The organism is Capnocytophaga canis (genome assembly GCF_043187445.1).
In the GTDB taxonomy this organism is placed as follows: Bacteria; Bacteroidota; Bacteroidia; order Flavobacteriales; family Flavobacteriaceae; genus Capnocytophaga; species Capnocytophaga canis.
Genome location: NZ_CP171121.1, coordinates 1989898 through 2047568 on the forward strand (window position 1 = coordinate 1989898; position 57671 = coordinate 2047568).

At 37.1% G+C, this 57671-nt stretch carries 37 protein-coding genes, 1 other RNA gene and 1 pseudogene (2 of these 39 only partly in view); 30 read left to right on the forward strand and 9 right to left on the reverse strand.

Annotation, left to right across the window (positions count from 1 at the left end):
- The 3 genes from ACF3OB_RS08520 to thrA all read left to right on the forward strand — a co-directional run.
- Positions 1-765 carry the 3' portion of an O-acetylhomoserine aminocarboxypropyltransferase/cysteine synthase family protein gene (locus ACF3OB_RS08520; RefSeq protein ID WP_172919186.1) on the forward strand. It extends 513 nt beyond the left edge of the window, so the window shows 765 of its 1278 coding nt (coding positions 514-1278); the start codon falls outside the window, past its left edge; the stop codon is at positions 763-765.
- A gap of 236 nt (positions 766-1001) precedes the next feature.
- Positions 1002-1991 carry an alpha/beta fold hydrolase gene (locus ACF3OB_RS08525; RefSeq protein WP_392447456.1) on the forward strand — a complete coding sequence of 330 codons (990 nt, stop codon included), beginning with the start codon at positions 1002-1004 and terminating at the stop codon, positions 1989-1991.
- A 61-nt stretch (positions 1992-2052) separates the two neighbouring features.
- Positions 2053-4485 carry a bifunctional aspartate kinase/homoserine dehydrogenase I gene (thrA, locus tag ACF3OB_RS08530; protein ID WP_392447458.1) on the forward strand — a complete coding sequence of 811 codons (2433 nt, stop codon included), beginning with the start codon at positions 2053-2055 and terminating at the stop codon, positions 4483-4485.
- 445 nt (positions 4486-4930) lie between these two features.
- Here the strand turns inward: thrA and alaS are convergent, their stop codons facing one another.
- Positions 4931-7567, reverse strand: a complete 2637-nt coding sequence (alaS, locus tag ACF3OB_RS08535) for an alanine--tRNA ligase (protein WP_172914474.1) — start codon at positions 7565-7567, stop codon at positions 4931-4933.
- Positions 7568-7829: 262 nt separating this feature from the next.
- On the opposite strand from alaS, the gene nhaC reads away from it, so the two are divergent.
- From nhaC to ftsZ, 5 genes are all read left to right on the forward strand, one after another.
- Positions 7830-9281 (forward strand): Na+/H+ antiporter NhaC, encoded by a 1452-nt coding sequence (nhaC, locus tag ACF3OB_RS08540; protein ID WP_172914460.1) that lies wholly within the window; start codon positions 7830-7832, stop codon positions 9279-9281.
- A 533-nt stretch (positions 9282-9814) separates the two neighbouring features.
- Positions 9815-11713 (forward strand): polysaccharide biosynthesis protein, encoded by a 1899-nt coding sequence (locus tag ACF3OB_RS08545; protein ID WP_095893454.1) that lies wholly within the window; start codon positions 9815-9817, stop codon positions 11711-11713.
- Between the two features lie 14 nt (positions 11714-11727).
- Positions 11728-12456: a cell division protein FtsQ/DivIB gene (locus tag ACF3OB_RS08550; protein ID WP_392447461.1), complete on the forward strand. Its 729-nt coding sequence runs from the start codon at positions 11728-11730 to the stop codon at positions 12454-12456.
- Between the two features lie 133 nt (positions 12457-12589).
- The gene (ftsA, locus tag ACF3OB_RS08555; RefSeq protein WP_392448775.1) at positions 12590-14011 is read left to right on the forward strand and encodes a cell division protein FtsA; all 1422 of its coding nucleotides are present in this window, start codon (positions 12590-12592) and stop codon (positions 14009-14011) included.
- An 18-nt stretch (positions 14012-14029) separates the two neighbouring features.
- Complete coding sequence (gene ftsZ / locus ACF3OB_RS08560) at positions 14030-15802, forward strand: cell division protein FtsZ (RefSeq protein WP_392447463.1); 1773 nt, start codon at positions 14030-14032, stop codon at positions 15800-15802.
- Positions 15803-15893: 91 nt separating this feature from the next.
- On the opposite strand, the gene folE is transcribed toward ftsZ, so the two are convergent.
- Together folE and ACF3OB_RS08570 are read right to left on the reverse strand one after the other, a co-directional pair.
- On the reverse strand, positions 15894-16568 hold the full coding sequence (gene folE, locus ACF3OB_RS08565) for a GTP cyclohydrolase I FolE (protein WP_042007550.1): 675 nt from the start codon (positions 16566-16568) through the stop codon (positions 15894-15896).
- A gap of 70 nt (positions 16569-16638) precedes the next feature.
- Complete coding sequence (locus tag ACF3OB_RS08570) at positions 16639-17697, reverse strand: 3-oxoacyl-ACP synthase III family protein (RefSeq protein ID WP_392420040.1); 1059 nt, start codon at positions 17695-17697, stop codon at positions 16639-16641.
- A gap of 254 nt (positions 17698-17951) precedes the next feature.
- Between ACF3OB_RS08570 and ACF3OB_RS08575 the strand changes: the two genes are divergently transcribed.
- The 16 genes from ACF3OB_RS08575 to ACF3OB_RS08650 all read left to right on the forward strand — a co-directional run bounded on the left by ACF3OB_RS08575 (position 17952) and on the right by ACF3OB_RS08650 (position 36346).
- Positions 17952-20795, forward strand: coding sequence for a M16 family metallopeptidase (locus ACF3OB_RS08575; RefSeq protein ID WP_392447465.1), 2844 nt, complete (start codon positions 17952-17954; stop codon positions 20793-20795).
- A 126-nt stretch (positions 20796-20921) separates the two neighbouring features.
- A complete protein-coding gene (locus ACF3OB_RS08580) occupies positions 20922-21320 on the forward strand; it encodes a hypothetical protein (protein WP_119652897.1) in 399 nt (132 codons plus the stop codon).
- Positions 21321-21375: 55 nt separating this feature from the next.
- Positions 21376-23550, forward strand: coding sequence for a S46 family peptidase (locus tag ACF3OB_RS08585; protein WP_392447467.1), 2175 nt, complete (start codon positions 21376-21378; stop codon positions 23548-23550).
- 150 nt (positions 23551-23700) lie between these two features.
- Positions 23701-24552 carry a M28 family metallopeptidase gene (locus tag ACF3OB_RS08590; protein ID WP_157908989.1) on the forward strand — a complete coding sequence of 284 codons (852 nt, stop codon included), beginning with the start codon at positions 23701-23703 and terminating at the stop codon, positions 24550-24552.
- Positions 24553-24609: 57 nt separating this feature from the next.
- The gene (gene deoC / locus ACF3OB_RS08595; protein ID WP_392447469.1) at positions 24610-25269 is read left to right on the forward strand and encodes a deoxyribose-phosphate aldolase; all 660 of its coding nucleotides are present in this window, start codon (positions 24610-24612) and stop codon (positions 25267-25269) included.
- Between the two features lie 3 nt (positions 25270-25272).
- On the forward strand, positions 25273-25749 hold the full coding sequence (locus ACF3OB_RS08600) for a CvpA family protein (RefSeq protein ID WP_042343700.1): 477 nt from the start codon (positions 25273-25275) through the stop codon (positions 25747-25749).
- Between the two features lie 192 nt (positions 25750-25941).
- Positions 25942-26994, forward strand: coding sequence for an NAD(P)/FAD-dependent oxidoreductase (locus ACF3OB_RS08605; RefSeq protein ID WP_042343702.1), 1053 nt, complete (start codon positions 25942-25944; stop codon positions 26992-26994).
- Positions 26995-27020: 26 nt separating this feature from the next.
- On the forward strand, positions 27021-28121 hold the full coding sequence (locus ACF3OB_RS08610; protein ID WP_392447471.1) for a sugar-binding protein: 1101 nt from the start codon (positions 27021-27023) through the stop codon (positions 28119-28121).
- A 1-nt stretch (position 28122) separates the two neighbouring features.
- Positions 28123-28452, forward strand: coding sequence for a 2Fe-2S iron-sulfur cluster-binding protein (locus tag ACF3OB_RS08615; protein WP_042009553.1), 330 nt, complete (start codon positions 28123-28125; stop codon positions 28450-28452).
- 66 nt (positions 28453-28518) lie between these two features.
- Entirely contained in the window at positions 28519-29856 is a 1338-nt protein-coding gene (locus ACF3OB_RS08620) for an NAD(P)/FAD-dependent oxidoreductase (protein WP_392447472.1), read from the forward strand.
- A 152-nt stretch (positions 29857-30008) separates the two neighbouring features.
- Entirely contained in the window at positions 30009-31346 is a 1338-nt protein-coding gene (gene tig / locus ACF3OB_RS08625) for a trigger factor (protein WP_392447474.1), read from the forward strand.
- 316 nt (positions 31347-31662) lie between these two features.
- Entirely contained in the window at positions 31663-32322 is a 660-nt protein-coding gene (gene clpP / locus ACF3OB_RS08630; RefSeq protein ID WP_095911862.1) for an ATP-dependent Clp endopeptidase proteolytic subunit ClpP, read from the forward strand.
- Positions 32323-32391: 69 nt separating this feature from the next.
- Positions 32392-33624, forward strand: a complete 1233-nt coding sequence (clpX, locus tag ACF3OB_RS08635; RefSeq protein ID WP_042006651.1) for an ATP-dependent Clp protease ATP-binding subunit ClpX — start codon at positions 32392-32394, stop codon at positions 33622-33624.
- Between the two features lie 89 nt (positions 33625-33713).
- Positions 33714-34352 carry a DUF2306 domain-containing protein gene (locus ACF3OB_RS08640; protein ID WP_392447475.1) on the forward strand — a complete coding sequence of 213 codons (639 nt, stop codon included), beginning with the start codon at positions 33714-33716 and terminating at the stop codon, positions 34350-34352.
- A gap of 11 nt (positions 34353-34363) precedes the next feature.
- A complete protein-coding gene (locus ACF3OB_RS08645) occupies positions 34364-35320 on the forward strand; it encodes a YARHG domain-containing protein (RefSeq protein WP_095894436.1) in 957 nt (318 codons plus the stop codon).
- Between the two features lie 63 nt (positions 35321-35383).
- Positions 35384-36346, forward strand: coding sequence for a type I phosphomannose isomerase catalytic subunit (locus ACF3OB_RS08650; RefSeq protein WP_042344253.1), 963 nt, complete (start codon positions 35384-35386; stop codon positions 36344-36346).
- A 184-nt stretch (positions 36347-36530) separates the two neighbouring features.
- Here ACF3OB_RS08650 and ACF3OB_RS08655 read toward each other — a convergent pair whose 3' ends face one another.
- The 4 genes and pseudogenes from ACF3OB_RS08655 to trmB all read right to left on the reverse strand — a co-directional run bounded on the left by ACF3OB_RS08655 (position 36531) and on the right by trmB (position 38893).
- A complete protein-coding gene (locus ACF3OB_RS08655) occupies positions 36531-36875 on the reverse strand; it encodes a hypothetical protein (protein ID WP_392448777.1) in 345 nt (114 codons plus the stop codon).
- Positions 36864-37804 (reverse strand): annotated as a pseudogene (locus tag ACF3OB_RS08660) (glycoside hydrolase family 31 protein); the annotation flags it as partial. The gene ACF3OB_RS08655 and the pseudogene ACF3OB_RS08660, both read right to left, overlap by 12 nt.
- Positions 37785-38117, reverse strand: coding sequence for a hypothetical protein (locus ACF3OB_RS08665; protein WP_392447477.1), 333 nt, complete (start codon positions 38115-38117; stop codon positions 37785-37787). The pseudogene ACF3OB_RS08660 and the gene ACF3OB_RS08665, both read right to left, overlap by 20 nt.
- A gap of 92 nt (positions 38118-38209) precedes the next feature.
- Positions 38210-38893, reverse strand: coding sequence for a tRNA (guanosine(46)-N7)-methyltransferase TrmB (trmB, locus tag ACF3OB_RS08670; RefSeq protein ID WP_392447479.1), 684 nt, complete (start codon positions 38891-38893; stop codon positions 38210-38212).
- A 419-nt stretch (positions 38894-39312) separates the two neighbouring features.
- Between trmB and ACF3OB_RS08675 the strand changes: the two genes are divergently transcribed.
- Positions 39313-39486: a hypothetical protein gene (locus ACF3OB_RS08675; protein ID WP_172914473.1), complete on the forward strand. Its 174-nt coding sequence runs from the start codon at positions 39313-39315 to the stop codon at positions 39484-39486.
- A gap of 153 nt (positions 39487-39639) precedes the next feature.
- Here ACF3OB_RS08675 and rnpB read toward each other — a convergent pair.
- An RNA gene (gene rnpB, locus ACF3OB_RS08680) (RNase P RNA component class A) lies at positions 39640-39938 on the reverse strand.
- 483 nt (positions 39939-40421) lie between these two features.
- Between rnpB and ACF3OB_RS08685 the strand changes: the two genes are divergently transcribed.
- The 3 genes from ACF3OB_RS08685 (at position 40422) to ACF3OB_RS08695 (ending at position 54179) form a co-directional block, all read left to right on the forward strand.
- The gene (locus ACF3OB_RS08685; RefSeq protein WP_392447481.1) at positions 40422-51194 is read left to right on the forward strand and encodes an Ig-like domain-containing protein; all 10773 of its coding nucleotides are present in this window, start codon (positions 40422-40424) and stop codon (positions 51192-51194) included.
- 73 nt (positions 51195-51267) lie between these two features.
- Positions 51268-52188 carry a type IX secretion system membrane protein PorP/SprF gene (locus ACF3OB_RS08690; RefSeq protein ID WP_095893440.1) on the forward strand — a complete coding sequence of 307 codons (921 nt, stop codon included), beginning with the start codon at positions 51268-51270 and terminating at the stop codon, positions 52186-52188.
- A 32-nt stretch (positions 52189-52220) separates the two neighbouring features.
- Entirely contained in the window at positions 52221-54179 is a 1959-nt protein-coding gene (locus ACF3OB_RS08695) for an OmpA family protein (protein ID WP_095911858.1), read from the forward strand.
- A gap of 120 nt (positions 54180-54299) precedes the next feature.
- On the opposite strand, the gene fucK is transcribed toward ACF3OB_RS08695, so the two are convergent.
- The gene (fucK, locus tag ACF3OB_RS08700; protein WP_095893438.1) at positions 54300-55724 is read right to left on the reverse strand and encodes an L-fuculokinase; all 1425 of its coding nucleotides are present in this window, start codon (positions 55722-55724) and stop codon (positions 54300-54302) included.
- A 266-nt stretch (positions 55725-55990) separates the two neighbouring features.
- Here fucK and ACF3OB_RS08705 point away from each other — a divergent pair, with 266 nt between their 5' ends.
- A complete protein-coding gene (locus tag ACF3OB_RS08705; RefSeq protein WP_392420096.1) occupies positions 55991-56890 on the forward strand; it encodes an ABC transporter ATP-binding protein in 900 nt (299 codons plus the stop codon).
- Positions 56891-56897: 7 nt separating this feature from the next.
- A protein-coding gene (locus tag ACF3OB_RS08710; protein ID WP_095911857.1) for an ABC transporter permease crosses the window boundary here: on the forward strand, positions 56898-57671 show its 5' portion. The gene runs 48 nt beyond the window's last position; only the first 774 of its 822 coding nucleotides appear in the window; its start codon is at positions 56898-56900; its stop codon lies beyond the right edge, outside the window.

A 57671-nucleotide genomic window follows, 5' to 3' on the forward strand; every position in this document is an offset into this window, starting at 1 on the left:
GCTCACGCTCATAACCTTCCTTTGATTGTAGATAATACAGTTGCTTCACCAGCTTTGCTACGTCCAATAGAGTATGGGGCGGATATTGTAATTCATTCTCTTACAAAGTACATCGGAGGAAACGGAACTTCTTTAGGAGGAGCTATTATCGATGCAGGAAACTTTGACTGGAGTAGTGGGAAGTTCCCCGAATTCACACAGCCTTCAGCTGGATACCATGGGTTAGTACTTCACGAAGTGCTTGGAAATGCGGCATTTATTGCTAAAATCCGAATCGAAGGATTGCGTGATTTGGGAGCTGCACTAAGTCCATTCAATGCCTTCCAAATTTTACAAAGTTTGGAAACCTTGGAGATTCGTATCAAAAAACACAGTGAAAACGCATTGGAATTAGCTAAATGGTTACAGACTCAACCTGAGGTGGCATGGGTAAATTACCCTGGTTTAGATGATAGTCCATATAAAGAATTGTCTAACAGGTATTTACCAAAAGGACAAAGCGGTATCGTTACCTTCGGGTTGAAAGGAGGCTATGATGCAGCCAAGAAAACCGTTGATAACGTAAAGATTTTCTCTCTTTTAGCAAATATTGGAGATACTAAATCATTACTTATCCATCCTGCAAGCACTACGCACCAACAGCTTACGGAAGCACAACAGAAAACAACGGGCGTTACTACCGACCTTATTCGTTTGTCTATTGGTTTGGAAGATATCGAAGATTTGAAAAATGATTTGAAACAGGCGTTTTCCAGCGCTCAATAATTTTACAATGTACTGAAAAGGCTTGTTTTAGGGATTAATTACATATACTCTCTAATTCTATAGAAATAGAATTGATCCTTTTCAGTACAGCTTTCATACCTAAAATTGGTTACTAGTTTATATAGAGTATCGGCAGGTGTGAGATATGGAATGTTCATACTACACTCAGCTACAAAATAATTTATTTTGTAGTTTTGCGATTAACCTGATTGTCTAAGAAAAACGAACATTCACAGATGGATACAAATTTTGAAAAAGCCTGTTCAGGCTATCGGTATATTGACATTTTAAATTTTTCAACTCTTTCGGGTGAACATTATAAAGAAATACGGTTGCAGTATCAGGTTTTTGGGCAAGAACTTGGCACTGCACCGCTTGTTGTGGTCAATCACGCTCTGACGGGTAATTCACAAGTGATGGGGGAAAATGGTTGGTGGAACGAAGCTATAGGGTACGGAAAGCCTATTGATGCTCAACGATATAGCATTCTGTGCTTTGATGTTCCAGGTAATGGTTATGGAGCTTCCATGTTGATTCAAAATCCCTACAAATGGGTAGCTCGAGATGTGGCTCGTATCTTTCTACAAGGTTTAGAAATATTGAATATTTCAAAGGCTTTTGCATTGGTAGGAAATTCGGTAGGAGGAGGTATTGCGTGGGAAATGATTGCTTTGGCACCAAAACTTTTTTCACATTTCGTTGCTGTTGCAACCGATTGGAAATCATCGGATTGGATTATTGCTAATAGCTTAATTCAAGAACGAATCTTAGAAACTTCATCTCAACCAATGCACGATGCTCGGTTACATGCAATGCTCTGCTATCGTTCGCCACAATCGTTTAAAATTAAGTTCAATCGTACGTTACATCATGAAAATCAGTCTCTTCACAACGTAGAAACATGGCTTTTACACCATGGTGAAAAATTAGAAAAACGTTTTTCTCTTGCAGCGTATAAACTTATGAATCAATTAGTTAAAACAATTGATATTACCAAAGATAGAGGCAATTTTGAACAAGTTATGCAATCGGTTGAAACACAAATACATATCATAGGAACGGACTCTGATTTATATTTTGTTCCTGAAGAAAACCGAGAAACGTATCAAATATTGCAAAAAATGGGGAAATCAAGCACTTATCAAGAAATAAAATCTATTCATGGACACGATGCTTTTCTTATTGAATATCAGCAACTTGATGTGTTCTTAAAAGAAATTTTTTGATAGAAACGCAATCACAGATGAACCTAAATTTATGAAATATCAATAGAATAAATATACAATTATGAAAATATTAAAATTTGGAGGAAAATCCTTAGCTAACGGAAATGGATTGGACACGGTATTGAGTATTATCCGTCAGAAAGTACAAAATAAAGAACAAGTAGCGGTTGTAGTTTCTGCACGAGGAAACGCCACCGATGAACTAATCACGTTATTGGAGAAAGCTCGTAACGGGCTAGATTATCAATCTGATTTAAAATCATTTAAATCATATCAACTACATAATTTCAACCAGAGCTATCAGCAAGAAATAGCCAGAAACTTTGAGTTGTTGGAAAAACTATTGGAAGGAGTTTCTTTACTCGGAGATTATAGTTTGAAAATCAAAGATTTAGTTATTGCTCAAGGGGAATTAATTGCTGCTAAGTTAATCGCTGAATTGTTGCGTGAGCAGGGTGTCAAAAGCTCGTTTGTGGATAGTCGAAATATTTTTGTTACGGATAGTGAGTTTGGTAATGCTCATATTATCAGTGATGTATCTAAAAAGAAAACTCAAGACCTTTTCTTAAGATTTTCCAAGGATGAAGTTCCCGTGGTTACTGGATTTATTGCTTCCACCCAAAAGGGAGAAACCACAACATTAGGCAGAAATGGGAGTAACTATTCCGCAGCTCTATTAGCTAATTTCCTAAATGCAACTGAAATGCAAAACTACACTCATGTGGATGGTATTTTTACAGCCAATCCAGAGTTAGTTCCCGAAGCTAAAATCATTCGTCATCTGTCGTATGAAGAGGCAAATGAATTAGCGAATTTTGGGGCGTCAATTCTACATGCTAAAACTATTATTCCACTGATAGAGAGAAATATACCATTACGTATTAAAAATACATTTAAGAATGAGGATTCAGGAACGCTGATTCACAACGAGAGTTCAGAAGATGGTATTAAGTCAATTTCTGTGATTGAAAATAATGCTTTGATTGTTTTAGAAGGCCGTGGATTATTAGGAAAAGTAGGGGTTGATGCACGTATTTTTCGAGCATTGGCAAACAAAAACATCAGTGTAAGTATTATTTCACAAGGGTCTTCGGAGCGAGGTATTGGTTTTGTGGTACATTCAAATGATGCAAATGCTGCAAAATTGGCTTTGGAAGAAGAATTTTCACAAGATTTTTACACGAATGATGTAAGTAGCGTTTCCGTAATTGATAACGTAGCGGTAATTTCCATCGTAGGACAGAATTTGGCTACGTTTCACTATCCATATAATGCACTGATTCGCAATCAGATAGTTCCACTGCTTATCAATAATGCTATTACAGGTAAAAATGTGAGTTTGGTGCTAAAAACCGATAAATTACACAAAGCATTAAATGTTATTCACGGAGAAATTTTTGGAGTTTCACGTCGTATTAATTTAGTGATTTTCGGAAAAGGAACGGTGGGAGCTACACTTATCAACCAAGTAATAGAAGCTCATGATAACATATTGAAACGCAAGAATATAAGTCTACGAATTGTTGCAATTGCCAACTCTTCACGCATTTTAACTGACGCTTCTGGAATTTCAACAAATTGGAAAGAACAATTTGAGCAAGAAGCTGTAAATTATGATTTCTCAATCCTGCAACAATTCATTGAAAAAAATCATTTGGAGAACCTTATCGCAGTGGATGTAACGGCAAGTAAAGCTTTTGTAGAAAATTATATTCAGCTCATTAAGAGTGGATTTGACTTGGTTTCAGCTAATAAAATTGCGAATACCATTTCCTTTGATTTCTACCAAGAACTGCGGGAGAACTTGGCAAAATATCAGAAAAGCTATCTTTACGAAACCAACGTGGGAGCAGGATTACCATTGATTGATACTATTCGATTGTTGCACCATTCAGGAGAAAATATCACGCGTATTAAAGGGATTTTCTCTGGAACTCTCAGTTACTTATTTAATACATTTTCAGAGGAAAACAAGCCTTTTAATGAGGTATTGCAATTCGCTATCGATAGTGGCTATACCGAACCCGACCCACGGGAGGATCTTTGTGGAAATGATGTTGGACGTAAACTGTTGATTCTGGCTCGTGAATTGGATTTAGGTAACGAATTTACGGATGTTAAAATCCAAAATCTTATCCCTGAGCATTTACGTGAAGGGTCTGTATCCAATTTCCTTGAACGTTTGGAGGAGTTCAATGCTCATTACCAAGATATTAAAGACGGACAAGCGGATGACCATGTGTTGCGTTATGTAGGAGATTTGCATGGTGATTTATCAGATACAGCAACCGCTAAGTTAGAAGTTTCTTTGGTATCTGTTCCGAAAAACAGTGCATTGGGACAGGTAAAAGGAGCAGATTCTATCTTTGAAATATACACGGAGTCCTATGGGAATAACCCTATCGTAATCCAAGGAGCAGGGGCTGGAGCTGCAGTTACTGCCCGAGGAGTTTTTGGTGATATTCTAAGATTAGCAGAACGAAATAATTTTTAGAAAAATAAAAAGGTTCAGTGTGAAATTCCGATTACATGCTGAATTTTTAGTTAGTTACTGATAGTAAAAACCGTGATTGAAAAACAAGATTTGCACAATGTTGGTCGTACTGAAACTATGATGTTGTCATGAAAAGGAAGTGATGCAATATGTGAAGTTTAGAAATTTATCACGATATTGAAACTTCCCCAAATAGTAGTATATTTCGTAGACATTTGGATGTTTCATAGAGAAACTGACTGGATAAGATCGTATGATGTACAAAAATTAGCTTCCTTTTTAGATGTTTATCGCTTCTACCTCGGTAAATCTTAAGTAGAAATAATATTTAGACATGAAAAAAGCGTTGTAATGAAGGTAGTTTCATCACAACGCTTATAACTTTAATAACAACAAGTTACGATGTTCTTAAATGTTATTTTTATTACATTTAGTAAAATATAAATTATTTTACAAACTCAATGGCTTTTTCAAGAGCTTGGTCGAGTCCTGCTGGATTTTTACCACCTGCCGTCGCGAAGAAAGGCTGTCCACCTCCGCCTCCTTGTATATGTTTACCCAGTTCGCGAACAATTTTACCAGCGTCTAAACCTTTATCGGCTACCAAATCTTTCGAAATATAGCAAAGCAATAAGGCCTTACTTTCTTCCTGTGTAGCTCCGAAAAGGATAAATGCTTTTTCGACTTCATTTCCTAACTGAAATGCCAAATCTTTCAGCGAAGCAAGGTCTAAATCCAATCGTTTTATTAAAGAGTTGATTCCATTTACAGGTTTAAACTCGGATTTAAGTTCTGATTTGAGATTTTTCGCTTGTTGACGTTTTAACTCTTCAATTTCTTTGGTCAAACGCAGATTTTCATTCTGCAAATGTGATATGGCTTTCAAAGGGTCTTGAGCGTTTTTAAGCCCATGCCTTATTTCTTTGACCAATTTCTCTTGGTCTTTAAAATACTGTAACGCTCCATGCTTGGTAATTGCCTCAATACGACGTATGCCCGAGGCTACGGCTCCCTCTGAAACGATCTTGAAATACCATATATCCGCAGTGTTTTTGCTATGCGTACCTCCGCAGAGTTCCTTGCTATCACCAAACTGAATTACGCGTACGTTATCACCATATTTTTCACCAAACAAAGCCATCGCACCCATGTCCATTGCTTGTTGGATAGGTAAATTTCGGTGTTCTTGCAAATTGATTTTCTGTCCGATGAGTTCATTTACGCGGAGTTCGATGCGTTCTAATTCCTCGTCAGTGACTTTCTGAAAATGCGAAAAGTCAAAACGCAATGAGTGCATATCCACACGTGAACCTTTCTGTTCCGTATGCGTACCTAACACCTCACGTAATGCTTGATGCAGTAAGTGAGTTGCTGAGTGATTGGCAGCCGTGAGCGAACGCCCTAAGGGATGAACTTCTGCTTTGAATGGGTCAGTTACGTTTTCGGGAAGCGTTTCGGATATGTGTATAATCAAGTTGTTTTCCTTCTTTGTATCAGTTATATAGGTAACTTCTCCGTTTGCGGATTGTAGCGTACCTTTGTCGCCTATTTGTCCACCTCCTTCAGGATAGAATGGTGTGGTATTGAATACTAACTGATAGTATGTTCCTTCTTTAGAACTTTCTACCTTTCGATATTTTACTAAGCGTACGAAGGCCTCGAGAGTATCATAACCGATAAATTCTTCTTCATCGTCATCACGAAGTACCACCCAATCACCTGCTTTAACCTGTGCGGCAGCCCGTGAACGTTCCTTTTGCTTACGGAGATTTTCCTCAAAATCTTTTTCGTTTAGCGTGAATCCTTTCTCGCTTAATATCAATGCAGTAAGGTCAATAGGGAAGCCGTAAGTGTCATAAAGTTCAAATGCTTTAGCACCCGAAAGTTCCTTGTCCATGGAATTATTCATCATGGCATCAAGCATCAACAAACCTTGTTCGAGGGTTCTAAGAAAAGAAGCCTCCTCTTCACGGATGACGTTTTCCGCCAAAATTGCATTTTTTTCTATCTCAGGGAAGGTTTTTCCCATCTGTTGAGAAAGAGTCGTAACAAGCTGATGGATAAAAGGTTCTTTTTGATTTAGGAATGTGAATCCGTAGCGTATAGCTCTTCGCAAGATACGGCGGATAACGTAACCAGCTCCGTTGTTAGAAGGTAATTGTCCATCAGCGATGGCGAAAGCCACGGCACGAATGTGGTCAGCAATTACACGAATGGCTATGTTAATCTGCTCTTGTTCATCGGATACATTATTTCCTACCACATATTTACTTTGAGTGATTTCTTCAATCCGATTAATAAGCGGAGTGAAAACATCAGTGTCGTAGTTCGACTGTACTCCTTGCAATACCATACAAAGTCGCTCGAATCCCATACCCGTATCTACGTGTTGTGCAGGAAGTTTTTCAAGAGAGCCGTCAGCCTTACGGTTAAATTCCATAAACACGTTGTTCCATATTTCAATAACTTGTGGATGGTCGTTGTTTACTAATTTCTTACCATCGATTTTTTGTCGTTCATCATCGGAGCGTATGTCAACATGTATTTCGGTACAAGGCCCACAAGGCCCTTGGTCACCCATTTCCCAAAAGTTATCTTTTTTGTTTCCTAAAAGTATTCTATCGGTTTCGATCAGATTTTTCCAAATGTCGTAAGCCTCTTGGTCAAAAGGTACATTATCCTGCTGACTTCCTTCGAAAACGGTTACATAGAGTCGGTCTTTAGGGATTTTATACACTTGGGTAAGAAGCTCCCATGCCCATTCGATAGCTTCTTTTTTGAAGTAATCACCGAAAGACCAGTTGCCGAGCATCTCAAACATAGTGTGGTGATAGGTATCTTTACCTACTTCCTCTAAATCGTTGTGTTTCCCCGAAACACGTAAGCATTTTTGAGTGTCTGCAATACGTTTACTATTTGGTTTTCCATTGCCTAAAAAATATTCTTTGAATTGGTTCATTCCCGCATTTGTAAACAACAAAGTTGGGTCATTTTTGATAACCATAGGGGCAGAAGGCACAATCGTATGTCCTTTGCTTTGGAAAAAATCTAAAAATTTCTGTCTAATTTCTTGTGAAGTCATATGCTTTCTAATCAATAAGTTAGGAGGTTTTTGTGAATGAATACACTCTAATTACAGTTATCACTATCATTCAAACATTCCTAAGGTGCAAATATAGAAAATTTTAAAACATAACCAAAGTAGATATGCTATACGCTAATCAGGTATAAGGGTTCAGTACCACTTCAAAATATATAAAAGGTAAATTTTATTTTGTTATAAATGTAACTTTTTGTATGAAATATTTTTTTTATTTCTATATTTGCCTATCAATCAATATGAAATGGAAAGAAAACCAATTTTTAAGATATCTCTTTTTGAGGCTTTTTTACCGATTATCATCCTGATAGTGATGTTAGGATACAATGTTTTTTACGTTTATGGAGACAATGCTTTGGGTGGCTCGAATCAGTTTATTCTACTGTTGGGAGCTGCTATTGCAGTTTTTATTGGTTTTATTAATGGAGTACCGATCCGTACAATGACACATGAAATATACAATAACATCAAGTCCACCAGTGGGGCGATTTTAATCTTACTTTTGGTAGGAGCTCTTTCTGGCACGTGGCTTTTGAGCGGTATTATCCCAACAATGATTTACTACGGCCTTCAAATTCTGACGCCTTCTATCTTTTTACCAGCTAGTGTGATTATTTGTTCTGCCGTTTCGGTAGCCATTGGTAGTAGCTGGACAACCTCTGCCACCATTGGTATAGCTCTGGTTGGTATAGGAACGTCTTTGGGTATTCCTTTAGGACTTATCGGAGGAGCAATCATCTCAGGAAGTTATTTCGGAGATAAGATGTCGCCTATGAGTGATACAACAAACTTGGCACCTGCATTAGCAGGGACGGATATTTTTACTCATATCAAGTATATGACCTACACCACAGTACCTTCTATTATCATTGCTTTGATTATTTTTACTGTAATTGGGTTTACGATTGACACTCATGGGATTTCTGATACACAGGCAATTCAAAATGCTATCTTGGAACGATTCAACGTAACTCCTTGGGTATTTGTAGTTCCTGCGATTATCTTAGTTATGATTTACAAAAAGGCAGAGCCTTTGGTAGCTTTGTTCTGTGGGGTAATACTTGGAGCATTGTTTGCGTTGGTTTTTCAACACGATTTACTTCTGGAATTGACACAAACCATGAGTATGGAATTTGCCTCTACCTATCGCCTTATGATGGAAACGATTACTACATCCACACAAATCCCTACAGATAATGAAATTTTGAATGAATTATTTTCTTCGTCAGGAATGAGTGGTATGCTTCATACTATATGGTTGATAATCTGTGCTATGGCATTTGGAGGTGTAATGGAAGCTATTGGAGCATTGGAACGGATTACGGATTTTCTTCTCAATTTGTTTTCGTCCGTTTTTGGACTGTTCGCCAGTACAGTCATGAGTTGTATGGCATTAAATATAACGACTTCTGATCAATACCTCTCGTTGGTGGTTCCTGGAAAAATGTTCTCAAAAGCTTATGCTAAAAAAGGGTTAGCTCCTGAAAATCTGAGCCGTACGCTCGAAGACTCTGGAACCGTAACTTCAGTTCTCATCCCATGGAACACCTGTGCAGCATATAATAGCGGTGTGTTAGGAATTCCAACGTTGACCTATCTACCTTATGCGTTTTTCAACATCATTAGTCCGTTTATGACCTTGCTTTTTGTCGCATTCCGAATAAAAATTAGACGAATTACTAACAAAAATATTTAAAAAAATCCCTCGCATGGATGAATTTTCTGTTGATGCGAACCATACGTAGACAAATGAACCAAGCGAGGACATTATAAAAAAAGGGAGGTGATGTAAAAAGTATGATGCCTTAAAAAAGAAAGTGTCTTTGTCAGGCTGAGCGTAGTCGAAGCCTTGTAATTATAGGGCTTCGACTACGCTCAGCCTGACAATCAGGACTTTCATCATACTTTTTATAACACGACCAAAAAAAGTTTTAAAAATTTAGACAAGGTAGATTTATCTATTTGTGAATTAGTAAGTTGAAAACTATAACGTTATTTTAACTTTTTTAAGGTATTTTAATTGTTTCTAAAACCGAATATTTATGCTATTTTTGTAGTCTGGGATAGTGCGTTACAAAATTGAGTAAAAATGTATCAAATGTCAATTTACAGGCATAAAAAATGTTTTTCTCTCCATATATATTAGGACGATAGATTGAGGTACATTCCCAAATGTTGTTAAGATTTTCATTATACCAATCATACCATAATATATATTTGTATATAAAAATGAAGACTTTCAAAATAATAATAGCTCGTCAGTTGAAGAAATTAGGACACACCCCTCGGTGGTTGGTTCTCGTTATTGATCTACTAATAAACACTATTTCGCTGTGGATTACTGTTTTTCTTTTTGAAAAAATTGGGATTAAGGCTCAGTCATCAGGTTACGAAAGGATGGTGTTAATACTCGCGATAAGCTTTTTATTCTTATGGCTTTTCAAATCACAACGAGGGCTTGTCAGACATTCAACTTTTCGTGATATTTGGAAAATTTTTTTTATAACAATTAGTATTTTATTTGCTTCAAAGGCAGTTAGTTGGCTTTGGCAGAGAGTATATGGCTACCCAATTTTTTTAGACATACATTTGGTTGTAAATTTTGTATTGTCATTTTTCCTATTATCTTTCTTTAGGATAACCGTGAAAGAGTTTTTTAGGAAAATTAATGAGTGGAACAACGGAAAGAAACAGCATTGGAAAATTATAGCCTTAGGGACTGATACTGAAATGGTTTCCGTAGCTAAAGTCATTAGAGACAATCCATATACTCCTTACGATTTGGTAGGTTTTTTGGTAGATGGTAACATAGGGAAAGCTACTTTACTAGGTAAAAAAATAATAAAAAAGCAGAGCTTTCTTGCAAAAAGTAAAGCTCAACTACAAATAGATGGAGTTTTGATTAACCAAAATGCACTTTCACGGTCGGAAATTGCCGAGTGGACAAATATCTTTCTAGACAAAGGGCTGAAAGTACTAAAAACACCAAGACTTCAAAAAGTAAGGTCAAACCAAGATGTAAAACTTAAATCTTTACAAATAGAGGATTTGTTGCATCGAAAACCTATAATTATTGAAAATGAAGAAGTTATACAAAAACATTTTCAAAAAAATATATTAGTAACGGGAGGAGCAGGTTCTATCGGAAGTGAACTTATTCGACAGATAGCTACCTTTGAAACGGCTCAGATAGTGGTTTTAGACCAAGCGGAAACACCTTTGCACGATATTGAATTGGAATTAAAGGAAAAATTCCCTACAGTTTCGTTTAAATTTGTTCTTGCTGATATATCAAATAGAGAACGATTAGAAAGGATTTTTCAAAAGTATCATTTTTCAATCGTTTATCATGCGGCGGCGTATAAACATGTACCATTGATTGAAGAAAATCCTTATGAGGCTATTCTGGTTAACATTCAAGGAACTCGCAATGTGGCTTTATTGTCGAGTAGGTACAAAGTAGAGCGATTTGTGATGATTTCCACAGACAAGGCAGTGAATCCAACCAATGTGATGGGTGCTTCCAAAAGGACAGCCGAACTTTTTGTACAAGCGTTGCAAAAGGAAACTACCAACACAACAAAATTTATCACTACGCGTTTCGGGAATGTTTTGGGGTCGAATGGTTCGGTAATTCCTCATTTCAAACGACAAATAGAAAAAGGAGGCCCTATAACCATCACGCATCCCGACATTGTCCGTTATTTTATGACCATTCCTGAGGCTTGTGAGTTAGTGCTTCAAGCAGGAACGATGGGTGTGGGAGGTGAAATTTTCGTTTTTGATATGGGAGAACCTATCAAAATCTTGAATTTAGCTATTCGTATGATAAAACTATCGGGCTACGAACCTGAAACAGATATCAAGATTGTTTATACAGGACTTCGTCCAGGTGAAAAACTCTATGAGGAACTATTGAGTGATAATACAAAAACGTTACCAACACACCATGAGAAGATTATGATTTCAAAAGATCCTTCGGTGCCCTTTGACCAAATTAATCAATTGTCGGAAAAAATCGTAGCTGTCGCACAGACAGGAGATAAACTTCAAATGGTACGTGTTTTAAAAGAAATCGTGAAAGAATTCAAAAGCAATAATTCCATTTATGAAGAGTTGGATAAGTAATAAAAAGGATACTTATGGGCATAGCAACAAAGATGAAACTTAAACTAAGTAAAATAAACAAATTGCTGATAATCATTCTGTTACCGATGTTTTTGCAAATTTTTGCTTCAATGCGACATGCTAATCGGTCAGTGAAAGAAGTCAATGTCAATCATTTAAGTGATGAGCAGTTTGTTACGGATGAATCTATACGGCGGATTTTACTCAAAGATCCACAGGCGCTTACGCCATTGCAATTAGTAGATCTGAAGGACTTAGAAGAAACCTTGAATAATCACCAAATGATTGAAAAAGCTGAAGTATTTTACACCATTGATGGAGTGTTAGAGGCTACGGTAAAACAACGACAGCCCATAGCCCGGATTTACGAGAATGGTGCTTTTTCCTATATGGATAGTCAAGGGAAATTAATGCCTTTATCCAATATTTATTCAGCAAGAGTACCTTTGGTGTACGGAAACGCTCAGAAATTTTGGGAAACTACCTATCAGCTGGTACAATTTATAAAAAAAGATGATTTTCTAACCAAAAACATTACCGAAATCAAAGTCACAAACAAAGGGGATTATCATTTTCGATTAAGAATACCTAATTTCGTAGTTATTTTTGGGAAATATGAGAATATTGAACAAAAAAAGGCAAATCTGAAAGCTTTTTATCGACAGATGGAGAAAGATGATAGGTTAAATGATTATAAAATTGTTAATTTAAAATATGCAAATCAAGTGGTTTGCACAAAATAATTATTTATCTTTGCAAAAAATTATTTTCTTGCGTAAAAAAATATTCCTACATTTGGGGATTAGAAAATAATATGGAAAAGACTTTAAAATAGAGAAAAAGGCTAAAAGACTCATTATCAATATGAAAAATGCTTTGAACGATAAAAAATATTATGTAGGTTTAGATATTGGCACCACCAAGATTGTCGCTATGGTTGGGACAAGAAATGAATATGGAAAAATTCAAATTTTGGGCTATGGACAATCAAAAAGCGATGGAATAACGAAAGGGGTTGTTCAGAATATCATTAAAACCACACAATCCATTTTAGAGGCTATCGCTGATGCTAAAACCAAAACTGGTTTGGAAGATATTCAAGATGTGATGGTTGGTATTGCAGGGCAACATATTTTGAGTCGCTCTCACAGTGATTATATCATCCGTCCAGATGCCGATAAATTGATAGATATTGATGATTTGGAGCAATTAAAACAGCAAGTTTATCGCATTGGACTAACTCCAGGTCAGCGCATCATTCACGTGTTGCCACAGGAGTATCGCGTTGATGATCAAGAGCCAACATGTGACCCTATCGGGATGATTGGTTCTCGATTAGACGCTTCCTTTCATTTGGTAATTGGACAGGTAAGCTCCTCTACAAACATAGAACGTTGTGTGACATCTTCAGGACTCAATGTTGTTGATCTTACGTTGGAACCGTTAGCTTCTGCTGAAGCTGTTTTGACGGAAGAAGAAAAAGATGTAGGAGTAGCATTGGTAGACATTGGAGGAGGTACCACAGATGTGGCAATCTTCAAGGACGGAATCATACGCCATACCGCTGTAATACCTCTGGGAGGAAATATCATAACAGAAGATATTAAGGAAGGATGTGCTATCCTTAGTAGACAAGCGGAAAAACTCAAAGTCGAATTTGGTTCTGCTTGGCCAGGGGAGAATAGAGATAATGAGATTGTCGCCATTTCTGGAATTATAGGAAGAGAACCTAAAGAAATATCTCTGAAAAACTTATCCAAAATTATTCATGCGCGTGTAAGCGAAATTATCGGGATGGTTTATAACGTGATTAAAAATTATGGTCACGAAGAAAATAAGAAAAAACTCATCGCAGGGATTGTACTCACAGGAGGAGGAAGCCAGTTAAAGCACATCGTTCAACTAACGGAATACATCACGGGTATGGACGTTCGTATCGGTTATCCAAATCAACATTTGACCAGCAAACCCGATGCTAAAATAAGTTCTCCGGTTTATGCTACATCTATAGGGTTGGTTATGAGTGCTATAGCTCATGAATCCGAAAAATTGATCATGCAACAACTCGAAGAGAAGAAAAAGCAAGAAGCTGAGGAAAAAGAACGAGAGCAAGAGGCCTTAAAAGAACAAGTGAAACAAGCACAATTGAGAGTTGCTCTGGATTCGGAGGAAGTTAGAAAGGAAGAGGAAGCTCCAAAAGAAAAATCTGGAGGATTTTGGGGACGCGTAAGAAATCTCAAAGATAAAATGGATAGTTTTTTTAGTGAAGACTATGACGACGACAAAGATTATAAGTAAAGTGGAAAACGAACAATTATGAATACAAACGATACGGATAAAGATTTAGGATTATTTGATTTACCCAAGGGAAAAAGCAATGTAATCAAAGTGATTGGTGTTGGCGGAGGTGGATGTAATGCCGTGAATCACATGTTCTTAGAAGGAATCAAAGGCGTGGATTATGTGGTTTGTAACACCGATGCTCAGGCTCTTGAAAATAGTCCTGTTACCAATAAAATTCAATTAGGAGTTACTTTAACAGAAGGATTGGGAGCAGGGGCTGACCCAACCATAGGAGAAAAAGCTGCTGAAGAAAGTTTAGAAGAAATAAGCAAGGTGTTGGAAAACAATACTAAAATGGTTTTTATTACCGCAGGAATGGGAGGAGGAACTGGAACAGGAGCGGCTCCCATCATTGCTCGAAAATCCAAAGAATTAGGAATACTCACCGTAGGGATTGTCACTTCTCCTTTCATTTATGAAGGGTTAAAGCGAAGCCGACAAGCCAAAGCAGGAATTGAAAAACTGCGTGAGAATGTTGACTCCTTGATTGTGATTAACAATAACAAACTCACTGAAATCTACGGTGATATGGGAATTACCGAAGGTTTAGCAAAGGCTGATGAGGTATTGATGAAAGGCGCAAAAGGAATGGCAGAGGTAATCAGTAAGCACTACACACTAAATATAGATTTGCGTGATGCTAACACAGTCCTCAAAAATGGAGGAACTGCCATCATGGGGTCTGCCATTGGTGAAGGAGAAAATAGAGCATTTCAAGCTATTGAAGGGGCTTTGAATTCTCCTCTCTTGAACGATAATAAAATCACGGGAGCAAAAAATGCTTTGGTTCTCATTGTTTCGGGGTCAAAAGAAGCTACCACACGTGAGGTTGAGGAAATTAACTATTATATTCAAGATCAGGCAGGTGATGATATGGCCGACATCATCATGGGAGTAGGAAAGGACGATAGTTTGGGAGAAGCTCTTTCTGTAACAGTTATCGCAACAGGGTTTGATGCTGACCAACAACGTGAAATAGTGAGTTCTGAAACCAAAAAAGTAATCCATGTACTTGATGAAACAAAACCAGTAGTTCATGACTTAACGGAGAGAAAAACGGTTCCCGTAGTCGATACTACTTGGGGAAAACCAGCTACCCCTGAAGCTCCAAAAGTTCCTCAAAATCAGAGTGCGATTACTTCTATGGTCGACCTTTTTAATATTTGGGTGAGTCAGGAACTTGTTCTTCCAGAAGAAAAATTTACAATCATAGAAAAACCACAGGTTGCGAATAGACCACAGCAACACATGCAATCAGGGCAATCATCACGTGCTGTAGAGTCAACTAAAAAACAAGATTCTTCAGAAAGAATTGTACATCAGTTGGGTGATACTGAAGAAAATCAGCCTCGTAATTTCACAACGAAGGCTCACATAACTACCTCAGGAGAGATTCGCCATTCTTTAAATGACTATATGGAGTTAGAAGAAACTCTTACTCAAGCACATCCTTCGGAAGTTTCTGATAATGAAGTTATTCTGTATAAAAGAGTGGAGCCTTTAAGCGAAGCGGGACAGCAAATGGATATGTTTACTGAGAGTGAGAGCAACGATCCTTTCAATAATCCCATTCCTGCAAATATTATGAAAACTCGTTCAAATCGCCTACAAGATTATAACTATAAGTTTAACACATCCAATTATACGGATAGTAATTCTCATTCAAGAACTTCTATCAGTAGAGACAGTTCGGGGGAGATTCAATTCAGAAAAAATAATTCGTTTTTACACGATAATGTAGATTAGCGATAAGATTTCTATACATAAACTAAACGAGGCTACCGAATATATTTCAGGTAGCCTCGTTTATTTGGTAGGACGTTATGCCTAAATTAAGCTAAAATCGTGTTTCTAATTTAATGTATTCTAAAAATTCTTTTCGAATCTGTGGGTCTTTGAATTTTCCGCCAAATTCTGCTGTCACAGTGCTACTTTCAATATCTTTAATACCTCGCGAATTGACGCAGAGGTGTTTCGCGTCAATCACACAAGCTACGTCTTCCGTACCCAAAGCTTGTTGCATTTCTTGAACAATTTGCATAGTCAAACGTTCCTGAACTTGCGGACGCTTTGCGTAATATTCTACTATACGATTCATTTTTGATAGTCCGATAACTCGACCATTTGAGATATATCCCACATGGGCTCGACCAATAATCGGCAACAAATGGTGTTCACAGGTAGAGTAAACTACAATGTTTTTTTCCACTAACATTTCACCGTATTTGTAGCTGTTGTCAAAGGTTGAAGCCGATGGTTTTCGGTCAGGATGCAATCCGCCAAATATTTCTTTTACAAACATTTTTGCTACTCGTTTTGGGGTTCCTCGCAGACTGTCATCATCCAGATCCAATCCTAAGGTGTGCATGATTTCACGTACATTTTTTTCAATTGCATCAATTTTTTCAGAATCTGATTTGTCGAAAGCATCGTTTCGTAAAGGTGTTTTTGCCGATGTACATACGTGGTTATCACCTAAAATATCTTCTTCAGAATTGTGTTTGTCAATCATTTCTAAAATATTAAACTTATGTTTTAAAACCGCAAATATAATCTTTTTCTCCCGATATATCTTTATTTTTCTAAAATTGATATACAAAAGCGTTGATGTTCATTCCTGCTCCAACCGAGGCAAACAATACTACGTCCCCTTTATTAATCCGATGTTCATCCAGTTCTCCTTTCATAATCATTGCCAGTAGCGAAGGTATTGTAGCTACGCTGTTATTACCTAATTTGTGAATCACCATGGGCATGACATTCTCAGGGGCATGTAAATTGTAGAGTTGATAGAAACGATTCACGATGGCTTCGTCCATTTTTTCGTTTGCTTGATGGATGATTATTTTTTTTAACTGTTCAATACTAAAGCCACTTTTGTCGAAACACTCTTTCATTGCTTGTGGCACGTTCGACAGTGCAAATTCATAGATTTTTCGTCCGTTCATTTTAATATATCGTACTGAAGGACAGCTATCTGAGTTATATGATTTTCCGAAAAACAGATAGTCTTTTTCTTTGGCAGTGAACGAGGCCGAAAGATGTGATTTCAATCCTGCGTTGTCATCACTGAATTCAATAACGGCCGCTCCAGCTCCGTCGGCATAGATCATAGTGTCACGATCATGGATGTCCACCACGCGTGAAAGAGTTTCTGCTCCGATGACCAAACAACGCTTCGCGATTCCAGCCTTGATAAATGCATTAGCATGAATCATACCTTCTACCCACCCTGGACAACCAAAAATGAGATCATATGCCACACATGAACTATTCTCAATTCCCAATTTATGTTTTACTCGTGCTGCTAAACTTGGCAACATATCCGACTGAATGGTTCCGAAAGCTACGTCTCCAAAATTATGAGCAAAGATGATGTAATCCAGCGTATTCGGGTCTATTTTTGCGTTTTCAATAGCTTCTTTTGCAGCAAGATACCCTAAGTCAGATGTGTTTTGCTCTTTCTCTGCATAGCGTCTTTCCTCAATCCCTGTGATTTCTTTAAGTTTGTTTGCTATTGTAGAGTTGTCTTGTTTCAAGATATTTCCGCGTTCATCTAAAAAAAGGTAGCTATCGAAAAACACGTTCGTAATAGTTTGGGTGGGAATATAGTTTCCTACGCCTATGATTTTTGTTGCCATTTCAATAAACACTCTCTTCCGTAATGCCTTTCGTTAGGTAGTTTCGTAAAGTGAGCCACAAAAGTACTGATTAAATAAAAGTAAATGTGTTTTTTAACGAAATTTATGAAATATAATTCCAGACATGACCATAGAAATATGATATTATGACTTCTCAAACAGAGGTAAGATTAAAAATATTAGGGCAAAACATCTGTTGTTTTTACCAAAAAAATATTGTAGCTTTGCTATTTTAATTTTAACATATTAATTTTATGAAAATCATAAGAGGTTTAGCAGTAGCTTTATTGCTTCCTGCTTTGTTGCAAACCACTATGGCAACAACCAAATTGGAAGAGCAGCATATTTCGGTGAAAGATTCCGTTTCTTTCAAAAAGCCACTTCCTTTTGATAATGAAGTGAAGGTAGGGAAATTACCTAATGGATTCCAGTATTTTATCCGTAAGAATGTTGAGCCTAAGAATCGTGTTACGATGTATTTGGCTGTGAAAGTAGGCTCGATTTTAGAAACTGAATCCCAATTAGGATTAGCTCACTTTTTGGAACATATGAACTTCAATGGCTTGAAGCATTTCCCTAAGAATGAATTGGTAAACTATTTGCAAAAAGTAGGAGTACGTTTTGGAAGCGATTTGAACGCTTACACAGGTTTTGATCAAACGGTTTATCAATTGCCCATTCCTTCGGATGATCCCGAAATATTGAAGAATGGATTGCAAGTGATGCGTGATTGGGCTCAAGACGCACTACTTACTGCTGAGGAAATTGACAAAGAAAGAGGTGTAGTACTGGAGGAAATGCGTGGAGGTCGCGGAGCGATGCAACGTATGCGCGATAAATTCTTCCCATTGATGTTTAATAACTCTCGTTACGCTAATCGTTTGCCAATAGGAACCGAACCTATTATCACTAATTTCCCGTATGAAGAATTGCGTAAGTTTCATAGAGATTGGTATCGTCCTGATTTGCAGTCTATAATAATTGTGGGAGATATTGATGTAAACCAAATAGAGAATGAGGTAAAACGGCTGTTTTCGGACATGAAAGAGAATCCTAATGCACCTAAACGTGAGAAGTATGAAGTGCCTTTTCTAAATAAAAATCAGTTTTTAACAGTTACCGATCCTGAAATGACTGCCGTAGTTACTCAGATGTTTATCAAACATCCGAAGACTAATATCAAAACTGAGGGAGATTACCGTAAATCATTATTAAAAGCGGTTTATAGCCGAATGATTAATAATCGTTTGAGTGAACTTCGCCAAAGTGCCAATCCACCGTTTTTATCGGGAACAATTTCTATTAGTGACTTCTTGGCAAATATGCAAACCTTCGGAGCTTCGATGGTTAGTAAACCAAATGAATATGAAGTTGGGTTTAAAGCTATTCTTCGTGAGTTGGAGCGTGTGCAACGCTTTGGTTTTACGCAGACTGAGCTTGACCGTGCCATCGCTTCTATCAGTAAAGGTAACGAAACAGCGTATATTGAGCGAGATAAAAAGAAATCCGATGAGTACGTAAACCGTTATTTGAACTATTTCTTGGAGGACGCTCCTGCGTTAAGCAATGAGGATTCATATAACATTACCAAGAGATTGTTACCAACATTAACATTGAAAGAAGTTGTTGCTTTAACAAAAGAATATTATACGGATGTAAATCGCGACATTATTATTTTGGCTCCTGATAGCCAAAAAAATTCGCTCCCAACAGAAGCTCAAATTAATCAATGGATTGCTGAGGTTGAGGCAGAGAAAGTAACTGCATATGAGGATAAAGTTTCTGATTTACCATTATTAGCAAAACAACCTGTTAAAGGAAGTATCGTAGCAGAGAAGAACTTGACAAAAGTTGCTGCTAAGGAATTGACTTTGAGTAACGGAGTTAAAGTAGTATTGAAACCAACAACTTTCAAAAACGACCAGATTCTCATCAATGCGTTTAGTCCAGGGGGAACTAATATGTATGCTGATAAAGACTACCATTCAAGCAGTTACGCTAGTAGCTTAGTAGGACAAAGTGGTGTTGGTCAAATGAACGCTATTGAACTCAAAAAATATTTGACAGGTAAAAATGTGCATGTAGGAACTTACATTGGTGAGCGAGAGGAAGGCGTTTCAGCTTTCTCTGACAAAGAAGGATTGAAAACAACTTTTGAGCTTATTTATGGGTATTTTACTGAGCCTCGTATTGATGAAGATATTTTCCAAGGAACGTTAGCAAATGTCATTTCAGGGATGTCTAACAGAGAAAATGATCCTAATTTTGTTTTCAGACGTGACATCACTAATAAGCTCTACAAAGGAAATATTCGCCGTGTACCTAATACGGAGGAAGATATTAAATCAATCTCCAAAGACAGAGCCTTGAATATCTACAAAGACCGTTTTGCAGATGCTTCCGATTTTGTGTTTGTTATCGTAGGTTCGTTCGATGAGAAGGATATCCGTCCGTTGTTGGAAGAATATATTGCCTCATTACCAAGTTTAAAACGTAATGAAAAAACACCAGATTTAGGCATCTATGAGCCTAAAAAAGGATTTAACTTAGTTACTAATAAAGGTAAAGAAGAGAAAGCTTTAGCAAATTTGAGATACTACGGTGATTTCAAATACGATGTGCAAGAAGTGTTGAATATGCAAGCTCTTCAAAGTGTTTTGACCATAAAACTTATAGAACGACTACGCGAAGATGAAGGAGGAGTGTATGGAACAGGAGCTCGTATCAATACATCTAAATATCCAAAAGGACGTTATAACGTGTCAATCACCATTGGGACAGGTACTGAAAAATACCGTCACTTAATCAACTTAGCATTGGAAGAAGTTGAGAAAATCAAGAAAAATGGGCCTTCACAAGCTGATTTGGATAAATTCAAAATAGAAGTACAACGCCAAAATGAGCTTATGGTAAAAGAAAACGGTTTTTGGCAAGGGCTTTTGTCGGGAGCGTATCGCAACCAGCAACCCATAGAAACTCCAGAAGAAATATTGAAACGTTTGGATAAAGTCAATATAAAATCGGTTCAAAAAGTAGCTCAAAAATACTTGAAAAAAGACCAATTATTTGAGTTTATATTACTTCCAGATGCGAAATAATCGCTTTTGAGAAATAGGAAGAGGCTATCTGATAAGATTTTCAGGTAGCCTTTCTTGTTTCCTAAAAAATCATTTGCATACCTGTCAAAAAAACATTATCTTTGGCTTCATCTAAAATAATACTCAATGAAACCAAAAATACCAGTTTTAGGAATTGTAATCACCGTATTGATTTTTATCTCGGTGATGATGTTTGGATTACCAGTTTACAACGTGTGGCAACAAGAAATGGCTGGTAAGGCTGAAATGGCAAAAGCCGAACAAAACCGAAAAATTCTTATTGAAGAAGCCAAAGCTCGATTGGAAGCCGAAAAACTTAATGCTCAGGCCGAAATTGAGAGAGCAAGAGGTATGGCAGAGGCAATGAAAATCGAAAACGGAACGCTCAATTCGGTCTATAATCAGTATTTATTTATTCGAACGCTCGAAAAATTGGCAGACAAAGGCAATCTTCCGCAAATTATTTATATGCCTTCCGAAGGATTAGTTCCCGTGATGGATGTAACAAAACATGAAATTAAATAATACATTAAAAATTATTTCAACATAAATATTTTAATAAATAATCGATTAATTGACAATGAAATACGTAAAATTTTTATTACTACTTTGCTCGGTTTCGCTTTATGCACAACAGGGCGGAATGTGGATTCCTTCACTTTTGGAGGGAATGAATGAAAAAGAAATGAAATCGCTGGGAATGAGAATGTCTGTTTCTGATATTTATTCCGTGAATAAATCAAGTTTGAAAGATGCCGTGCCACATTTTAACAATGGATGTACCTCTGAAATGATTTCCGCACAAGGGCTACTATTGACGAACCATCACTGTGGATATGGACAAATACAATCACATTCAACTCTTAAAAACGATTATCTTGCGGATGGATTTTGGGCAATGAGCAAATCAGAAGAACTTCCCAACCCAGGAACAGTTGCTACGTTTATCATTCGTATTGAAGATGTTACTGAGAAAATATTGAAAGGAACTGAAAATGTTTCTTCTGAAAGTGAGAAATCTAATGTTATTGAAAAAAACATCGCTGAATTGGTAAAAACGTCACCCAAAGAGGCGTGGCAGGAAAATCGCGTACGGGCATTTTACAACGGAAATCAATATCTATTGTTCGTTGTTGAAGTGTTTAAGGACGTTCGTTTGGTGGGGGCTCCGCCGTCTTCTATCGGAAAGTTTGGTTCTGACACCGATAATTGGCTATATCCCCGACATACAGGCGATTTTGCCCTTTTCCGCATCTATGCCGATAAAAATAATCGTCCCGCGGAATATTCTAAAGACAATGTGCCGTACAGACCTAAACACTTCTTCCCAATTTCGTTGGACGGCATTTCTGAGGATGATTTTACCATGGTTTTCGGTTACCCAGGGCGTACGCAGGAGTATTTACCGTCGGTTGCTGTGGAACAAATCATCAATGTGGTGAATCCTGCTCGTATTGGAATTCGTGATGTGGTGCTGAAAGTACAAGACGGGTATATGCGTAAAGACCAAGCCATTAAGATTAAATATGCTTCTAAATACGCACGAGTGGCAAACTATTGGAAAAAATGGATTGGCGAGAGCCAAGGTCTGAAAAAATCAAACGCCGTTGCTATAAAACAACAACAAGAGGCTATTTTTGTAAAAAACATCGAAAAAGATAAAAAAACAGAAGAATATGGAGCTATTTTGCCTGAATTCTCTAAAAAATATAAAGCATTTGAACCTTATTCATTGTCAAATGAATTGTTTAATGAGTTGATGCTGAGAAATATAGATTTCTTAACCAATGGATATCGTATGTATCAACTGCAGCTGATTTTAGAAAAAAGAGGGCAACAGTCTTTTAATGATAGAAAGAAAAATCTGTTAGAAACATTCAAAAATGTATTCAAAGACTACGAAAAAGTGGTAGACAGAGATGTTTTTGAAAAAGCCATCGTTTTCTATGCTGAAAATATGCCAAAGCAGTTTTTGGTAGAGAATCTACGTTCCTTTGACTCTAAAAAACTAGCGGATGAGCTTTATGAAAATTCATTTTTGGCATCTTATGAGGAAATTGAGAAAGTACTTTCGCTTTCACCACAAGATTTTGCCCAAAAGCTCAAAGATGATAAAGGAATGCAGTTTGTAACGTTTATGGCGGAAAATTATGTGAATAATGTATTACCTACTTACCAAAAATTGGATGCAGAAATTCAAGCCTTACAGCGTACGTATATGAAAGCTATTTTGGAGTTTTCAAAGCCTGAGGATAGAATTTTCCCTGATGCAAATAGTACATTGCGTGTTACTTACGGAAAAGTAAAAGGATATGCCCCTGCCGATGCGGTATATTATAGCCCTGTAACTTATTTGGAAGGTGTGATGGAAAAATACGTTCCGAACGATTACGAATTTGATGTTCCGCAGAAATTACGTGACTTGTACGAGAAGAAAGATTTTGGAGCTTACGCCGACAAGAACGGAAAAATGCCTGTTTGCTTCATCGCTACCAATCATACCACAGGCGGAAATTCGGGAAGTCCTGCTATTGATGCACACGGAAATCTCATCGGACTTAATTTCGACCGCGTTTGGGAAGGTACAATGAGCGATATTCATTACGACCCTGAAATCTGTCGTAATATTATGGTGGATATTCGTTATGTTCTATTCATCATCGATAAATATGCAGGAGCAAAACACCTCATTGACGAGATGAAATTGGTGCATCCGAAAAAGAAAAATTCTTCTAAAAAATCGAAACGAAAATAAATCATAGGGACAAATCAAGTTTTGTCCCTACTCAATCCATAAGATTTAATTATGATTAAAAGTAAATTAGTGTTATTTTTTCTATTTTTTGTAATTTTTGGTTGTAGTTCATTGAAAATTACACAGACAAAAATTAAAAATCAGATTTCTTTGACAGAAACAGAACGAATAGTGTCTGTTCTTGCTTCAGACTCGCTTCAAGGTCGTTATCCTTTTAGTGAAACTTACGAAAAATCGATGTCTTTTGTAGAAAACTTTATGAAAAGTAATAAAATAAAGCCTTTTTATAAAGAAACGTATCGTGATGTGCTTATCCAAGGGTCAAAATCAGCAAATATTGTAGGACTTATTGGGGATTACGACCGAAATAAAGAACATATTATCATCGGAGCTCATTTAGATCATTTGGGAGTTTCAGAAGATACCTCGCAAAGAGATACGATTTTCAACGGGGCAAATGATAATGCTACGGGAGTTACGGCTGTGTTACTTGTTGCTAAAGAGTTGGCAAAACATACCTTTGATAAAAATGTAATTGTTGCTATTTTTACAGAAGAAGAACTTGGTTTGGTTGGAGCGAATCATTTGGCAAATCGATTGAAGAAAGAAAAAGTAAATGTTTCGTATGTCCTTAATTATGAAATGATTGGTGTTCCGATGTTAATTGGAGAAGATAAAGTGTATGTGACGGGATATAAAAAATCAAATTTGGCACAAGAAATGAATAAGGTTGCTGGAAAAGAGTTTGTTGTGTATTTGCCAGAAGACAATATGTACGGATTATTTGAAGCAGCTGATAATTTTCCTTTCTACCGAGTGTTAAATATTCCAAGTCATACTATTTCGAGTTATGATATAAAAAACTACGATCATTATCACAAACTCTCAGATGAGATTAATAATCTGAATATAAAACATTTGAATAACATTATTCAGAATTCGGTGGATATTATTTATAGAATGCTGAAAAATAATGTAAAAATTCAACTTTCTGATTTATAGAAAGATAATTATTTTTTAATTACATTCAAAAATGAAAAATTAATAAACAATAATACAATGAAAATAAATAAATTTATTGACCACACACTTCTGAAAGCTAATGCAACTATTTCAGAAATTGAAACACTTTGTAAAGAAGCTGTTACGTATGATTTTTTCTCTGTTTGCGTGAATAGTGCATTTGTGCCGTATGCTAAAGATTTTTTAAAAGGTACAGATATTAACGTATGTAGTGTTGTTGGTTTTCCTTTGGGAGCTATGAGTTTGAAATCCAAAGTTTTTGAAACAGAACAAGCTCTTGCAGATGGGGCAAATGAAATAGATATGGTAATTAACATAGGGCTTTTAAAATCGGGAGAGGTTGATAAAGTTCGCGAAGAAATTGCTCAAATTAAGAAAGCTTGTGGAAATAACGTACTGAAAGTGATTTTAGAAACTTGCTATCTTACCGATGAAGAAAAGAAATTGGTTTGTAAACTATCAGTAGAGGCAGGTGCTGATTTTGTGAAAACTTCTACAGGATTTGGTACAGGGGGAGCAACTCTTTCGGATGTTCAGCTTATGAAAGAAGCCGTAAACGGAAAGGCTAAGATTAAAGCTTCAGGAGGGGTTCGAGATTTTCAAACAGCAAAACAATACATTGATTTGGGAGTAGAACGCATCGGAACTTCCAATGGAATTGCAATTGTCACAGGAGGAAAAGGTGAGGGATATTAAGTTATGAATACGATTGATATCATCCTACTTGTTGTATTAGGGTTTGGTTTGGTACGAGGTCTATGGAGAGGACTCATTATTGAGTTAGCTTCGTTACTTGCAATTATATTAGGAATTTACGGGGCTATTCATTTTTCGTTTTATATTGCTGATATCTTGAGCCAATATGTTTCTTTTGAAAAATCGACAATGGAAGTGATTTCTTTTGTTTTCACCTTGATTTTGATAATGTTAGGCGTGATGCTTTTAGCAAAATTACTTACAAAAGTAGTCAAATTTGCCTCGTTAGGATTGTTAAATAGATTGGGAGGAGGTGTTTTCGGGTTACTCAAAACTGCCATTATTGCAGGGTCGCTGTTCATTGTTTTGGAGAAAACATGGCAAACTGATAAATGGTTACCACAAGAGACCTTGAAAAACTCAGTGCTTTATGAACCCATAAAAACCATCGGTGGGGTTGTTTACGGCAACGTTTTTTAAAAAACAAACCTTTTGTTATAATAATTGGAAGGTAAGTTTGGAATATAACAGACTTTCATAAAGATATCTAAAAACAAATTCTGGTTACGTTAAAAAGGAATTAATCTCTTCTTAATAGTTCGGGGTTTGTTTTTTTATTTGGTAATAAAATAATACTTTTGCACAGTTTTTGAGAAAAAAAACATAGATAGAATGAAAGAAACCGATATAATCATTATAGGGGCAGGTCCTACTGGGCTTTTTGCCGTTTTTGAAGCTGGGTTGTTGAAAATGAAATGTCATTTGATTGACACATTGCCACAGCCAGGAGGGCAGTTGGCGGAGTTATATCCTAAGAAACCGATTTTTGACATACCAGGTTATCCAAGCGTTGGGGCAGGTGAATTGGTAGATAATCTCATGGAGCAAATTAAACAATTTCAACCTGAATTTACATTGTCGGAAACAGCAGAAACCATTGATAAAAATGAGGATGGAACTTTTGTTGTTACAACCAATAAAGGAACCAAAATTAAAGGTAAGGCGGTAGCCATTGCAGGAGGATTAGGAACTTTTGAGCCTCGTAAGCCCGAGTTAGCTAATCTAGTTGATTATGAAGAAAAAGGGGTGGAATATTTTGTTAGAAATCCCGAAAGTTTCGCAGGGAAGCGTGTAGTCATTGCGGGAGGGGGAGATTCGGCTTTGGATTGGAGTATCTACTTGGCGAATATAGCAAAATCAGTTACGTTGGTTCATCGTCGTAACGAATTTCGTGGAGCTTTGGATTCGGTAGAGAAAGTAAAAGCATTAAAAGATGCAGGGAAAATCAATCTGATTACCCCTTGTGAAGTGGTTGAAATAAAAGGAAAAGGTAAAGTAGAATCATTGGTGTTGGATGTTGAGGGAAATCGACAAGAGGTTGAAACGGATTATTTTATTCCGCTTTTTGGATTGACGCCTAAATTAGGCCCTATTGCTAATTGGGGTTTAGAAATTGAGAAAAATGCCATTAAAGTGAATAACGCTTTAGATTATCAAACCAATGTAGAGGGTATTTACGCCATAGGAGATATTAATATCTATCCAGGCAAATTGAAATTAATTCTCTGTGGATTTCATGAAGCAACATTAATGTGTCAAAGTGTTTACAATCGACTCAACCCAGGTAAAAAATATGTACTTAAATACACCACTGTGTCAGGTGTAGATGGTTTTGACGGAAGTCGAAAAGAAGCTGAGAAGGCCGTAGTTAAATCAATAGAATAGTAGGAATTAAAACGAAAATAGGAGAGATGAAACGATTGAGAAACTTGATCATGTTCGTCATTTTTATGACAAACACGGTGTCGCTTTGGGGACAAATAGACACGATAAGCACCAAGACCTTGCAGTTGAAGGGAAATATAAAGCAAGTACAAGATTATTCGTATTCTTTAGAACCTGACAAAGAAGGGAAAAAGACAGTTGATAGTAAAAAGTATGAACTTATTCCTTTAACAGAAGATTGGAATATTGAACGTGATAAAACCAAATATTCTAAAACCAATATTGCTTATACGTTTGATAGGACAGGTAAAAATATGAGTGTAACAACCTATTTCACTGATAGAGTTCCTTTTGGAGGTATGACTTTCAAGTACGATAAAAAGGGAAAAGTGATTGGAAGTAAAACAATTTTTACTGCCGATGATGGAGATTTGGTAGTTGACAAAGGATATTTTTATAATGAGAAAGGGCAGTTAGTCAAAATTGATGAAAACGAAGGAGGTGAATGGCTTTTGACAACAACATTCAAATATGATGACTTAGGAAATTGCATCGAAAAAAATAAAGTAGCCAGTCTTTCTGTGTTAGAAAAAGACATCCAAGAGTATGAAGAGAAAAATCTTATTTTGGAGAAGAAAATACGCCCGGAGTATGTAAAGGAAAAACATTATCGTTATAACAAAGCTAATAAAGTAACTCATTCCGAAGAACTTTATCCAGATATCGGTGTATTCTTAAGAGTTGAAAATGAGTATGATAAAGAGGGATATTTAGTAAAATCTAAATTTACCAATGAGGATGATCAAGTAACTATTTGCGTCTATAAGTACAAAAAAGGAAAGCTAGTTCAGTCCATATGTACAGCCATTGATGATCCAGATTTTTATATGGAAACAAATTTGGCTTACGCATCTTCAGGAGGTGAAACCGAGGTTATTAAGACTAAAACGGAGACTGTCTCTAAGAAAGTTTTCGATAAAAATGGACTGTTGATTTTGCATAGAACTCCTGATTTCGATCATCAGTACAAATATTCATTTGACAAATTCGGAAATTGGAAAGAAGTTGTTCTATACGAAAATAAGGTGCCTTCCAAAATTAGAACACGCAAAATAGAATACTACTAAAATGAGTGATATTACCTTGAAAATAACCGATAGGGAAGGGGTTCTTTTTGAATTACAAGCTCCTACGGATATGAATATGAATCTCATGGAAGTCATGAGGGCTTACGAAATTGCACAGGATGGTGAAATAGGCGTTTGCGGAGGTATGGCAATGTGTGCTTCTTGTCAGTGTTATGTACAGAATGATGTAACTCTTCCTGAGATGTCTGCTGATGAGGAGGCGATGCTTTTTGAGGCATATCATGTCAAGGAAAACAGCCGTTTAGGATGCCAAATTCCTATCACAGAGCAACTTGATGGATTAGAGGTTATTCTGGCTCCCTATCCGTAATCAGATTCAGAAATTAGATAAAAAGAAGACTTTGTCATGCACTTATATTCTTTTCAGTGAATACAAATGTACGACAGAGTTTTTTGCTTTATCAGTCGAAATGACAGAAAATTTATTGTTAATAATAAACGTTTTAAGAAAAATACGTCTGATATTTTGAAAAATGTACAGAAGTTTGACATAGTAATTATTGGTGGAGGAGCTGCAGGTTTTTTTACAGCTATTAACTGTGCTGAGCGAAATCCAAACTATAGAATTGCTATTCTTGAGAAAGGGAAAGAGGTATTGTCCAAGGTGCGTATTTCAGGCGGTGGTCGGTGCAATGTTACGCATGCCGAGTTTATTCCTCAAAATTTGGTAAAGAATTATCCACGTGGTGAACGAGAATTGCTTAGCCCTTTTAGTCGATTTATGTGTGGTGATGTTATTGAGTGGTTCGAGAGTCGGGGAGTAGCACTCAAAACAGAAGCAGACGGACGTGTTTTCCCAGAATCAAACACTTCACAGAGTATTATTGATTGTTTTTTAGAACAAGTGAAATGTCTTGGTATTGAGTTGTTTAACTCTCATAATGTGATTGATTTCTATAGAGAAGATGCATATTGGGAAGTAAAAACATCTGATAGTATTTTTCGTGCTGAAAAACTGATTATTACTACGGGAAGTAATCCTAAAATATGGAATTTATTGGCAAAATTAGGACACACGATAGTTCCCCCTGTGCCATCTCTGTTTACATTTAACACTTCCGATGACTTTATAAAAGACATGGCAGGGATATCGACTACTGCTGAGGTTTCTTTGTATGACATACATGATAAATCTTTAAAAATCAAAAATATAGCTCCATTGCTTATCACTCATTGGGGATTTAGTGGACCTGCCATATTAAAACTATCGGCTTGGGGTGCCAGAGTTTTAGCAGAGTGTGATTATCGCTGTGTGTTGAAAGTCAATTGGTTATGTAATGACTTGCAACAACCTAGTAAAGAGGAAGTTCTGCAATATTTGCAGGAAATTAAACAAACGCAACCTAAGAAAATGCTTCAAAACACATCATTTCCTAATCTTCCTAAGCGATTGTGGTTAAGGTTGTTAGATAGGGTGGGTGTTTCGCATAGCATACTTTGGGCAAATTTGAACAAAACTTCTTTGCATTCATTGTCCGAAGTGCTAACATCTTCAAGGTTTGTAATCAATGGAAAATCCGTGTTTAAAGAAGAGTTTGTCACAGCAGGGGGAGTGGCTCTTTCTGAAATAAATTTTAAAACGTTTGAAAGTAAGATGTTAAAAAATTTATACTTGGCAGGAGAGGTCATAGACGTAGATGCGATTACGGGAGGTTTCAACTTCCAAAATGCCTGGACAGGAGGTTATTTGATAGCCGAAGCTTTGCAAGGATGAAAAAAAAGAGTTTATTTTATAGTTTTGTAAAATAAAATTGCATTTGCCAGTTGAATCTGTCGAGGAAAGAAAATAATTCAAAAATTTTTTAGTTTCCATATATTATATTACCTTTGCGAACTGAATTTTTTTAGACTTAAATATTTTAAAAAATGAATATTACAAAAGAGCAAATTGATGCTTTGAACGCTGTGATTACAGTTGCTATTGAAAAGGATGATTATGCTGATAAGGTAGAAAAAGTGCTTACAAATTACAGAAAAACAGCAAATGTACCTGGATTCAGAAAAGGACACGTTCCTATGGGAATGATTAGAAAACAATATGGAAAAGCAATTCTATTTGATGAGGTAAATAAATTATTGCAGGATTCATTGAACAAATATATTGTTGAGGAAAAATTAGATATTTTAGGAAATCCACTTCCAAAGGAACAGCAAGATTTTAATTGGGATGCTGAAAGCTTTACTTTTGAATTTGAAGTAGGCTTAGCTCCTAAATTTGAGCTTGATTTACAGCCTCAAAACGGTATTACTCGATATGAAATCTCAATTGAAGATGAACTTATTGATCGTCAAGTGGAGCGTATTCGTAAGCAATTTGGAAAATTGATTTCAAAAGGCGAGATTTTGGATCAAAACGATATTGAAATCACAGGATCGTTTTTTAACGAAGAGAAAAAGATTGATAATCAAGCAACTTTCAAGTTGGAAGCCTTGAGTGCTGATAACCGAAAAGTGTTTGTAGGTAAAAAGATAGGAGATCAGTTACAACTGCAAACCAAAGGATTGTTTAATGATGAGCACGATTTGATGCACTTTTTGAAAGTGTCACATGATGATGTGCATCACTTGGACGTTACGGTAACTTTCACAATCGAAGAGGTTAATGTTCGTGAGGAAGCTGATTTGAATCAAGAGCTTTTCGATAAGTTGTTTCCCGCAGGAACAGTAACATCAGAGACTGAGTTACGTGAAGAAATCAAGAAAAATTCTCAATTTCAATATACAGAACAAGCAGATCAGCATTTTCTAAACCAAGTTACAGACTATTTGGTAAACACTACTCAGTTTGATTTACCAGCAGAGTTCTTGAAAAAATGGTTACGTACGGCAGGTGAAAAAGAATTGACAAAGGAGGAAGCTGACGCTGAATACGAGAAATCAGAAAAAGGACTTCGCTATCAACTTATCGAAGGTAAAATATTAGGAGACAATAATTTGCATCCTACATTTGACGAGTTGAAGGACTATGCTAATAGTTATGTAAAAAATCAATTGGCTCAATACGGAATGCCTGTTGATGATGATTCGTACATAGATGGAATTGTAAGTAAAATCTTACAAAACAAAGAGGAAATACAACGCATCAATCAGCAATTAGTATTGAACAAACTATTAGAGTTTTACAAAGCTAATGTAAAAACGAATACTAAAAAAGCTACTTTCGATGAGTTCATCAAAGAAGTTTACAAAACAGACGAGGCATAGAAATTATTAGTGTTTTGACATACAAAGGCGTTAAATTTGGTTTAACGCCTTTTCATCGTAATATATTATCTTTAATTTTATTACCGTCTTGCACACATTTCAACAAACAGGGAGATTATCTCGAAATTTGACTTTAGTTGTCATTTTGTCAGTTTTATAAGTTTGTTTTTCACCACGCATATGCGGTTATACTGTTGAGGTTAAGCGTTTTATATTACTACAGAAAACGTTATTCTACTAAATAAAAATAAAATACTTCATACGGCAGAGTTTTTGAAGAGCTTTCCGTACAAACATAATAAAAATCCATAAACCTATGAATTTCAATAAAGAATTTAAAAAATACGCTACTAAAAAACATGGTATAAATAGTCTTTACTATGATAAAATCATATCAAGTATGACGCCTTATATTATGGAAGAACGTCAACTGAATGTTGCTCAAATGGATGTTTTTTCTCGTCTTATGATGGATAGAATCATCTTTTTGGGAACGGGTATTGATGACCATATAGCCAATATTGTAACAGCTCAGTTGTTGTTTTTGGAGAGTGTTGATAGTTCCAAAGACATCCAGATTTATATAAATTCACCAGGAGGAAGTGTATACGCAGGTCTTGGAATTTATGATACGATGCAGTTTATCAAACCTGATGTAGCTACCATCTGTACAGGTATGGCAGCTTCTATGGGAGCGGTACTTTTGTGTGCAGGAGCTGATGGAAAACGTTCGGCATTACCACACTCACGAGTGATGATTCACCAACCTTCGGGAGGAGCTCAAGGAGTAGCTACTGATATGGAAATCAACCTAAAAGAGATGTTAAAACTCAAAAATGAGTTGTATGAAATCATCGCTACTCACTCGAAGCAGCCATTTGAACGAGTGTATAAAGATTCTGAGCGCGATTACTGGATGAAAGCCGAAGAAGCTAAGGAGTATGGTATGATTGACGAGGTTTTGGTTAGAAAATAAATTTAAAAACTCTGGTTGGTGTTCGGCATACGCCTTCCATTCTATTTACCAACTTGAAAGAAAGATAATATGGCTAAAAAACAATCAGATAATTTTTGTTCATTTTGCGGTCGTCCTGAGTCGGAAACTGAATTGCTTGTCAATGGATTAGATGCGCGTATCTGTAATCATTGCATCGAACAAGCTCACGGCATATTTTTGGAGGAAATGAATTTTCAAAATGTCAAAACAGCAGACCAAAATGAATTGATTACACTAAAAAAACCTAAGGAAATTAAGGAATTTCTTGATCAGTACGTCATTGGACAGGATGCTACAAAAAAAATTCTTTCTGTGGCAGTATACAATCACTATAAACGTTTGCAACAGCCCGATACGGACGATAACGTAGAAATACAAAAGAGTAATGTCATCATAGTTGGACAAACTGGCACAGGAAAAACGTTGGTAGCGAAAACCATAGCTAAGTTGTTAAACGTTCCTTTGGCAATTGTTGATGCTACGGTACTTACCGAGGCAGGATATGTGGGTGAGGACGTAGAAAGCCTTTTAGTACGTTTGTTACAAGCGGCAGATTATGATGTGGCTAAAGCAGAAAGAGGTATTGTGTTCATTGATGAGATAGACAAAATTGCTCGTAAAGGTGATAATCCCTCTATTACGCGCGATGTGTCGGGGGAGGGGGTACAGCAAGGTTTGTTGAAACTCTTAGAAGGTTCAGTGGTAAATGTTCCACCTAAAGGAGGACGCAAACATCCCGACCAAAAGTACATTGAGGTCAATACGGAGAACATACTATTTATTGCAGGAGGTGCTTTCGATGGTATTGAGCGTATCATATCGAAGAGGATGAATATGCAAGCAGTAGGATATAACACCTCAAAAAACACTCAGATTGATAAAAAGAATTTGATGCAGTACATTATTCCTAAGGATTTGAAAGATTTTGGATTAATTCCAGAAATTATAGGGCGTTTGCCTGTGCTGACGTATATGAATCCCTTGGATAAAGAAACCTTGCGAATGATATTGACCGAACCTAAGAACGCTATTATAAAACAGTATCAAAAACTGTTTGAAATGGACGGTATCAAATTCAGTATTGATCCAGAAGCTTTAGATTTTATTGTCGAAAAGGCAATCGAATATAAGTTGGGAGCCAGAGGATTACGTTCGCTTTGTGAGAGTATCCTGACCGATGCGATGTTTGAGCTGCCAAGTTCCAACAAAAAGAAGTTGGTTGTCACCAAGGACTATGCCAAAGAAAAATTAGATAAATCAGGATTGCAAGTAACATCTTAAACAAGAAAACTCAACGCAAAAAAATGTGTTGAGTTTTTTTATTATCTATAACATTTTTCATTACCTTTGTAGGAATATTTCGAATCAGGATGTTAGCATTCAAAAGAAACATAACAGGGTTGCTTAAAGTTTTGATGATTGTTGCATTTGTCTATTTCTTTTGGCTTATGCTGAAAATCACTTGGCTTTATATTCCGATTCGGTCGGATGTTGCTTTTTTGATGATAAAACAGACCGAAGTGAACGCAGATTCGATGTATTTGCCTATTTTTTATGTGCATGTCTATACGAGTATTTTTATCCTTCTGTTTGGATTTTTAGCCATTCTACGTAAAAATTTTGGTATTGCTAAATTGCATCGTTGGACAGGAAGCGCATACGTTATCCTACTTTTGCTATTTGCCGCTCCTTCAGGTATTTATATGGGAATATATGCTAATGGAAATGTTTATTCCGTAATTTCTTTTCTTATCTTAGGAATACTTTGGTGGTGGACAACTTTTATGGCGTATAGAACCGCAAGAGGAGGGAAATTTATCAAGCATAAACATTGGATGTGGCGAAGTTTTGCTCTTACCTTGTCAGCTATTACTCTGAGAATGTGGAAAGTAGTTATAGTTTACTTGTTTCATCTACCTCCGATGGATACTTATCAAATAATAGCTTGGTTGGGATGGTTGCCTAACATTATTTTAGTAGAATACTTAATTTGGAAGAAAATAATTTAAAAAATACGATTATGAAAAAATGTTATTTAATCCTTTTCATGGCTTTTTTTGTGTTAATAGGATGTAATGAATCTCCTAAGAATAAAAAACAAGAAAATCCAGAAGAAAATGCAGGTGTTCAGATAGAAAGACTACTGCCTGAAGTTACAGAAAGAGAGGCTTTAGCAAAAGAACACTATCCTGAGTTGTACGGAATTTATTCGGGCGATTTTATGATTCCTGAAAATGATGAAGAAATTAATTATTCAAGAGTAGAATATGGTGACTATAACAAGAAAATATCGTTGAAATTCAATAGAATAATCAATGATACGGTTTATGGGCATAGCATCACGGGAGGAAATCAGCGACCCTTTGTTGGAACGTATGACAAAACATCTAACGTTTTTATCCTTAATGAACCAGGAGATGACAAAACCGATGGAAAGTTTGAATTACAACTCAAAAATGACAGTATAGTGGGAGTTTGGCGAGTTTATCAAAAGAAAAACGTACGTATTCCCAAAAAAGAATTGCGTTTGCAGAGAAAAGTTTTTGCATATGATCCTAATTTGATGTTGGATAGGGATACGGATTTGATAGATTGGTCAAGCCCTAAAGAATTTATAGATAGTTTTGTTGATTCGGACACAGAAGAGGGAGAGGAAGAGAATTACTCAGATGTCGGGTATCGTGTTGCTTCAGAACTTATTTTTGAAATAAATGCTTCAACGCAAAAGCTGACCGAAAAAGATCTGAAGAATCTTAAAAAATTAGATTTGGAAATCATTCGAAATTCAGTTTACGCACGTCATGGATATTCGTTCAAGAAAGCAACTTACCGTTACTTTTTTGAAATGACAGATTGGTATATTCCTGTTTCTGATAATGTTGATGATCAGCTTTCAGTGTTGGAAAAGGAGAATATTGTACTGCTGAATCGTATGATAAAATATGCCGAAGATCATTATGATACTTTTGGTAGGTAAGTAGAGAATAGTAGTTAGTGATTAGCTTATAGTAATTAATTTTCAACAATATCAATAAATAATATGTATCCAATAAAATTTAAACCCATTTTAAAAGAACGTCTTTGGGGAGGAACTAAGCTCAAAACATTGTTTAATAAACCGATAGAAACCGATATCACAGGCGAGAGTTGGGAGGTGTCAGCAGTCAAAGGAGATATTTCCGTGGTGGCGAATGGCGAATTCAAAGATAAGTCATTGCAGGAGTTGATTGATTTATATCCGAATGAGTTGTTAGGCAAACATGTCTATGAAAGATTTGGTACAGATTTTCCAATTTTGATAAAATTCATTGATGCTCGTGAGGATTTATCAATTCAGGTACATCCTAATGATGATTTGGCAAAAAAACGACATAATTCTTTTGGAAAAACTGAGATGTGGTACGTTATGCAAGCCGATCCAGGTGCAAAACTCATTGTAGGGTTTAATAAAGATGTAACCAAAGAAGAATATCAGAAACACCTCACAGAAGGTACACTTACTGATATTATGAATTACGAAGAGGTGAGCGAAGGCGATACTTTTTTCATCAATACGGGTAAAGTTCATGCCATTGGAGGAGGAATAATCATAGCTGAGATTCAGCAAACAAGTGATATTACCTATCGCGTGTACGACTTCAATCGTAAGGACAAGAACGGTAATTTGCGTGAGCTTCACACCGAATTAGCCTTGGAAGCTATTGATTATCAGAAGAAAGATGATTTTAAAGTAAGTTACTCAAAATCAGAGAATACGACCAATAAAATGGTCGATTGCCCTTATTTTATTACCCATTATTTAAGTCTTTCGGAAGATTTTGAAAAGAAAATTGGAGCGGAAGACTCATTTCACATCTACATGTGTGTAAAAGGCAGTGGAATAGTTTCTGATGGAAAAACAGAACTATCTATAAATCAAGGAGAAACAGTGCTTTTCCCCGCAGTTTGTGATACGTTACAAGTGAAAACATCAGGCATTGAACTTTTAGAAGTTTCTTTGTGATAGAAAGGGTACGAATCTCAAAGTGAATATTCGTAAGGGAAAAAATTAGGTTGCATACAGCAATTTGTGTAAGTCAGAGAGTTATTGAGAATTTATAGAACTTAAAAAACGAAAATTTAACTAATGCTTCGGTATAGCTAAATAACTCTTTAACTTACACTCTTTTTTGGATAATATCAAAAAACTATTTCACAGGTGTAAACCATAATAATCTGTCCAAAGGAACAGTAAATTTGTACGATTTACCACCTTTATATACCTTTCCTTTGTCATCCTTCCACTTTCCTTTAGGAAGTTTTACACTTCGGACATTACTTTTCTCCATTATTGGAGCTACCAGATAGGTGTCTCCCAGCATATACTGGTCTTTACAATCTTCAAACCCTTGATTCGGGAAAGCGTATTCCATATGTTGAACAATAGGTTCACCTGTTTTAGCAGATTTTTTAGCTTGTTGTAATATATAATCGCCTAATTGTTCGTGCCATTTTGCGTATTTCAAGCATATTTCAAGATTTTCTTTACTCAAAATTCGCCAAGGAGCTACCGAAAACTGCATCATTGGCATCATTGAATGAATCTGACAAGAACGAACAATCAAACTTTGGTCAAATTTTGTAGGGTCAATACCTTGAAAACTAGAAAATTCACCTCCTCCAATCATATCAGGACAAGTATAAGCATATCCAAGGAGTCCACAAGCAATCATATCAGGGACGAGTCGCGAAACGCCATCCCAAGAATACGTTTTATCTCCCAAGCGTTGTACTAAAGGTTGCCCTCCCATTTGCCAACAAGCACGATACTCGTTATAAGGGAATTCCAAACCGAGTTTTGCCCAGAGGAAAGTCTGTTCTACGTCAAATGATTGTTTGTCAAAAACATCAATCTCCTCTTCGAGGTAACGCTCTGGGTCACCTGCGTCAAATTTAAATCCGTCGATGCCGTAATCCTTTTGCATCTTTTTGAGTATCTGGGTAAAATGATCAAAAGCATTGGGGTTACTAAAATCGTAACAAGCACTGAATCCATTCCACCAACGTAATAAGGCTGCGTATTTGCTGTTTTTTTCTTTACAAGGAAACCTTTACGCTGTAAGTCTCTAAATTCTTGTGAATCAGGTGATACGAAGGGACTAACCCACAGTAAAACTTTGAATCCCATTTTGTGGAGTTCATTTATCAATGCTTTAGGATTAGGAAATTTGTCTGGACGAAATTCAAAATTCCCGTAGTATTTCTGCCAGTTATCGTCAATCATCAAAATACCTGCGGGAAAACCGTTTTTCACGATATTTCGGGCATAATTTAGGATATCTTTTTGATTTTGGTTGTAAACTAGTTCAATCCACGTGTTGTATTGAGGTTTTGAAAAGAAGAGTTCAGGAGGGATTTTTCCTGATGATGGAAAGTATTTGTTACAGGCAGCCAGATAAGCCTCACGGAGGGTATTTTCCACCAGTTCCTAGTTCAATTTTTCCACGTGTGGTTTTTACTTTAATTTGATTTTCTGTGAATTGAAACTCCATTGGTGCTTCACTCCAAAGATAGCGCCCTTTGTTAGACACAAAAAGGGAGACAGTTTGATTGTTGAAATTACGAGTTCGCAAGTCGATGACTTTCGTTTGTGAAAAAGGCATTGAATTACCAAAGCTGGTAGCTCCACCCCACCATTTTTCACCTGTGAGCAGGTTGATTTCCTTCTGCTCTTGTGCTGAAACTACTAACGTTAAGCAAAAGAGACTAATCAAACTGGAAATTTTTTTTATCATCTTTATTCTTTTTTATTAGACCAAATAATAGGAAGTGATGGGTGGTTTTAGTCAATAGAGATTAACAATTAAGTGATTATACTTTTTGAATCTTAAACGTTATCTTTTATTCTAAATCGAATGTAAGTAATCGGTTTATTTTGAGATAGATAAAACTGCTCGTAGAACGTTTGAATTTCTGTCACATCTGCTGGAACCCCATCGCTGTTGTAGATATTATGATTTGCATAAACCACCTCATGTCCCAATCCATGAAGCAGTCCTAGGGTATATCCATGCATAAATTCGCTATCCGTCTTCAAATGGATATAACCTTCCGATGAAAGTATGTTTTTGTAGCGGTTTAAAAAATCCATATTTGTAAGCCTATGTTTGGTGCGTTTATATTTGATTTGTGGATCAGGAAACGTAATCCAGATTTCATTCACTTCCCCAGGAGCGAAACAATGTTCAATAAGTTCAATTTGTGTGCGTAAAAACGCTACATTAGGTATGTTTTCTTCAATAGCAGTTTTCGCACCACGCCAAAATCGAGCTCCTTTAATATCAATACCAATAAAATTTTTATTCGGATTTTTCTTTGCTAATCCGATAGAATATTCTCCTTTACCACACCCCAATTCTAATACGATTGGCAGATTATTCTTAAAATATTCTTGATGCCATTTGCCTTTAAAAGCGAAGGATTCGGCAAGTAGCTCATCCCGTTTAGGTTGCAGTACATTTGAAAAAGTTTCGTTCTCTTTGAAGCGTTTTAGTTTATTTTTACTTCCCACAGCTATATTTTTTAGATTGAATAAGGATGTCTGAAATGATTATTTCGTTTGAATTATAAAGGTTGTAACGGATTTATTCTTCTGTATATTAATTTTTTAGATCGCTAAAATGTGATTTTTCAGCAGGTTAATAATCTTATAATTCAAGAGGCAAAAATACAGAAAAAAGAATATTTGAGAAATTTTATATCTGTTTTTCGTGTAACTTTTCTATAATTTCATTTCTTTTTTCAAATATAATGCTCCTAATGGCCGTTAAAGGAAAATACCTCAAGAGAGTGGATTTATTTTGATTTTAGGTTAATATTTTTATTTAAATTCATTCTACATAAAAATATTTTTTTATATTTGCACCGATTTAGTCTAAATCATTAGTGTAAGTAATTGTAAATCATTAATTTGAGAATAAAATCAGTTAGATGAATAATATATACATTCGTTTTCTTTTTTTTCTATTGACGTACGCCAGTATAGGGAGGAAGCCAAAGCGGAAAGTATATATTGTTGACCCTACGAAGGAAAGCCCAAATGCTTTTGAAGAAGGTACTTCTCTTCAAGTGGCAGCAGGAGTTTCTTATGTAGGTATCTACTAAGGTGCGATTGTATTTTTTGATCTAATCTTTTAACATTTCTCCAATAGCTAAAAGACGAAATTGAAACAGGGGAGAGTTGTATTAATCCTACTTCATACTGAATTATAACTAGTGAAAGGCTATCCGAAAATAAATCGAATAGCCTTTCTTTATTTAAAAAGCAAATCATAAGCCGGATTCTGTAATCTTTTTGTAAAGACGCTTATCATTTATCTTGATTTACAATTACTTGTAAACTCAAACCGCCTACCCTCCAACATCGAACGAGCCGCCCTCAAGTGCTGGTTTACATAGCGTTGCACCGCATAGAGTTTACCTGATTTCACTACAACCGTATTGTACATCCTTTCTGTTGCACTGGTCCTCGCCTTACGACGGACGGGCGTTACCCGCTATGCTGCTCTATGGTGTCCGGACTTTCCTCTATAAATAGCGATAAGCCGATTTGCTCTCAAGGGCAAAAGTATAAAATATATGGAAAATACACAATAGAATCTGCATTGACATATATACAGAGAGACTAGGTATTATTGAGAACAAGTTAGTGTACAGTATTTCTTCAAAGGAAAAGACAGAGGAGATACTTTAGAAAAATTGCTACTCAAGTATCTGGTTCGGTGCTAATAGCTGAATACAAGGTATTGTTGTTCTATTCCAATAAATTTGAAGCGCAAATAATATCAAAATGAGATTTTTATGATAAAAGTTAAAAAGAAGATAGAAAGTGAGATTTTAAAGGTACAAATAGAGTTCGAATAATTGCAAGTTTAAAAGCTAATACCGTGCGGAGCAAAATGTACTAAAAGAAAAGTTAAAAAAAAATTATTTTAACGTTAAAAGATATGTTACTTCGATAAAATTATATCTTTATGTTACAAAAAATCGTAACTTTGCCCCGTTCTAGAAGGACAATAATATATAATAACTAAAGAATTATGCAAAAAAAGTGTTTACTTTTAGTAGTCTTGTTGTTTTCTTTTTTAGGAATACAACAAGTTACGGGACAGATTGATATCAAGAATCTAGTAAATGAATTTGCTGATGGATATCAGATTGTAGAGAAAAATTTCGAAGGGGGGAAAGCCACCATTGAGATTGACTTCACTAATGCGGGAACTGCTTCTATTGAAGTAGCTTTGCCTGCGGGGGTAACCATCAAGAATGGTCAAATAAACAACGAAGGAGTAGGGACTATCACTTCGCTGAATGCTACCACTTCGGTTGTGACGTTTCAAGTGACGGGCGTTACTGCCAATTCAAAGGTAAAGTTTTCCTATATACGTGTACTATCTCCTACGTCGCATCATAACCATATTAATGGAACGCAGATGAAGGATGTAATCAAGGTAACACAAGGGGGAGCAACTGCACAAAAGGATACACCTACCTACGGTTATCAGTATCCGCAACTTTCAGTACCCACAGGTACTGATTTGCAACCTAATTTAAATCCTTTAACAGGAGTTAATGCAACCACTTTTAAATTGCGTGCTGGTGGAAATGGTATTGCAAAAGACGTGTACTTCTCGGTAGAATACCCAGTAGGTACGAGCTACCATAAAATTTCGCATAACGGAACTCAATTGACACCTTTGACAGCTTCAACAGCTCAAAAGAAACTGTTTAAAATAACGGTACCTGCAGGTTTGAGTAATGGACAAGAACTCCTTATTAATGAAGAATACACCATAACCGAGCGTTGCATTATTGGCGATAAGGAAATTACTTATATGGTGAACTGGGGTACGGACACGGCTCAGTTTCAACCCAATGGTACAGGGAATACCTCAAAACGTACCATACAAAAAACTATAGGAACCGCTAATATTAACTTTGTAAACGATAATAACCTAACCTATTTCACAAGGGATAAGGGATATTGTGCTGCTATCGGAGAAAAGATAGGAACCATACGAGCAGCATATAGAAATGATGGTGTTGGTAGTGGGGCCGATGCGGATAAAATTGTGATACGTTTGGCAAAAATGGGGCGATATAATCAGAAAGCTACGTTCAAACCTGCCAATGTAAGAATCATCAACCCGGCAACACAAGTGGCAACTCCTTTACCAGCCGGTGCCTTGGTAGCGACTACGCATCCTAGTCCAACTTTAACAGGGGCTGACCGTGTGTTTGATGTTAATTTATCAGCATTGAACAGTGATCCTGATGGACCTGGAGGGTTAGAGGATCTGAATAGCGATGGTAAATATGATGATTTGGGAGCAGGGCAAACTCTGCATATTGAGTTTGACCTAATGAAAAATGCGGAATTCCCTAAGACAGATTGTGCTGGTGAAGATTTTTTTACTGCAAATTTTCACTTGGAATACAATTCTTTCGTGTATTATACAGAACGCTGTGGAGTGCGGTATGACCAAACAACTCCAAATGCAATTCAAACAGTAAAGAATTCTCGTAGATTTCAGATATTGTATAAGCGTTCTTATCTGACAGATACAGCTTATTTTCCACCAGTCTTGTATCTAGGAGATGACTATTCGGATGCTCAAATTTCTTTTGGGGAATATGTTAGTTTTATACAAACTCACAAAGCAGGGACACCGACCTACGGTGTACGTTATAAAATTGAAGCTATAATTCCAGATGGAATTGAGCTTGGAGATGTTAAATTTTACAATGCACAGGCTTATCCAGCAGGAGCAGCTATAGCTCCGCAGGAACTAACTATTTCACCTGATAGAAAAAAAATAACTGCCATACACCATACTTTAGGACATTTGCGTTTGAAGGTAAAAGCTAAATGTCCAGCTACTTCTTCACAACAAATTACGTATAGATTTTCTGTTATAGACGACTACAACACTCCTCAGCAATGTGAACTAAAATTACGTTGTTTTACCAAGACAGTCCAAATTGTTTGTGACGACGATTGTTCCAACAATGGACCTGTGTTGAGGGAAGTTACTGCACGAAGAACGGAAAATTCATTAGGGTGGACAGACGAGACGATGACCACACGGCTTACGTATGCAAATCCGTTGACCGAGGCTCAAGAGCAGTCTTCTCGAAGAGCTTTGTATTTGGATGAAATTGAGCTACGAGCCAAAGGAGAGCAAAAACGGGGTCAAGCCAATAATTTGTATTATAAATTAAAATTGACCCGAGGGGTTTTTGTGGCTCCTGTAAGTCTTCAGTTTACCTTTACCAGCGGTGTGCGTTCGGGGACGAGTGTTACCATTCCGATATCCGATGTGCAGACAAGTACAACATTAATTGGTACAGAAACACCCGATAACCCTGCAAAAAGGGAAATTCTTTGGAATTTCACGAATGCCTTAAATTTAAACACACAACCTTTGAATCAAGGGGATAAATTCGAGGTATATGCAATCTTCAAAGTGGATAAAAACTTGGTAAAACTACCATCACCACATACCTTAGAGTTTGCAAAAGACTTGCGGATGACAGAACAAACTTATTTCTTTATGTATGAGGGAGGAGTTGAGAAATATTGTGGTACGACTCGTTCACCAGAGATGTTTGTTGCTAATACCTATGGCTGGGATCAAACCAATCCTTATAATGTAAATAGTTGTTCATCAACTAATATAGGATCCAATATGATGTTCCTTTCACGAAGATTTAATAGTAGAGGGAAATATTACATAGGAGAACATCGTCCGGGGCGTTTGATAAAAGAATTCACATTTACGCTTCCTAAAACGTATAAAGTTACCGCCGTAGATTATAGACGTTCTGTAGTTAATTCAGTAGGAACAGTTGAGGAAAAAACTATCACTATTCCAATTGCAGATGTGCAGACCAGTGTGGAAGGGGATAATATTCAGTACAGATACGAAAATCCTATTGAAGGTGGAAAATATAAATTATTACCGGGGATGATATCAGTACACAATGGATATGGTGACTATATAAGAGTTTGGGTTCAGGCAACTTGTGGTTCGGGGATTGTTGCAGAACAAGCAAACATAAAAGGTCAGTTTTATGATTATTACTATCACTATGGTTTAGCAAGTAACGGAGGGTCGCCAGGAGGAGCTCCTTTGGTGCCTATGAATAATAAAGACAATGAACCTGACCCTGAAGGACACACATACCCCATAGTATTCAATAATAGACCAGCAATAACACTCACACCTCTGACTAACGTAAGTGTTAAAATGACGGATCAGGTGCGTACTCTTGGGCTTACACTTAAAAGTACTGGAGGTAGTGCAGCACCGTACACTTGGATTTCGATCCCAGATGTTTCTGGAGTGGAGGTAGTTGGTTTACTTGATGGTACTACAACATTGACACATATAGCAACCATTTCAGGGCAGAAAATGTACCATTTAGAAGCTGCAGGTTTAGCCGTAGGTGCAAGTAAAACCTATAATTTAAAGGTACGCCTAATCAATTGTGCCAGTGCAACAATGACGGTTTATTCAGGTTGGAATTGTGCTGAATTTTCACAAGGCTATGAGCATGCAGGTACATGTAGCGGTTTGCCAAATACCTTTGTTACGTATAGCTTAGAAAACGAAAATAGTTTAGTACAGTTAAAACGTAAGGCTACACCTAATAGCACTGAAACAGGTGAGCAGGCTGTCGGAAAACTAAGAATGTGTGGAGACAACTGGTATGAGTATGAAATTAACAGTGGAGGTTTAGGAGCTGTAGTATCACCTCGTTTGGCAATCAGTACCCAAGATGGTATTGATATTGCAGAAGTGCAGTATTTCTACCCATATGACAGTACTATAACAAATACTGTTGTGGGAACTAACGAAGTAGTTGACGGTGAAAATGCGAGGGTATATAACTTGACACCATATCTTTATGGAACAGAAACTCATCCAGGTGAAAATGACAGACAAATACGTGTACGCATCAACGTACGACCTAATTGTGATTTCAATGTAGGATCTTCGTTCTGGGTGCATGTATTGGGGCAAAATCCGTGTGGAGGTGCTTTGCAAGGAAATAGAGACAACGCCATTACAGCAAGTATTGACGGGGTAGCTGCAATGACTTACCGTATGGATAACACCTTGATATACAAAAATGGTAACGCAAATAATTGTGTTACAGGGGCGAGTGCTATTTATGAAGGTAGGCACCAAGCAGTTACACAGTCAGGTTTGGGAAGTATTGGAACAGGAGGCTATGTGGTACTTCGTATTCCATCAGGGTACGAAATCGTTCCAGGGTCATACAACCAAGTGGAAGCAAATCCGTCTACGTTATCTACTTCATTAGCTGCAACTTCAACACCAACCGCATCGGGAGCTACAGAGTATCGAATTGCAATACCAAATATGGCTCACGGTAATTGGTTTAAATATCAAGTTGGTGTCAGACAAAAAGCAGGTACTCCAGCAACAGATTGTGGAATAGAACGGCAAATCGAATACTACACTGTTGACCAAGCAACTAATATAGCTTGTCCTGCAGATGGCACTACTTGTCCAGTGCTTACGACTTTGACATCAGCAACAAAACAAGTCAAAGTAGAATCACAGAGAGCCTCACTCCAAATTGAAAATGTGTCAGTAACCGCAGCTGCACAGGGAGGAAAAGAGCGTGTAACATTCAAATTTGATGTAAAAAATACAAGTGGAATAAGTTATACAGGAGACTTAGTAGTTTCATTCTATGAAGATACTGTTTTCGATTCAATGGTGGGTACGGGCGATAATAAGGTCGGAACAATAACTTTTACAGGAACCACTATCAACGCAGGAGCTTCTGTTAATTTAACAGGTTCGTTGGACATTCCACAACAAAACGTGTGTAGGCTTCGTGCTATCATTGAAGGTAGTAGTAATAGTTGTTTGTGTGATATGTCGGATATTCAATTGGCAGTGCCTAATCCCATAACAGGTTTGGTAACTGATTTGACCGTTTGCGAAACAGGTTCAGCAGTTTTTGCTTACAATGCAGCAGCTCCAATTTATACATCTTATAAATGGACTTCGTCCACTGCAGGTAATATGAACTATCTTTCAAATGCGGATATCCAAGTACCTACATTCAAGTATACAGGGACACCATTGACAGCAGTAACAACTTTCACCTATTCTTTGACGGTAACACGTTCTAACGGATGTACAGCGTCACAGGAGGTAGTTGTTACGGTGAATCCAGCACCTGCACCAACGTCAATTTCAGGGGCGTTCTGTGGTTCACCTACTGTATTGAATTTGAAAAACAGTGTGAATCCAACAAATCCGTCAGTGGTTAGAGTTTATTTAGCATCATCACCTCTTGCGGATACTGATAACTTGATAAATGGAAATACGTATGAAGTTTCAGTAATCCAAGGGACTTGTGAAAGTAGAAGAGCAAGTGTTTCTGTAGTAATTTCTGCTATTCCAACTCCAATGGTAACCGTAGTTAATGCGACTTGTTTAGTAGCAGGTTCAGCAACTATTGCTAACTATGAAGCTACATATACTTACACATTTAGTGATGCAGCGGTAACCCATACAGGGGCGACCATTACAGGTTTTGCTTTAGGAACAACCTATACGATGACGGTTTCCAACGGAACATGTTCGGCTACTACAACTTTCGTGGTAAGCAACACTTGTACTATTGATGCTGTTGATGATCCTGTTACAGCAACTTCGACCACTACACCAGTGGTGGCAGGTAATGTGTTAGGTAATGACACCATGACCAGCGGAACAGTAAGTACAAGCAATGTAGATATTTTTATTGTTACACCGGCTACGGGAGCTGTAGTTCCAAGTGTTCAAACAGGGACAGGTAATATCATTGTACCTCCGAGTACGCCAGCAGGAACCTATACTATTGTTTATAAAATCTGTTCAAAAGTAGTTGCAGACACTTGCGATACAGCAACAGTAACGGTAGTGGTACCTCCGTTTATAGAAGCTAATGATGATGTTTATACTGTAACTTCTACAACGGGAGGATTGGTTAGCAATGTATTGAGTAATGATACCGCTAATGGTAGTCCAGCCACAGTGGGTACGGTTAGTATTACAAGTGTAACGCCATCTCCATTACCAAATGCACCGATATTAGATGCTGCCACGGGTAATGTTACAGTAAGTTCAACGACTCCATCAGGGACTTACACCATTACGTATGAAATTTGCCCATTGGGAGTAGCTTCAGCTGATGCAAGTTGTGACACAGCAACAGTAACAGTAGTAGTACCTCCGTTTATAGATGCTAATGATGATGTTTATACTGTAACTTCTACAACGGGAGGATTGGTTAGCAATGTATTGAGTAATGATACCGCTAATGGTAGTCCAGCCACAGTGGGTACGGTTAGTATTACAAGTGTAACGCCATCTCCATTACCAAATGCACCGATATTAGATGCTGCGACGGGTAATGTTACAGTAAGTTCAACGACTCCATCAGGGACTTACACCATTACGTATGAAATTTGCCCATTGGGAGTAGCTTCAGCTGATGTAAGTTGTGATACAGCAACAGTAACAGTAGTAGTAGTACCTCCGTTTATAGAAGCTAATGATGATGTTTATACTGTAACTTCTACAACGGGAGGATTGGTTAGCAATGTATTGAGTAATGATACCGCTAATGGTAGTCCAGCTACAGTGGGTACGGTTAGCATTACAAGTGTAACGCCGTCTCCATTACCAAATGCACCGATATTAGATGCTGCGACGGGTAATGTTACAGTAAGCTCAACGACTCCATCAGGAACTTACACCATTACGTATGAAATTTGCCCATTGGGAGTAGCTTCAGCTGATGCAAGTTGTGATACAGCAACAGTAATAGTAGTAGTACCTCCGTTTATAGATGCTAATGATGATGTTTATACTGTAACTTCTACAACGGGAGGATTGGTTAGCAATGTATTGAGTAATGATACCGCTAATGGTAGTCCAGCCACAGTGGGTACGGTTAGCATTACAAGTGTAACGCCATCTCCATTACCAAATGCACCGATATTAGATGCTGCGACGGGTAATGTTACAGTAAGTTCAACGACTCCATCAGGGACTTACACCATTACGTATGAAATTTGCCCATTGGGAGTAGCTTCAGCTGATGCAAGTTGTGATACAGCTACGGTAACGATAGTAGTTACAGCTGTAACAACCCCTACGGTAATCACCGCTACTGATGATGTAGTCACCGTAACGACCACAGAAAGTGGAACAGTAGTTAACGTGTTGGATAATGATAAAATTGGTACTAACACACCAACAACATCTGATGTAACGATAACGGTAACGTCAACCCCAACAGGAGCGATAGTACCGAACTTAGACCCTGTAACAGGAGATGTTACGGTACCATCAGGTACACCAACGGGAACGTATGTTATAGGTTATAGCATCTGTACAAAATCAGGAACGATTACATGCGACACAGCTACGGTAACGATAGTAGTTACAGCTGTAACAACCCCTACAGTAGTCACGGCTACTGACGACCCAGTAACTGTAACGACCACTCAAAGTGGAACTGTAGTTAACGTGTTGGATAATGATAAAATTGGTACTAATACACCAACAACATCTGATGTAACGATAACGGTAACGTCAACCCCAACGGGAACAATCGTACCGATATTAGACCCATCGACAGGAGATGTAACCGTACCATCAGGAACACCATCAGGAACGTATGAAATTGGTTATAAGATCTGTACAAAAGTAGGTATAGTAACTTGTAGTACAGCCACAGTAACGATTACAGTTACAGAGGTAGTAACACCAACAGTGTTAATCGCTAATGACGACCCAGTAACTGTAACGACCACTCAAAGTGGAACTGTAGTTAACGTGTTGGATAATGATAAAATTGGCACGAACACACCAACGACATCTGATGTAACGATAACGGTAACGTCAACCCCAACGGGAACAATCGTACCGATATTAGACCCATCGACAGGAGATGTAACCGTACCATCAGGAACACCATCAGGAACGTATGAAATTGGTTATAAGATCTGTACAAAAGTAGGTATAGTAACTTGTAGTACAGCCACAGTAACGATTACAGTTACAGAGGTAGTAACACCAACAAATACGACTGTAGCGAAGGATGACTTTAGAACTACTTATGTAAATACTCAAGTTTCAGGAAGTGTAGCAGCGAACGATTTAGATCCTGAGGGAGATACCCAAGTGTGGACGACTCAGACAAATACCACAGGAGGACATACCTTTGTGTTGAATGCAGACGGAACATATACGTTTACTCCTTCGACAGACTTTGTAGGAACGGTATCATATACGTATGAAGTATGTGATAACGGAACACCGCAGGCATGTGCGACAGCTACGATTTACATCTCAGTGAAGCAAGTAGCTACGCCTACAGCGAATACAGATACGTTTACAGTTACCACTTCGACCAACACGCAAACAGTAGGAAACGTGTTGGATAACGACAAGCTTGGTACTAACACACCAACAACATCTGATGTAACGATAACTGTAACGAGTACCCCAACAGGATCGGTTGTACCGAACTTAGACCCTGTAACAGGAAATGTTACAGTACCATCAGGTACGCCAACGGGAACGTATACGATAGGTTATAGAATCTGTACAAAATCAGCAACGATTACTTGCGACACAGCTACGGTAACTGTAATAGTTACAGAGGTAACAACTCCAACGACCCCTACGGTAGTCACCGCTACTGATGATGTAGTCACTGTAACGACGACTCAAAGTGGAACTGTAATAAATGTCTTGGACAACGACCAAATCGGTACGAACACACCAACGACATCTGATGTAACAATAACGGTAACGAAAACTCCAACAGGAACAATCGTACCGATATTAGACCCATCGACAGGAAACGTAACCGTACCATCAGGAACGCCAACGGGAACATATACAATTGGTTATGAGATTTGTACAAAAGTAGGTACAGTAACTTGTAGTACAGCCACAGTAACGATTACAGTTACGGAGGTAGTAACACCAACAAATACGACCGTAGCGAAAGATGATATTAACAATACGTATGTTAATACACCGGTTTCAGGAAACGTAGGAACGAACGATTTAGATCCTGAGGGAGATACGCAAGTATGGACAATACAAACAAATACAGTAGGAGGACATACCTTTGTGTTGAACGCAGACGGAAGATATACGTTTACTCCTTCGACAGACTTTGTAGGAACGGTATCTTATACGTATGAAGTATGTGATAACGGAACACCGCAGGCATGTGCAACAGCTACGATAAGTATCCAAGTATTACCGAAAGGAATCAATAGTTTGGTTGCGAATGATGACACAGCTGTTACTAAAGTAAATACAGGTGTTTTGATAAGCGTGTTGTCGAATGACTTTGATCCAGAAGGAGATACTTTCAGTGTAACGAAACATACGAATCCATCTCATGGAACAGTTGCCTTGAATGCTGACGGAACATTCACATATACACCAACAACAGACTTTGTAGGAGAAGATGAGTTCACTTACATCATTTGTGATGGTAATGTAACGTCTACTTGTGCAACAGCGAGAGTACATGTGTCTGTGGTATCTACAACAACTAATATTACAGTTGCTAATGACGATGCTTACAATACGGATGTTAATGTAGCAGTAGTAGGAAATGTGTTGAATAATGACACCGACCCAGAGGGCGATACAGTAACTACTACAGTGGTAACAACTCCTTCTAATGGAACGTTGAGTTTGAGTACAGATGGTACGTTTACGTATACACCGACTACGAACTTTGTAGGGACAGACTCCTTTACGTATAGAGTTTGTGATAGTGGAACTCCACAGGCATGTGATGAAGCTACGGTTTACATTACGGTTAAAGGAGTTGTAGCTACGCCTACAGCGAATACAGATACGTTTACAGCCACGACTTCGACCAACACGCAAACAGTAGGAAACGTATTGGATAACGACAAGCTTGGTGCAAAAACACCAACAACATCTGATGTAACGATAACTGTAACGTCAACCCCAACAGGAACAATCGTACCGAACTTAGACCCTGTAACAGGAAATGTTATGGTGCCGTCAGGTACGCCAACGGGAACGTATACGATAGGTTATAGCATCTGTACAAAATCAGGAACGATTACATGCGATACTGCTACAGTAACGATAGTAGTTACAGAGGTAACAACTCCAACGACACCTGTAGTAGCGAAAGATGATGTTGAACAGACGGTAGTTGATACACCTGTTACGGTTAAAGTAGTATCTAATGATGAGCATGTGCCTACGCAAGGAACTTTGACCATTGTTACGCAACCTAAAAACGGAATGGTTGTTATCAATAACAATGGAACGACTAATGCTCCGTCGGATGATGAGGTTGTTTACACACCTAACCGAGGTTATGCAGGAGTAGACAGTTTCGAGTATGAGCTTTGCGATACGATGGGTAACTGTTCTATAGCTAAAGTAACGATAACGGTGTTGAATGATGTAATTCCTCACAATGGTATTTCTGTAAATGGAGATGGATTGAATGATTACTTCCATATTCAAGGTATAGAGAGATATCCTAATAATACGGTTCGTATTTACAATCGTTGGGGAGTTAAGGTATTTGAGACGAAGGGCTATGATAATGTTAATAGAGTATTCCGAGCGATTTCAAACGGACGAGTGACGATTGAAGCTCCTGAGAAATTGCCACAAGGTACATATTACTATATCATTGAATACACCGATAACAACAACAAGAAACATACGAAAGGAAGTTGGTTGTATATTAAGAAGTAATAATTATAATAAAGCAGTAGGTGATGGAAAATACTGTTGCCTACTGCTTCATCATTAACATAAATAAGTCGATATGAAAAAAAGAAATCTTTTTTCAGTGGTGATGTTGCTGTTTGCCACAATGGTTTTTGCTCAACAAGAATCACAGTACACACAATACATGTACAACACGATGATGTTTAATCCGGGATATACGGGGTCTCGTGGTGTTGATAGTTTTTTTGGAATATTCCGAGCACAGTGGATTGGTTTGGATGGAGCTCCTCGCAGTGGAGGGATTAGTTATCATGCTCCTCAGGAGCGTTTGCGAAACGTGGGTTTGGGGTACTCGTTGTTCTATGACGCAATAGGGCCACAAACCAATACGAGTTTTATGTTAGATTTCTCGTATACTTTGAATTTTGATAATTCGAAGTTAGCTTTTGGTTTAAAGGGTACAGCAGAGATTTTTAGTTTGGATTATAATAAACTTCGTTTGTACGATCCATCAGACACACATTTTTCGGAGAATAGTACTATATTTTCACCGAATGTAGGAGCGGGTGTTTTTTGGTATTCGGATAAGTATTACATAGGTTTTTCGGTTCCTAATTTGTTGGAGACAGAGATTTACGAGTCAAAGGATCGTAGGGTTTCTGTATTGAAAAACACCCAACATTTTTACTTGATAGGGGGATATGTTTTTGATTTGAGTGATAATATCAAGTTCAAACCTGCTGTATTGTCAAAGATGTCTTATGGAGCTCCTTTGCAGTTGGATGTATCTGCAAATTTCATGTTTAATGAGCGTTTTGTGTTTGGAGCTGCTTGGCGTTGGTCAGCTGCAGTGAGTTTGATGGCAGGTTTTCAGGTGAATGATCGTTGGTTTATAGGCTACGGTTATGATTTTGAGACGACAGAACTTTCTCGTTACAACTCAGGTTCTCATGAAATCTTTTTACGCTACGAATTGGTGAAGATGTACAAAAAGGTTGTGTCTCCGCGTTTCTTCTAAATTAAAGTTTAAATCTTGAAGGTAATCATACTATGAAAATATACCATAAATTATTGTTTTTTCTATTATTAGGAATAACGGCAAATATTTTTGCACAGGAAAAGGAATTACAGAAGGCGAATGATTTGTATCAGAATTATGCTTATGTAGATGCTATTAAGATATACGAAAGTATAGCTAAGAAGGGTTTTGTGAATCAGGAGTTGTTGGAGCGTTTGGGTAATTCGTATTATTTCAATGCTGATTATACGGCAGCATTGGTTTGGTATGAACAATTATTTGCCAATTCAGAATACAAAATCGAACCAGAATACTACTACCGTTATTCACTTTCGTTAAAATCGGCGGAACGTTATGATGAGGCTGATAGGATGATGGTTAAGTTTGTTGAGTTGACAGATGCGAATGATACGAGGGCGATATTATTCCAAGAGAATAGAAATTATCAAGAGATTATCAAAGATAATTCGAATCGTATGGAATTGTATCATACGGATATCAACACAGAGCATTCAGAGTATGGAGCTGCGTTCTATGGTGGAGATAAGGTTATTTTTGCAGCGAGTAATAGTAGTATGTTCAAGCAAACTTCACAATGGACAGGCGAGAGTTTTTACGATTTATACATAGCACAACAGGACAGTATTACTTTGTCAAACAAACATCTCTTTCCTTCGGATATTAATACAAAATTCAACGAATCTACGGCTGTCTTTACTAAGGATGGCAATACCGTTTATTTCACACGTAATAATTATGTGAATAAAAAAGTAAGAATGAATAGTGAAAATACTATTCTCTTAAAAATTTTACGAGCGACTAAAGACGCTAACGGTAAGTGGGGCAATGTGATTGAGATGCCTTTCAACAGCAATGCTTACAATGTGGCACATCCAGCGTTAAGCTCTGATGAGCAGTATTTATATTTTGCTTCGGATATGGAAGGAACTCTGGGAACTTCTGATATTTTCCGTGTAAAGATTTTAGAAAATGGTTATGGAAAACCTGAAAATTTAGGGAATGTGATTAATACCACGGGACGTGAGTCGTTTCCTTTCATTTCAAAAGATAACATACTGTATTATTCATCAGATGGATTTCCAGGTTTGGGAGGGTTGGATATTTTTGCGGTTAAGCTCTATGACAATGGAACAACGTCAAAGCCAATCAACATTGGTATGCCTGCCAACAGTGCCGATGATGATTTCTGTTTCGTAATTGATAGCGATAAAAAGATAGGATTTTTGACTTCAAACCGTCCAGGAGGAAAAGGAAAAGATGATATTTATTCGTTTTATGAGCGTTCTCCTTTACAGTTTTATTGTTCAAAAATCATGCGAGGAGTGGTTAAAAATTCAGAAACTAATGAGATTATTCCAAATGCAAAAGTTTTATTGTCAAGCAAAAATATGACATTATTGAAATCCGAAACGGCTACCGAACAAGGAGCTTTCTCTTTCGGAGGAGATTTAATCAGATGTGAAGAACCTCATTTCTACTTAAAAGGGGAGAAAGAAGGATTTGAAACAGCCGAAGTAAAAGTAACTACAACGGGTAATGATAGAGAAGTGTATTACGAAATCATGTTAAAACCACGAGTTGTTAAAATTGAGAAAGACGTTGATTTGGCAAAAGTATTGAATATTAAGGAAATTTATTTTGATTTAGATAAATCGAATATTCGTCCTGACGCTGAAGTGCAATTAGCTAAGGTTCTTCAAGTTATGAAAGAACATCCGAATATAAAAATTGATGTTCGTTCGCATACCGACAGCCGAGCGTCACATGCCTATAACTTGTCATTGTCCGACAGAAGAGCCAAATCTACAGTAAAATGGATTATTGATAACGGAATAGATAAGAGTCGTATCACAGGAAAAGGATATGGAGAAACTCAGTTAGTTAATGGTTGTTCGGATGGTGTTTCATGTTCTGAGGAAGAACATCAAGCAAATCGCCGAAGTGAATTTATCATTATTGAGATGAAATAGTTATTGTTTTTTTATTACACCAGAAGCCTCTGAAAGTATGTTCACTTTCAGAGGCTTTCATTTTCGACTATTTAATATTGAATGCTACATTCCCCTCAATAATAATCATTTGGAAAATTGTTACACATTTCTTGAAGATGGGTAAATTATCTCAGGTTGATAATCTAAGTGACTTTGAGCTTCTTCAATGGAGTTAAAAAATCCTGTTGCTTTAAAAACATACATCGATGATCCTAAAACAGTGGTTTCCTTCTGTTTGATTAGTCTTATCGGTAAATCACAAATATCGGCTCGTAGCTGATTCCATAGCTTGTTTTTTGTGCCTCCTCCAACGCAAGTAATGTATTCAGCTTTAAAATTTCCTGCCTTTTCAACAGCTTGTAGGGCTTTTTTTAATTTATGAGCCAAAGCTTCTAAGGTAGCTCGATAGATATGAGCTCTTGTAGTTTGCAGGGTGATGCCTATAATAGCTCCTTCTGAACCATTTTCTTTATCCAGAAAATCTGGATTCACGCGTACTCCCTCGCATCCCATCGGAATTTTTTCGGCCTCTGAAATCATCACCGAATATACATCTTCCTGAGGAATATCCATGTAAAACATTCGTCGAATCCATTCTAAAACTCCTGATCCTAAATAATTTACACCAATATTGTAGGTGTGTTCTTCGGCGTCTAATTCTGTGGTCAGCCCTAAGCCAAATTCTGCTTCAGAAACAGTATAGTGCTGGGTTCGAGACATCAAAATTTCCCACGTACCTGAACTGAGTACAGGTTGGTTCATTCCTACTCCTGAACCAATGATAGCAAACTGGGTGTCGTGTCCTGCTAAAAAAACAGGTGTATTTTCAGGAATTCCTGTTTCAATAGAGGCTCGGGAGGTTATACTCCCAACTTTTGTTCCCGCTGAGGCTGTATCTCCCATAAGGGATATTTGAAGTTCGAGTGCATTGAATATTTTTTGTGAGTAGTTCCGTTGTGATAAGTCAGTAAGCATTGATGTTCCTGACATTGTGCTGTCATTCAATTTGTTACCTGTTAAACGGAAATTTAGTAGCGACGGCATATAAAGAAATTGAACTTTTGGATGCTGTAGCAATTCAGGGTGATTTTCTTTAAACCATATTAATTTATTAATGGTATTGAAGCTGTACGGTAAAATTCCTGATGTTGTGTATAGTTCCTTTACAGGGATATAATTACCGATGTTTTCCATAATGGAGTCGGTGCGTTTGCATTGCCAAGAGATGACGGGATAGAGCAATTCACCTGATTCGGCTACGAGCGTTCCGTCCACGCCAAAGGTTGTGGTAGCAACCCCTACAATTCGAGAGGTGTCGATTTGTGAAGTTACGATTTTAGCAGCCTTGCACAGTTTCTCCCAGATAGCGTCAACATTCCAAATACGTCCGCCTTCGTAATGAGGATCGGCTTCGGTTTGGTTAGGATAGGATTGAGAAGCTTCAATATTTCCGTGTATGTCCATGGCTATTACACGTACATTAGTAGCTCCACAATCAAAAAGTAAGGCTAATGGATTTTTCATCTTTTTAAAATTTTATAAAGGAAAGTAAGTTTGAAGTTATTTTTTCATCTTTTCACGTGAAAAAGTTGCGATAAAATTCAATTACATCCTTTGGTTCAGTTCAAAGCAAAGATATGAATAATAAATGGATTTACATTGGCATTCAGACATTAAATTTGTAGCTAAAATCTGTAAAGAAATACAATCTCCTAAAACACACTAAAAATAAACTGCAATTTGGTTTTAACTACTTTTTTGTACATTTGCATAAAATAGCAGTTCAAGAAATGAAAACAATTTTAGAAATTCGGCAATTAACAAAAAAGTTTGGTAGTTTCGTAGCCGTAGATAACGTTTCGTTCCAAATTGAAAAAGGCAGTATATACGGGTTGTTAGGGCCTAACGGAAGCGGGAAATCCACAACTTTGGGAATGATTCTCAATGTGGTGAATAAAACTTCGGGTGAATATCAATGGTTTAATGGAAATATATCTAATCAACAGGCTCTAAAACGTATAGGAGCCATCATCGAACGTCCGAATTTCTACCCGTATATGTCGGCTTATGAAAATCTGCGTTTGGTTTGCAAAATTAAGGGAGCTACAACTGATAAAATCCAAGAAAAATTGCAATTAGTAGGCTTGTGGGAAGTCAAAGATCGTAAATTTTCAGCTTTTTCATTGGGAATGAAGCAGCGGTTAGCAATTGCTTCTGCACTCCTTAATGACCCCGAAATCTTAATTTTAGATGAACCTACCAACGGTCTTGATCCGCAGGGAATACACCAAATTAGGGAACTCATACGCTATATTGCATCTCAAGGAGTAACCGTGTTATTGGCATCGCATTTATTGGATGAGGTAGAAAAAGTGTGTACGCACGTGGTAGTACTACAACAAGGAAAGATGCGTTACAACGGACGTGTCGACGCTATGTTCAACGATTACGGATTTTTTGAGTTAGCTACCCAGCACAATGAAAAATTGCAAGAAGCTTTACGAGATTTCACGGAATTTGATAAAATTATCATTGAAGGAAATTTAATTCGAGCTTATTTGAAAACCGACATTCCTTCTGAAGAATTGAATAAACGACTTTTTGAAAAAGGTTACGTACTTTCTCACTTAGTAAAACGAAAAGAAAGTCTTGAAAATCAGTTCCTTAAATTAACTAATCATACAAATTAAAATTATTATGCTTCGATTATTACAAATAGAACTTATAAAAATATGGAACAGCAAAAGTAGTCGTATTTTAATAATAGCCTACTTTGGTTCACTCGCCTTTTTAGCCTTATTTGCAACCGTAAAAATTGACTTTGGAGCTTTCGTTTTTCATTTGGCAAAGCAAGGTATTTTTGATTTCCCATTTGTATGGCATTTCAACACCTACATGGCAGCTTTCTTTAAATTATTTTTTGCTATTGTAGTGGTTTCTATGGTTGCTAATGAATACAGTAACAAAACCTTAAAGCAAAACCTTATTGATGGTTTGAGCAAAAAAGAGTTTGTGTATTCGAAGTTTCTGACCATAGTATTATTTTCTGCCATATCTACACTTGTAGTCTTTTTAGTTTCCTTAGTATTAGGGTTAATTTATTCAAAATATGATGAAATACTTATCATTTTTTCTCAATTAGAATACTTATTAGCTTATTTCGTAAAATTGGTTGGCTTCTTTACAATGTGTTTGTTTTTTAGCGTACTGACCCGAAAATCAGCTTTTTCTTTAGGTTTTTTGGCGTTGTGGTATGTTATTGAGCAATTTTTAACTATTTTTTCTCAAAGACACGAAAGTTTAGGCATCATCAAGCGGATTTTGCCACTGGAAGCCATGTCCAACCTTATCAAACAACCTTTTACCCGAATGAACGGTATCAAGGAGTTTGCTAATGAAACGGGAATAAATATTCCGTATGATTTTTCAGTGCAAATTTCTGATATTCTGATTGTTTGTTGTTGGACAATT

Bases quoted from the DNA above. Each gene is read 5' to 3' on its own strand.
- tig (WP_392447474.1), top strand. From the start codon at position 30,009: ATGAATATTACAAAAGAGCAAATTGATGCTTTGAACGCTGTGATTACA.
- ACF3OB_RS08605 (WP_042343702.1), top strand. From the start codon at position 25,942: ATGAAAGAAACCGATATAATCATTATAGGGGCAGGTCCTACTGGGCTT.
- ACF3OB_RS08675 (WP_172914473.1), top strand. From the start codon at position 39,313: ATGAATAATATATACATTCGTTTTCTTTTTTTTCTATTGACGTACGCC.
- ACF3OB_RS08685 (WP_392447481.1), top strand. From the start codon at position 40,422: ATGCAAAAAAAGTGTTTACTTTTAGTAGTCTTGTTGTTTTCTTTTTTA.
- ACF3OB_RS08610 (WP_392447471.1), top strand. From the start codon at position 27,021: ATGAAACGATTGAGAAACTTGATCATGTTCGTCATTTTTATGACAAAC.
- ACF3OB_RS08645 (WP_095894436.1), top strand. From the start codon at position 34,364: ATGAAAAAATGTTATTTAATCCTTTTCATGGCTTTTTTTGTGTTAATA.
- ACF3OB_RS08665 (WP_392447477.1), bottom strand. From the start codon at position 38,117: ATGATAAAAAAAATTTCCAGTTTGATTAGTCTCTTTTGCTTAACGTTA.
- ACF3OB_RS08580 (WP_119652897.1), top strand. From the start codon at position 20,922: ATGAAACCAAAAATACCAGTTTTAGGAATTGTAATCACCGTATTGATT.
- ACF3OB_RS08650 (WP_042344253.1), top strand. From the start codon at position 35,384: ATGTATCCAATAAAATTTAAACCCATTTTAAAAGAACGTCTTTGGGGA.
- ACF3OB_RS08620 (WP_392447472.1), top strand. From the start codon at position 28,519: ATGTACGACAGAGTTTTTTGCTTTATCAGTCGAAATGACAGAAAATTT.
- ACF3OB_RS08615 (WP_042009553.1), top strand. From the start codon at position 28,123: ATGAGTGATATTACCTTGAAAATAACCGATAGGGAAGGGGTTCTTTTT.
- ACF3OB_RS08585 (WP_392447467.1), top strand. From the start codon at position 21,376: ATGAAATACGTAAAATTTTTATTACTACTTTGCTCGGTTTCGCTTTAT.
- ACF3OB_RS08600 (WP_042343700.1), top strand. From the start codon at position 25,273: ATGAATACGATTGATATCATCCTACTTGTTGTATTAGGGTTTGGTTTG.
- fucK (WP_095893438.1), bottom strand. From the start codon at position 55,724: ATGAAAAATCCATTAGCCTTACTTTTTGATTGTGGAGCTACTAATGTA.
- nhaC (WP_172914460.1), top strand. From the start codon at position 7,830: ATGGAAAGAAAACCAATTTTTAAGATATCTCTTTTTGAGGCTTTTTTA.
- ACF3OB_RS08690 (WP_095893440.1), top strand. From the start codon at position 51,268: ATGAAAAAAAGAAATCTTTTTTCAGTGGTGATGTTGCTGTTTGCCACA.
- ftsZ (WP_392447463.1), top strand. From the start codon at position 14,030: ATGAATACAAACGATACGGATAAAGATTTAGGATTATTTGATTTACCC.
- folE (WP_042007550.1), bottom strand. From the start codon at position 16,568: ATGATTGACAAACACAATTCTGAAGAAGATATTTTAGGTGATAACCAC.
- ACF3OB_RS08640 (WP_392447475.1), top strand. From the start codon at position 33,714: ATGTTAGCATTCAAAAGAAACATAACAGGGTTGCTTAAAGTTTTGATG.
- ACF3OB_RS08695 (WP_095911858.1), top strand. From the start codon at position 52,221: ATGAAAATATACCATAAATTATTGTTTTTTCTATTATTAGGAATAACG.
- clpX (WP_042006651.1), top strand. From the start codon at position 32,392: ATGGCTAAAAAACAATCAGATAATTTTTGTTCATTTTGCGGTCGTCCT.
- ACF3OB_RS08525 (WP_392447456.1), top strand. From the start codon at position 1,002: ATGGATACAAATTTTGAAAAAGCCTGTTCAGGCTATCGGTATATTGAC.
- ACF3OB_RS08570 (WP_392420040.1), bottom strand. From the start codon at position 17,697: ATGGCAACAAAAATCATAGGCGTAGGAAACTATATTCCCACCCAAACT.
- alaS (WP_172914474.1), bottom strand. From the start codon at position 7,567: ATGACTTCACAAGAAATTAGACAGAAATTTTTAGATTTTTTCCAAAGC.
- thrA (WP_392447458.1), top strand. From the start codon at position 2,053: ATGAAAATATTAAAATTTGGAGGAAAATCCTTAGCTAACGGAAATGGA.
- ACF3OB_RS08575 (WP_392447465.1), top strand. From the start codon at position 17,952: ATGAAAATCATAAGAGGTTTAGCAGTAGCTTTATTGCTTCCTGCTTTG.
- ACF3OB_RS08550 (WP_392447461.1), top strand. From the start codon at position 11,728: ATGGGCATAGCAACAAAGATGAAACTTAAACTAAGTAAAATAAACAAA.
- deoC (WP_392447469.1), top strand. From the start codon at position 24,610: ATGAAAATAAATAAATTTATTGACCACACACTTCTGAAAGCTAATGCA.
- clpP (WP_095911862.1), top strand. From the start codon at position 31,663: ATGAATTTCAATAAAGAATTTAAAAAATACGCTACTAAAAAACATGGT.
- ACF3OB_RS08545 (WP_095893454.1), top strand. From the start codon at position 9,815: ATGAAGACTTTCAAAATAATAATAGCTCGTCAGTTGAAGAAATTAGGA.
- ACF3OB_RS08705 (WP_392420096.1), top strand. From the start codon at position 55,991: ATGAAAACAATTTTAGAAATTCGGCAATTAACAAAAAAGTTTGGTAGT.